Origin of the sequence: Halorubrum sp. SD690R (assembly GCF_005435035.1) — an archaeon.
In the GTDB taxonomy this organism is placed as follows: Archaea; Halobacteriota; Halobacteria; order Halobacteriales; family Haloferacaceae; genus Halorubrum; species Halorubrum ezzemoulense.
Genome location: NZ_SGTV01000005.1, coordinates 109732 through 158005, shown reverse-complemented (window position 1 = coordinate 158005; position 48274 = coordinate 109732). Strand labels below are relative to the sequence as shown.

The 48274-nt window shown below is 70.9% G+C and carries 51 protein-coding genes, 1 tRNA gene and 1 other RNA gene (1 of these 53 cut by a window edge); 39 read left to right on the top strand and 14 right to left on the bottom strand.

The genetic code is table 11. The features are described from left to right. From EXE41_RS05135 to flaJ, 6 genes are all read left to right on the top strand, one after another. Positions 1 to 1629 (top strand): FlaD/FlaE family flagellar protein (locus tag EXE41_RS05135; RefSeq protein ID WP_137690439.1); only part of this gene is annotated, 1629 nt, incomplete at its 5' end. After that, on the top strand, positions 1619 to 2092 hold the full coding sequence (locus tag EXE41_RS05130; RefSeq protein ID WP_086216896.1) for a flagellin: 474 nt from the start codon (positions 1619 to 1621) through the stop codon (positions 2090 to 2092). The genes EXE41_RS05135 and EXE41_RS05130, both read left to right, overlap by 11 nt. Continuing rightward, positions 2093 to 2584 (top strand): flagellar protein G, encoded by a 492-nt coding sequence (locus EXE41_RS05125; RefSeq protein ID WP_086216897.1) that lies wholly within the window; start codon positions 2093 to 2095, stop codon positions 2582 to 2584. It begins immediately after the preceding gene. A 1-nt stretch (position 2585) separates the two neighbouring features. Continuing rightward, positions 2586 to 3335, top strand: a complete 750-nt coding sequence (locus EXE41_RS05120) for an ATPase domain-containing protein (protein WP_049930118.1) — start codon at positions 2586 to 2588, stop codon at positions 3333 to 3335. Between the two features lie 71 nt (positions 3336 to 3406). Beyond that, on the top strand, positions 3407 to 5080 hold the full coding sequence (locus EXE41_RS05115) for a type II/IV secretion system ATPase subunit (protein WP_086216898.1): 1674 nt from the start codon (positions 3407 to 3409) through the stop codon (positions 5078 to 5080). 69 nt (positions 5081 to 5149) lie between these two features. Next, entirely contained in the window at positions 5150 to 6886 is a 1737-nt protein-coding gene (flaJ, locus tag EXE41_RS05110; protein ID WP_049930120.1) for an archaellar assembly protein FlaJ, read from the top strand. A gap of 30 nt (positions 6887 to 6916) precedes the next feature. On the opposite strand, the gene EXE41_RS05105 is transcribed toward flaJ, so the two are convergent. Continuing rightward, complete coding sequence (locus tag EXE41_RS05105) at positions 6917 to 7855, bottom strand: NAD(P)-dependent oxidoreductase (RefSeq protein WP_137690438.1); 939 nt, start codon at positions 7853 to 7855, stop codon at positions 6917 to 6919. 132 nt (positions 7856 to 7987) lie between these two features. On the opposite strand from EXE41_RS05105, the gene htpX reads away from it, so the two are divergent. After that, positions 7988 to 8860: a zinc metalloprotease HtpX gene (gene htpX, locus EXE41_RS05100; RefSeq protein WP_049930122.1), complete on the top strand. Its 873-nt coding sequence runs from the start codon at positions 7988 to 7990 to the stop codon at positions 8858 to 8860. Positions 8861 to 9191: 331 nt separating this feature from the next. Here htpX and rnpB read toward each other — a convergent pair. Then, positions 9192 to 9544, bottom strand: an RNA gene (gene rnpB / locus EXE41_RS05095) — RNase P RNA component. Between the two features lie 151 nt (positions 9545 to 9695). On the opposite strand from rnpB, the gene EXE41_RS05090 reads away from it, so the two are divergent. From EXE41_RS05090 to EXE41_RS19870, 3 genes are all read left to right on the top strand, one after another. Then, positions 9696 to 10298 (top strand): TIGR00296 family protein, encoded by a 603-nt coding sequence (locus EXE41_RS05090; protein ID WP_086216770.1) that lies wholly within the window; start codon positions 9696 to 9698, stop codon positions 10296 to 10298. Positions 10299 to 10563: 265 nt separating this feature from the next. Next, a complete protein-coding gene (locus EXE41_RS05085; protein WP_137690437.1) occupies positions 10564 to 11400 on the top strand; it encodes a hypothetical protein in 837 nt (278 codons plus the stop codon). A gap of 2 nt (positions 11401 to 11402) precedes the next feature. Next, positions 11403 to 11534, top strand: coding sequence for a hypothetical protein (locus EXE41_RS19870; protein WP_255375963.1), 132 nt, complete (start codon positions 11403 to 11405; stop codon positions 11532 to 11534). 48 nt (positions 11535 to 11582) lie between these two features. On the opposite strand, the gene EXE41_RS05080 is transcribed toward EXE41_RS19870, so the two are convergent. Further along, positions 11583 to 12743, bottom strand: coding sequence for a nicotinate phosphoribosyltransferase (locus EXE41_RS05080; RefSeq protein ID WP_086216772.1), 1161 nt, complete (start codon positions 12741 to 12743; stop codon positions 11583 to 11585). 74 nt (positions 12744 to 12817) lie between these two features. Next, entirely contained in the window at positions 12818 to 14614 is a 1797-nt protein-coding gene (locus EXE41_RS05075) for an Hvo_1808 family surface protein (RefSeq protein WP_137690436.1), read from the bottom strand. 147 nt (positions 14615 to 14761) lie between these two features. Between EXE41_RS05075 and EXE41_RS05070 the strand changes: the two genes are divergently transcribed. The 15 genes from EXE41_RS05070 to EXE41_RS05005 all read left to right on the top strand — a co-directional run bounded on the left by EXE41_RS05070 (position 14762) and on the right by EXE41_RS05005 (position 26261). After that, on the top strand, positions 14762 to 15340 hold the full coding sequence (locus EXE41_RS05070) for a cysteine hydrolase family protein (protein WP_137690435.1): 579 nt from the start codon (positions 14762 to 14764) through the stop codon (positions 15338 to 15340). A 103-nt stretch (positions 15341 to 15443) separates the two neighbouring features. After that, the gene (locus EXE41_RS05065) at positions 15444 to 16004 is read left to right on the top strand and encodes a hypothetical protein (RefSeq protein ID WP_137690434.1); all 561 of its coding nucleotides are present in this window, start codon (positions 15444 to 15446) and stop codon (positions 16002 to 16004) included. A gap of 95 nt (positions 16005 to 16099) precedes the next feature. After that, the gene (locus tag EXE41_RS19865) at positions 16100 to 16231 is read left to right on the top strand and encodes an HVO_2523 family zinc finger protein (RefSeq protein ID WP_254921840.1); all 132 of its coding nucleotides are present in this window, start codon (positions 16100 to 16102) and stop codon (positions 16229 to 16231) included. A 159-nt stretch (positions 16232 to 16390) separates the two neighbouring features. Then, positions 16391 to 17356 carry a phytoene/squalene synthase family protein gene (locus tag EXE41_RS05060; protein ID WP_086220654.1) on the top strand — a complete coding sequence of 322 codons (966 nt, stop codon included), beginning with the start codon at positions 16391 to 16393 and terminating at the stop codon, positions 17354 to 17356. Positions 17357 to 17362: 6 nt separating this feature from the next. Then, positions 17363 to 17572, top strand: a complete 210-nt coding sequence (locus EXE41_RS05055) for a hypothetical protein (RefSeq protein ID WP_137690433.1) — start codon at positions 17363 to 17365, stop codon at positions 17570 to 17572. 91 nt (positions 17573 to 17663) lie between these two features. Then, positions 17664 to 18941 (top strand): histidinol dehydrogenase, encoded by a 1278-nt coding sequence (gene hisD, locus EXE41_RS05050; protein ID WP_137690432.1) that lies wholly within the window; start codon positions 17664 to 17666, stop codon positions 18939 to 18941. A 60-nt stretch (positions 18942 to 19001) separates the two neighbouring features. Further along, on the top strand, positions 19002 to 20162 hold the full coding sequence (locus EXE41_RS05045; RefSeq protein ID WP_137690431.1) for a mechanosensitive ion channel family protein: 1161 nt from the start codon (positions 19002 to 19004) through the stop codon (positions 20160 to 20162). Positions 20163 to 20213: 51 nt separating this feature from the next. Continuing rightward, positions 20214 to 20588 carry an iron-sulfur cluster assembly accessory protein gene (locus tag EXE41_RS05040; protein WP_049930136.1) on the top strand — a complete coding sequence of 125 codons (375 nt, stop codon included), beginning with the start codon at positions 20214 to 20216 and terminating at the stop codon, positions 20586 to 20588. Positions 20589 to 20692: 104 nt separating this feature from the next. Continuing rightward, a complete protein-coding gene (locus EXE41_RS05035; protein ID WP_137690430.1) occupies positions 20693 to 20938 on the top strand; it encodes a DUF5816 domain-containing protein in 246 nt (81 codons plus the stop codon). Positions 20939 to 21055: 117 nt separating this feature from the next. Further along, positions 21056 to 21394, top strand: coding sequence for a hypothetical protein (locus EXE41_RS05030; RefSeq protein WP_049930140.1), 339 nt, complete (start codon positions 21056 to 21058; stop codon positions 21392 to 21394). Between the two features lie 71 nt (positions 21395 to 21465). Continuing rightward, positions 21466 to 21666: a dodecin gene (locus EXE41_RS05025; protein ID WP_049930142.1), complete on the top strand. Its 201-nt coding sequence runs from the start codon at positions 21466 to 21468 to the stop codon at positions 21664 to 21666. A gap of 449 nt (positions 21667 to 22115) precedes the next feature. Next, a complete protein-coding gene (locus EXE41_RS05020; RefSeq protein ID WP_137690429.1) occupies positions 22116 to 23348 on the top strand; it encodes a DHHA1 domain-containing protein in 1233 nt (410 codons plus the stop codon). Next, positions 23345 to 24400 carry an AIR synthase family protein gene (locus EXE41_RS05015; RefSeq protein WP_137690428.1) on the top strand — a complete coding sequence of 352 codons (1056 nt, stop codon included), beginning with the start codon at positions 23345 to 23347 and terminating at the stop codon, positions 24398 to 24400. The genes EXE41_RS05020 and EXE41_RS05015 overlap by 4 nt, the downstream gene beginning before the upstream one ends. A gap of 98 nt (positions 24401 to 24498) precedes the next feature. Further along, a complete protein-coding gene (locus tag EXE41_RS05010; RefSeq protein ID WP_049930144.1) occupies positions 24499 to 25671 on the top strand; it encodes an acyl-CoA dehydrogenase family protein in 1173 nt (390 codons plus the stop codon). Beyond that, complete coding sequence (locus EXE41_RS05005; RefSeq protein ID WP_198945662.1) at positions 25668 to 26261, top strand: HAD family hydrolase; 594 nt, start codon at positions 25668 to 25670, stop codon at positions 26259 to 26261. The genes EXE41_RS05010 and EXE41_RS05005 overlap by 4 nt, the downstream gene beginning before the upstream one ends. A 25-nt stretch (positions 26262 to 26286) precedes the next feature. Here the strand turns inward: EXE41_RS05005 and EXE41_RS05000 are convergent, their stop codons facing one another. After that, complete coding sequence (locus EXE41_RS05000) at positions 26287 to 26676, bottom strand: DUF5822 domain-containing protein (protein ID WP_137690427.1); 390 nt, start codon at positions 26674 to 26676, stop codon at positions 26287 to 26289. Between the two features lie 135 nt (positions 26677 to 26811). On the opposite strand from EXE41_RS05000, the gene panB reads away from it, so the two are divergent. Then, the gene (gene panB, locus EXE41_RS04995) at positions 26812 to 27618 is read left to right on the top strand and encodes a 3-methyl-2-oxobutanoate hydroxymethyltransferase (RefSeq protein ID WP_049930146.1); all 807 of its coding nucleotides are present in this window, start codon (positions 26812 to 26814) and stop codon (positions 27616 to 27618) included. 20 nt (positions 27619 to 27638) lie between these two features. On the opposite strand, the gene EXE41_RS04990 is transcribed toward panB, so the two are convergent. From EXE41_RS04990 to EXE41_RS04975, 4 genes are all read right to left on the bottom strand, one after another. Beyond that, positions 27639 to 28514, bottom strand: a complete 876-nt coding sequence (locus EXE41_RS04990; protein WP_049930147.1) for a CPBP family intramembrane glutamic endopeptidase — start codon at positions 28512 to 28514, stop codon at positions 27639 to 27641. Positions 28515 to 28674: 160 nt separating this feature from the next. Next, complete coding sequence (locus tag EXE41_RS04985; protein ID WP_137690426.1) at positions 28675 to 29271, bottom strand: NUDIX hydrolase; 597 nt, start codon at positions 29269 to 29271, stop codon at positions 28675 to 28677. 72 nt (positions 29272 to 29343) lie between these two features. After that, positions 29344 to 29778: a hypothetical protein gene (locus tag EXE41_RS04980; protein WP_049930149.1), complete on the bottom strand. Its 435-nt coding sequence runs from the start codon at positions 29776 to 29778 to the stop codon at positions 29344 to 29346. A gap of 49 nt (positions 29779 to 29827) precedes the next feature. After that, complete coding sequence (locus EXE41_RS04975) at positions 29828 to 31318, bottom strand: DNA polymerase IV (RefSeq protein WP_137690425.1); 1491 nt, start codon at positions 31316 to 31318, stop codon at positions 29828 to 29830. A 144-nt stretch (positions 31319 to 31462) separates the two neighbouring features. Between EXE41_RS04975 and EXE41_RS04970 the strand changes: the two genes are divergently transcribed. Both EXE41_RS04970 and EXE41_RS04965 read left to right on the top strand, forming a co-directional pair. Beyond that, positions 31463 to 33247 carry a PAS domain-containing protein gene (locus tag EXE41_RS04970; protein WP_137690424.1) on the top strand — a complete coding sequence of 595 codons (1785 nt, stop codon included), beginning with the start codon at positions 31463 to 31465 and terminating at the stop codon, positions 33245 to 33247. Positions 33248 to 33362: 115 nt separating this feature from the next. Continuing rightward, on the top strand, positions 33363 to 34679 hold the full coding sequence (locus tag EXE41_RS04965) for an MFS transporter (protein WP_086216119.1): 1317 nt from the start codon (positions 33363 to 33365) through the stop codon (positions 34677 to 34679). A gap of 48 nt (positions 34680 to 34727) precedes the next feature. On the opposite strand, the gene EXE41_RS04960 is transcribed toward EXE41_RS04965, so the two are convergent. After that, on the bottom strand, positions 34728 to 35162 hold the full coding sequence (locus EXE41_RS04960) for a hypothetical protein (RefSeq protein WP_241987192.1): 435 nt from the start codon (positions 35160 to 35162) through the stop codon (positions 34728 to 34730). Between the two features lie 134 nt (positions 35163 to 35296). On the opposite strand from EXE41_RS04960, the gene EXE41_RS04955 reads away from it, so the two are divergent. Continuing rightward, on the top strand, positions 35297 to 35575 hold the full coding sequence (locus tag EXE41_RS04955) for a zinc ribbon domain-containing protein (protein WP_137690423.1): 279 nt from the start codon (positions 35297 to 35299) through the stop codon (positions 35573 to 35575). Between the two features lie 75 nt (positions 35576 to 35650). Further along, entirely contained in the window at positions 35651 to 36325 is a 675-nt protein-coding gene (locus tag EXE41_RS04950) for a phosphate ABC transporter permease (protein WP_086216120.1), read from the top strand. A gap of 25 nt (positions 36326 to 36350) precedes the next feature. Here the strand turns inward: EXE41_RS04950 and EXE41_RS04945 are convergent, their stop codons facing one another. After that, positions 36351 to 37208, bottom strand: coding sequence for a 3-hydroxyacyl-CoA dehydrogenase family protein (locus EXE41_RS04945; RefSeq protein WP_137690422.1), 858 nt, complete (start codon positions 37206 to 37208; stop codon positions 36351 to 36353). A 211-nt stretch (positions 37209 to 37419) separates the two neighbouring features. Between EXE41_RS04945 and EXE41_RS04940 the strand changes: the two genes are divergently transcribed. From EXE41_RS04940 to EXE41_RS04930, 3 genes are all read left to right on the top strand, one after another. Next, complete coding sequence (locus EXE41_RS04940) at positions 37420 to 38223, top strand: class I fructose-bisphosphate aldolase (protein ID WP_049930164.1); 804 nt, start codon at positions 37420 to 37422, stop codon at positions 38221 to 38223. Then, complete coding sequence (locus EXE41_RS04935; protein ID WP_049930165.1) at positions 38223 to 39116, top strand: class 1 fructose-bisphosphatase; 894 nt, start codon at positions 38223 to 38225, stop codon at positions 39114 to 39116. Before EXE41_RS04940 ends, EXE41_RS04935 begins: the two co-directional genes overlap by 1 nt. Positions 39117 to 39228: 112 nt before the next feature. Continuing rightward, a complete protein-coding gene (locus EXE41_RS04930; protein ID WP_137690421.1) occupies positions 39229 to 41040 on the top strand; it encodes an acyl-CoA carboxylase subunit beta in 1812 nt (603 codons plus the stop codon). Positions 41041 to 41064: 24 nt separating this feature from the next. On the opposite strand, the gene EXE41_RS04925 is transcribed toward EXE41_RS04930, so the two are convergent. Continuing rightward, complete coding sequence (locus tag EXE41_RS04925; RefSeq protein ID WP_241987191.1) at positions 41065 to 41556, bottom strand: VTT domain-containing protein; 492 nt, start codon at positions 41554 to 41556, stop codon at positions 41065 to 41067. Positions 41557 to 41692: 136 nt separating this feature from the next. Between EXE41_RS04925 and EXE41_RS04920 the strand changes: the two genes are divergently transcribed. Together EXE41_RS04920 and gfo6 are read left to right on the top strand one after the other, a co-directional pair. Continuing rightward, complete coding sequence (locus EXE41_RS04920) at positions 41693 to 42241, top strand: redoxin domain-containing protein (protein ID WP_137690420.1); 549 nt, start codon at positions 41693 to 41695, stop codon at positions 42239 to 42241. Positions 42242 to 42347: 106 nt separating this feature from the next. Further along, entirely contained in the window at positions 42348 to 43439 is a 1092-nt protein-coding gene (gene gfo6, locus EXE41_RS04915) for a D-xylose 1-dehydrogenase Gfo6 (protein WP_137690419.1), read from the top strand. Between the two features lie 24 nt (positions 43440 to 43463). Here the strand turns inward: gfo6 and EXE41_RS04910 are convergent, their stop codons facing one another. Continuing rightward, a complete protein-coding gene (locus EXE41_RS04910) occupies positions 43464 to 44306 on the bottom strand; it encodes an aldo/keto reductase (RefSeq protein WP_137690418.1) in 843 nt (280 codons plus the stop codon). Between the two features lie 395 nt (positions 44307 to 44701). Then, positions 44702 to 44772, bottom strand: a tRNA-Gly gene (locus tag EXE41_RS04905). Between the two features lie 107 nt (positions 44773 to 44879). Between EXE41_RS04905 and EXE41_RS04900 the strand changes: the two genes are divergently transcribed. From EXE41_RS04900 to rpl4p, 4 genes are all read left to right on the top strand, one after another. Continuing rightward, entirely contained in the window at positions 44880 to 46157 is a 1278-nt protein-coding gene (locus EXE41_RS04900; RefSeq protein WP_137690417.1) for a PQQ-dependent sugar dehydrogenase, read from the top strand. 159 nt (positions 46158 to 46316) lie between these two features. Next, a complete protein-coding gene (locus EXE41_RS04895) occupies positions 46317 to 47183 on the top strand; it encodes a putative RNA uridine N3 methyltransferase (protein WP_086216126.1) in 867 nt (288 codons plus the stop codon). A gap of 4 nt (positions 47184 to 47187) precedes the next feature. Next, the gene (locus tag EXE41_RS04890; protein ID WP_086216127.1) at positions 47188 to 48204 is read left to right on the top strand and encodes a 50S ribosomal protein L3; all 1017 of its coding nucleotides are present in this window, start codon (positions 47188 to 47190) and stop codon (positions 48202 to 48204) included. Between the two features lie 3 nt (positions 48205 to 48207). Continuing rightward, a protein-coding gene (rpl4p, locus tag EXE41_RS04885; RefSeq protein ID WP_086216128.1) for a 50S ribosomal protein L4 crosses the window boundary here: on the top strand, positions 48208 to 48274 show its start. Its footprint extends 680 nt past the window's final position; the window shows 67 of its 747 coding nt (coding positions 1-67); its start codon is at positions 48208 to 48210; its stop codon lies off the right edge, out of view.

Sequence of the window (48274 nt, the reverse complement as noted above, 5' to 3'; positions counted from 1 at the left end):
ATGGACGAGTGGGACGACGAGTTCGACGACGGCGGCGGTGGCGGCGGCGGCGGCGCGGCCACCGACGAGCTCGAAAACCGGCTCGACGAGCTCGAAAACGAGGTCGCGTCGCTCTCCTCGACCGTCTCGACGGTCCGCTCGGAGAACGAGGAGATCTCGAACGCCGTCGACGACATCGAGGAGGACGTCCGCAACCTGCTCGACATCTACGAGATGGTCACCCGCGGCATCAACCCCTTCGTCGACGACTCCGGCGGCTTTGACAGCGTCGCCGGCGGCGGCGAGGGGTCGTTCGGCATCTTCGACGACGAAGACGGCGGCGAGGAGGAGGACCTCGACGAGGACGTCGCGAACGCCGACGCGGACGGGTTCTTCGACGACGACCTCCTCGACGAGGAAGCGGACGCGGACGCGGAGGCGGACGAGTTCGACGACCTCGACGATGACGTCGACGACGACGGGTTCGACGACCTCGACGAGGATATCGACGACGGCGGGTTCGACGACCTCGACGACGACTTCGAGGAACTGGATGACGACAGCACGGACGACGCCGCGTCCGAGACCGAAACGGCGGACGAGGAAGACGATATGAACGACGACGGAAAGAGCTTCAGCGAACTGAAAGAGGAGTACGACTCCGGGGAGGCCGACTGGGCCGAAGAGGGCGACGACGCCGCGGACGAGGACCCGTTCGACGACGGGGACGACTCGTTCGACGACCCCGGCGACGAAACGGACTCGTTCGACGACGGGGCCGCGGACGACGGGTTCGGTGACGACCTCGGCGGAGACGACCTCGGGGCCGAGACCGGTGGCGACGACTTCGGCGAACCGGCGGACCCCGAACCGGCGCGAGGCGCCGAACCGGATCCCGCCCCCGACCGCCGACCCGGCGGCGACCCCGCTGAGGCGTCCGGCGGCTTCGAGTACGTCGGTGAGGACGACCTCTCGGGGAGCGGCGGCCGCGGCAAGCCGTACCTCACCGAACTCCCGGGCGACTACGTCGGGGACCTCCTCGTGATGGAGTGGCTGGAGTTCCTCGTCTCCGAGAGCGACGTCACCGACGCGGTGCGCGCCATCAACTACTACGAGCGGATCGAGTGGATCGGTCCCGACGCCGCGGCGCGGCTCCGGGACTTCCTCTCCGGGTTCGGCACGATCGACCGCAACCTCGTCGACCGTCCGGGCACCGACCGGCTCGTCCGAGAACATCACACTCGCAGCCTCCGGTACGTGACCCAGCTCAACGGCACCAGCAGCCACACGGTCCTCCTCGACCGCTGGGACGACCTCGCCGGCGGCTCGATCGTCGGCGGCGGGCCGGTCCGAGGCCGCCGCGGCGGTCGCGCCGACCCGGCCCGCGGCGACCGCCGCGACCGCTCGGCCCCGAAGCGGAACGGGCACGAGCCGTCCGGTCGCCGAGAGGCCCCGGACGAGCGCGAGCGACGCACGAACGGCGCGGATCACGGCACGAACGGCGCGGACCGCGACGGCGGGGCGAACCGCGGCGACGCTCCCCGCGACGACCGGCGCGAGCGGAACGGTTCCACGCGACCAATGAACGACCCGAATCCCCGTTCCGACCGCGCCGATCCGGCCGACGGAGGGTGGGGAGATGGGCGTTAGCGTCTCCGCGTCTACGGCCATCATCGTCGCGGGGCTGTTCTTCGCGTTCACGACGTTCTACCCCGTGGCGTCCAACGGGATCGAGCGAGTCTCCGACGCGCAACACGGCGTCAACGAGCGCGCGCTCGAACGGCAGAACACCGACTTCTCCGTGACGAGCGCGACGTTCAACGCGACGACCGGCGAGCTCACTGTCAACGCCACCAACGAGGGCTCGATCGGACTCGTCGCCGACGACGCGACGCTCCTAGTCGGCAACGAGTACGTCGACGTCGGGGGTTCGAACGCTGCCACGACCGTCGACGGCGACGCCGACACCGCGCTCTGGCTGGGCGACGAGACGCTGTCGGTGACGGTCGGCGACACCGTGGAGACCGACATCGTCGGCGGGGAGACCCGCGTGGTCCTCGTCGTCGAGTCCGGTGTCCGCGACGCCGCGACCGTGACGGAGGTGAGCGCGTAGATGGCTAGCGTCCCGGTCTCGCACCTCATCCTGTTCATCGCAAGCCTGGTGATCGCTGCCGGCGTCGTCGGGACGATCACGACGGGCGTCGACCGCGTGAGCGCCGCCGTCGACGACGCGGGGCTCGACGCGACCGAGCAGCTCCGGACCGACGTGACGATCATCTCCGACCCGAGCGCGGGGGTGTACAACGCGACCGAGGGCAACGTGACGCTCCTGATAAAGAACACCGGCACCTACCGCCTCGCGCCCGACGGCTCCGACCTCGACGTCGTCTTCGACGGCGGGTACGTGCGGCCAAGCAAGCTCTCCGGAGAGCTGGTCTCCGTTGACGGCGCGAACGCATGGAGCCGCGGCGACGTGCTCCGCCTCACGATCGAGGTCAGCGAGATCGACGGCGTGAACGGCGGGCTCGCCGACGGCGACCACCGGGTGTACCTCTCGGTGAACGGCGACGAGGAGCTGTTCCAGTTCCGCGTGGGGGGTAACTGAGATGCCCCACGACAACCTCCTCTCGCTCGGTCTCGGCGAGCGCGACCGACTCAACAAGGAGCTCGGCGGTGGCATCCCCCGCGGGAGCATCGTCCTCATGGAGGGCGACTACGGGGCCGGGAAAAGCGCCATCTCTCAGCGGTTCGCCTACGGGCTCGTCGAGGAGGGCGCTTCGGTGACGATGATGTCGACTGAGCTCACCGTCCGCGGGTTCATCGACCAGATGCACTCGCTGGAGTACGACATGGTGAAGCCGCTCCTCCAAGAGGAGCTGCTCTTCCTCCACGCCGATTTCGACTCCGGCGGCGCGTTCTCCGACGGCGACGGCGAGCGCAAGGAGCTGCTCAAGCGGCTGATGGAAGCGGAGGCGATGTGGAACTCCGACGTCGTCTTCCTCGACACGTTCGACGCCATCTTCCGCAACGACCCAACGTTCGAGGCGCTCGTTCGGAAGAACGAGGAGCGGCAGGCCGCCCTCGAGATCATCTCCTTCTTCCGTGAGATCATCTCGCAGGGGAAGGTGGTGGTGCTCACCGTCGACCCCTCGGCGGTCGACGACGAGGCGATCGGCCCGTTCCGCTCCATCGCCGACGTGTTCCTCGAACTGGAGATGATCGAGGTCGGCAACGACATCCGCCGGCAGATCAACGTGAAGCGGTTCGCGGGCATGGGCGAACAGGTCGGCGACACGATCGGGTTCTCGGTGCGTTCCGGAACCGGAATCGTCATTGAGAGCCGCAGCGTCGCCTAACACATGGCCCGCAGACGCACAGCCGGTCCGCGCGCGCGGACTGCGACCACCGCGACGACCGAGCGTGGGACATGACCGAGCACGGCACCGCCAAACCGTCCGACGAGCTCCGGAAGGCCGCGATGCGGCGGCCGCACCTCCGGGAGCACCTCCGGGAGTTCAAACAGATCACCGGGGAGTTCCCGCAGTTCATCGAGGAGCCGAAAGACGAGTACGAGTCCAACCGGCCGAACGTCATCTATCCGGTCGGCGGCCCCATCTACAGCCACATCTACGGCGACCTCGGGCAGGACACGAAGTACTACGCCATCGAGCCGGAGCTCTCCGGCTCGCAGGCCGAGATCCTCAACGAGGTGAAAAACCGGCTCCTCACCGTGAGCGGTCAACACACCGCTCCGGACAACGAGGCCGAGTACGACGACCTCATCGAGGAGCTGTTAGAGGAGGTCACGCACATCGACGAGCAGAACGGCGGACTCCGCGGGAACCTCTCGAAGGTCCTCAACATGGGGAAACTCTCGGTCACGGAGGAGACCTACGAGAACATCCGATACCGGCTTAACCGCGACATCGTCGGGCTCGGCCCCCTCGAACCGATCATGCGCGACCCGGCCAACGAGGACATTCACGTCATCGGCCCCAAGGAGTGTCACGTCGACCACGGCACCTTCGGGATGCTGGAGACGACCGTCGACTTCGGTACCCCCGAGGAGTTCGACAACTGGCTGCGGAACATGGGCGAGCGGATGGGCGACCCCCTCTCCGACTCCGATCCGATCGTCGACTCCACGCTGCCCGACGGCTCGCGTATCAACATCATCTACTCCGACGACGTCTCGCTGAAGGGGTCCTCGCTCACGATCCGGCAGGGCGACGAGGTGCCCCTGTCGATCAATCAGATCACGAACTGGGGAACGCTCTCGCCGCAGTTGGCGGCGTACCTCTGGCTCTGCCTAGAGAACGAGCAGACGGTATTCGTGGTCGGGGAGACGGCGTCCGGGAAGACGACGACGCTGAACGCCATCCTCTCGTACATCCCGGACGACTCGAAGATATACACCGCGGAGGACACCGCGGAGGTCATCCCGCCGCACAGCACGTGGCAGCAGCTGTTGACCCGTGAGGGCGGCGCCGAGGGATCCACCGACGTGGATATGTTCGATCTGGTCGCCGCGGCGTTGCGGTCGCGCCCCGACTACATCATCGTGGGCGAGGTCCGGGGCGCCGAGGGGCGCATGGCGTTCCAGGCGGCCCAGACCGGCCACCCCGTGATGCTGACGTTCCACGCGTCCGACATCGTCTCGATGATCCAGCGGTTCACCTCCGAGCCGATCAACGTCCCGGAGACGTTCATGGACAACGCCGACGTGGCGCTGTTCCAGAACCGCGTGAAGCAGGGCGACCAAGTCCTGCGCCGCGTGACGAGCGTCCAGGAGATCGAGGGGTACTCCAAGGAGATGGAGGGGGTCGTCACCCGCGAGGTGTTCAGCTGGGACCCCGTCGAAGACGAGATCGTCTTCCAGGGGATGAACAACTCCTACGTGTTAGAAGAGCAGATCGCGACGCTGCTCGGCTACGCCGACACCCGCGACATCTACGACGACTTGGAGTTCCGCGCGGAGCTCATCGAGCGGATGATTCAGGAGGGCATTCTGGGCTACCACGAGGTGAACGACGCGATCAACTCCTTCCAGCGCGACGGCGTCGAGGGGCTCCCCTTCGACATGCACCGGAACACGATGTGACGATGCTCGGGGACACGTGACGATGCTCGGTGACGAACCGCCCGCGAGGGCGCCGGAGGGACGCTGACGATGGCGGTGAAACAGGTGGGCGACGGGCTCGCGACGGCCGCCCAACTGACCTCCGAGGTCATGGAGTCGTACGAGCAGCTCGACATCTCCAAGGGGAAGTACGTCGGGCTCGTGCTGTTCCCGGCCGTGCTCGTCTTCCTCGCGAGCGTCGTCGGCTTGGTCGCGCTGCCGCTCCCCTTCGCCGCCCGGGTCCCGATCCCGATGTTCGGCGGGCTCATCCTGTTCGCGGCGGTGATCTACCCGAAGATCTACCTCTCCAGTCTGGAGACGAAGATCGACAACCAACTACATCTCGTGATGACGCACATGACGGTGCTGTCGACGACGAACATCGACCGGATGGAGGTGTTCCGGACGCTGGCGAAAGAGGAGGAGTACGGCGTCGCCGCCGAGGAGATCGGCCGCGTCGTCCACCTCGTCGACACGTGGAACCAGAGCCTCGACGACGCGTGTCGGCGTCGGGCTCAGGAGGTCCCCTCCGACGCGATGGCCGACTTCTTCGACCGCCTCGGCTACACCATGGGCGCGGGGCAGTCGCTGGAGGAGTTCCTCGTCTCTGAGCAGGACGTCATGCTGGCACAGTACGAGACCCGCTACGAGTCCGCGCTCTCGAACTTGGAGGTGATGAAGGACCTGTACATGTCGATGATCCTCTCGATGACGTTCGCCCTCGTGTTCGCGGTCGTCCTCCCGATCCTCACCGGTAACGACCCGACCGCGACTGTCGCGGCCGTCATCGTGCTGTTCGTCTTCGTCCAGCTCGGCTTCTACGCGATGATCCGCGCCACGTCGCCGTACGACCCGATCTGGTACCACCCCGACGAGCGCTCCCCGGGCGACCTGAAGCTGTGGGGGTCGCTGATCGGCGGCGGCGCGCTCTCGTTCCTCCTCATCGGGATCACGGCCGCCGGGATGTTCGGGTACGGGCCCGGGCTTCCCGGTCTCCTCTTCTTCCTCGACGACGTGCGGCTGCCGCTGTACCTCGCGGTCCCCATCTCGCCGCTGATCATCACCGGGGTCGTCCTTCGGAGCGAGGAGCAGGCGATCACCGCCCGCGACGGCGAGTTCCCGTCGTTCGTGCGCGCGCTGGGCGCGACCGAGAGCGCGAAGCAGTCGACGACCACCGACGTGCTGACGACGCTGCGCGACAAGAACTTCGGGGAGCTCTCGGAGTCGATCGAGCGGCTCTACCGCCGGCTCAACATGCGAATCAGCACCGAGGGCGCGTGGCGGGCGTTCACGCGAGACACGCGCTCGTACCTCATCCAGAAGTTCTCCGAGATGTACCTCGTGGGCCGCCGGATGGGCGGGGACCCGAAGATGCTCGGCGAGCTGATTTCGAAGAACATGAACGCCGTCAACCAGCTGCGCGAGCAGCGCCGGCAGGCGGCGATGACATTCATCGGACTGCTGTACGGGATCACCGCGGCCGCGACGTTCGCCTTCTTCATCGGGCTGGAGATCGTTGCGATTCTCGCGGACTTGACCGCCGACTTCGGGCTCGACCAGATGGACATCGGGCAGATCGTCTACCCCGGCGCCTACGACATCCCGCTCATCGAGTACCTCCTCCTCACCGTCGTGCTGTTCAACGCGGCGCTCTCCTCGCAGATGATCCGCCGGATCGACGGCGGGAACCCCGCGAACGGCTACATCCACTTCGTGCTCCTGACGTGGCTCGGCTCCGTGACCGCCATCGCGACGCGGACCCTCGTCAACGCGATCCTGTCGATCTGACTGGAAATCGGTCGCTGTCGCCCGGCTGAGTCACCCCTCGAACAGTGCCGGCTCGGTGACCGCCTCGTCGGCCGCGTCGCGCCACGACCGCGACGGCGTCCACCCGAACAGCTGCTCCGCCTTCGCGACCGCGTACGCGCCGCGGTCGTCGCCCTCCGAGAGCGCGCTCCCGTCGACCGCGCAGTCGTCGGAAACCTCGCCGTACGACTCGCGCAGGAGTTCGAGCAGGGGGCGACCGAGCGCGTTGTCGGCCGCGACGCAGTTGATCGCCTCGTGGGTGCCGAGCGCGACGGCCGAGTCGTCGCCGAGGAGGTCCGCGAGCGCGGCCGCGACGAGGTCGGCGACGTCGCGGATGTCGACGTACGACCAGAAGTTGCCCGCGCCCGCCTCGAGGTCGGTCACGTACTCGTCCGCGCGGCAGGCGTAGTCGCCGGGGTACTGGATCCACGAGGGGCGGACGGAGACCGCCGACACGCCGTGGCGGCGCGCGACCGCGCCCGCCGCGGCCTCCGCGGTCACCTTCGAGAGCCCGTACGGGTCCTCCGGGCGGAGCGGGTGCCCCTCGGTGACCGGCAGCTCATCCGGGAACGGAGTCGGCTCGGCGAAGAAGAAGCCGTACGCGCCGTCGCTGGAGGCCTGAACGACCGGCGCGCCCGCTCGCCCGGCGGCGTCGAGGACGTGCTTCGCGGCGAGCGCGTTCGTCTCGAACACCCGCCCCTCGGGGTGGGTTCCGGCCACGGGGATCGCCGCCCAGTGGACGACGGCGTCCGGGTCGACGGCGGCGACGACGTCGAGCGCCTGCTCGCGCTCGGCGAGGTCGGCCGCGCGGAACGAGACGTTCGAGGCGGGGTTGACGCCGAGGCCCGGGTGGTCGTAGTCGACGACGACGACCTCGTAATCGCCCGCGAGCCGGTCGACGACCCAGCGCCCGGAGGCGCCGCGGCCGCCGGTGACGAGAACGGTGTCCATGCGTCGCCGTCGCGGTCGCGGGGCAAAAACGCAGCGTTGCGCCGAAAACCGCACCGCCGCGGGCGGGCGCCTCAGGGCCGCATCGTCCCCGGCTCCGGCAGGCTTTAACGCGCCGAGCGGTAATCTTGGGGTATGGACTGGAAGACAGACTGGGGGCTCCGTGGACGAATGGGGTTCACGATGTTCCTCCTCTTCGCCCTCTACGTCGTGTTCATCGGCGTCCTGATCGAGGTGTTCAACGTCGGGATCATCTTCACGCTCGCGATGTTCGGCGCGTTCTCGCTCGCGCAGTACTTCTTCAGCGACAAGCTCGCGCTCCGGAGCATGGGCGCCCGCGAGGTCGACCCGGACGAGTACCCGGACCTCCACCGCCGGATCGAGCGCCTGAGCCAGCAGGCCGACCTGCCGAAGCCGACCGTCGCGGTCGCGAACACCCGCGTCCCGAACGCGTTCGCGACCGGCCGGAACAAGAAGAACGCCACCGTCGCGGTGACGACCGGACTGTTGGAGAGCCTCGACGAGGACGAGCTCGACGGCGTGCTCGCCCACGAGCTCGCCCACGTCAAGAACCGCGACGTGATGGTGATGACCATCGCGTCGTTCCTCTCCACTATCGCCTTCTTCATCGTGCGGTGGGGGTGGCTGCTCGGCGGCGACAACCGGCAGGGAGCGCCCGTCATCGTGGCCATCGTCGCGTCGCTTCTGGTGTGGGTGATCTCGTTCCTGCTCATCCGCGCGCTCTCGCGGTACCGCGAGTACTCCGCCGACCGCGGTGCGGCGCTCATCACCGGGAAGCCCGGAGCGCTCGCCTCGGCGCTGATGACGATCGACGGGCGGATGGACCGGGTGCCCGAGGAGGACCTCCGCGAGGAGGCGGAGATGAACGCGTTCTTCATCATCCCGATCAAGGCCGGTTTCGTCGGCAAGATCGCCTCCACGCACCCCTCGACGGAGAACCGCATCGAGAAGCTCCGCGAGCTCGAAAAGGAAATGGAAACGGCCTGAGACGGGTTCGGATCGCGATTTTTGGTCGGTCGTCTATAAGTCGTTGAGAGCGGATCAACGGCGAACGCTCCCGAAGTCCCGGCAGCTCACTTAGAAACCGCTGAGAGTGGGTCGACGACGAACACCCCCGAAGCCCCGCCCGACCGTGACCGCATCCTCACGCCTCCCCAGCCTCGTCGCTGGCGCCCTCCGCTTCGCTCCGGGGCCAGCGACTCCCTCGCGCGTGCTCCTCGCGGCCGCCGCTTCGCTCCGGCCGCTCGCAGGCACGCGCCACCGACTCGTTCACTTCTCGATGATCGCGGACGGATCGCACCGCTGGTCGGTGTGAGCGGACTGAGGGGAGTAAGCCCCCTTCGGTTCGTCCCGACATTCGGCTGAGCGTCCGCGCCGCGGCCGGACTACCTTGTGGCGCGGACTTGCACCGGCGAGGATTCGCCGTTCCATCCGTTCCCGCCCGTCTCGGACGCGGCGGAGCCACGTACAACGTGGGAAACCCACGTACCCTCTCCGGGTTAACTCCCTTCCCTTGCGGGTCGGTTCGCGCGGATCATCGGTCGGGGCGGGGGGTGTCGTTGCTGTTCCAGAGCCAGCCGTCTCCGACTCCGGGCGTGTGCCCGGTCGCCTGTCCGGCCGGTGGGGGGACTTTCCTCATGCCGGAGGCACGGGAGTCGGGCTCCCTCTGTCCGTTCTCCTGTTTCGCCCGCCGGCGAATAAGCGGATCGGTCGGGCGCGTCCGCCGGGCGGAATCTGCGGGGTCCGGCGAAGACCCCGCGAACGCCGCGAGCGCGGTGCCACAAGGGAAGCGTTCAAGTCGCCAGCAACGTAATGGACTCTCATGTCCGAGGCCCAGACCGTTCAGCTGTCGTACGACGACGGTGCACGAGCGGTCGAACTCGCGCGGGAGGCGGTGGAGTCGTTCGTTCGACACGGGCAACGCGAACAGCCCGGAAGCATGCGCGAGGCGTTCTACGCCCGCACCGGCGCTTTCGTTCGGCTCCAGTCGACTCGGGGGCGGGGCCGTCTCCGCGGCTGCGCCGGCGCGTGGGACACTTCCGACCAGCTCGGGCACGCCATCGTCGAGGCCGCCATCAAGGCCGCCTCGGGCGACTCCTGCGGCTCCGAGGTGGAGCCGAAGGAACTCGACAACATCACCGTCTCGGTGTTCGTCGTCTCGAACACCGTCCTCACCAACGATCCCGCTGAGGACCTCGAGATCGGCACCCACGGCGTCTCCGTCGACAGCGGTAACGCGCACGGCTGGCTCTATCCGACGGTCCCCGTCGAGAACGGCTGGTCGGCCGCGGAGTTCCTCTCGCGAACCTGCCGGAAGGCGAAGCTCTCGCCCACCGCCTGGCAGGAGGAAGACACGATGGTGACGCTTATCGAGGGCCAGGTGTTCCGAGAGCGCGCCGACGGCGGCGCGGTCGAGGAGCTGTAGGCCGACCCGCTCGCGCCGGGACATCGCTCGTCCCGGCCCCGCCGTCTCGCAAACCGTTCCTTCCCGCTCGACGCGTCCCGTTGAGCCGCGGCGCCCTCTCACTCGTGGTCTGTCGTTCCCTCGCGTCTCGACCGCCGAGCGCAGATCGGCGCCCGCGCTCCGACGGTCCCCGAACCGGTGGCTTTTTGATGTTTTAGGCTAGCCTAATCTCTATGACTCACACGGTCAACGCAGACGGTCGACCGCCCGAGGGCGGTGATCCGCGGTGACCGTCGAGACGCACGTCGACCGCGCCCGGGACCGGGTGGCGGCCGAACGCGACGCCACGGCGGACGAGCGACGAGCGTACGAGCGGTTCCGATCGGCTCTCGCCTCGATCCCGACCGCCTCGGCGCCGACCGGCGCCGGCGGCGGGGGCGCCGGTTTCGGGAACGGCACCGGCGGCGGGCCGGGACCGAGCGCCGGCGGCGTCCGCGCCATCGCCGGCGCGACGAACGCGGCGGCGACCGACGGCTGTCGCCGGGTCCGCGAGGCGTTCGCCGAGACGGTGCGGCCCCACAGCGTGCCCGACGGTTCCGACAGCGAACCGCTGCTCGCGACCGTCTGCGAGGAACTGGGCGACGCCGTCGCGGTCGCGCTCTCGCCGAAGACGGACCACGATTTCACCCGCCCGGTCGCGTCGGCGATAGCGTCCGCCGTCGACGACCGGCTCGCGGAGCTCGCCGTGTTCGACCGGACCCTCGAACGCGAGGCGGCGTCGCTCCGGTCCGCCGGCGAGACGGTCCGTGAGACCACCGACTGGCTGTCGACCGCGGACGAGACGCCCCTCTCCGCGCTCGGGTTCGACGCCCTGCGTCGCCGCCACGAGGCGCTCGGCGAGCGGATCGAGGCCTGCGAGGCGCTGCTGGCGGAGCGGCAGGCCGACCTCGATCGGACCGCCAGCCGCGGCGCCGCGGTCGGCGTCCGACAGCGATCGACCGTCGCGTACCTGTACGACGACTTCACGGTGTCGTACCCCGTCCTCTCGACCGTCGCGCGCCTCGTCGAGACGCTCCGCGAGTGCCGGCGGGCGGTCCGCGACCACCTCGTCCGGAGGGCGTAACCGTGTCCGACTCACCGCGCCGCGTCCGAGCCCGCGGCTGGGCGTGGGCCTGTCTCGGCCTGTTCGGCGACCCGGACGGCGCCGACTCGGGCGCCACCGGACCGGACGACGACGCGCCGGACGACTCCGGGTGACGCGCGGCCCGAGCCGGTCTCTCCGACCGCGCCCCGCCGTGCGACAAACTACTCGTCGTCCCCGTACCCCACCGCCTCCGCGTCCGCGAGCGCCCGCTCCGTCGACGCCGACAGGTCCAGGGCCTCGTCGGCGACGACCTCGCCGTCGCGGATCACGGGCTCCATGAGCGACTCGGCGCCGTCCGGGCCAGAGCGCCCTGCGAGCCCGACCGCGTGGGCGCCGTCTTCGGTGCGGTAGACGGACTTCGCGCCCGAGAGTTTCCCGCGCTTGGCCGCCGGCTCGCCGTCGACGGCGACGAGGTCGAGCGCGAAGTCGACCGGGTCCGCGTTGGAGACGTACCCGCCGACGCCGAACCCGTCGGCGAGGTCGCGCAGGTCTCGGAGGTCCGCGGGGCCGAGCCCGCCGGAGACGTACACGTCCACGTCCCCGTGGCCCCGGGCCTCGAGTTCCCACTGGACCTCGCGGACGATGTGTCGGAAGTCGCCGCGCCGGGACCCGGTCGTGTCGAGCCGGACGCCGTCGAGGTCGTCGCCGAGCGTCTCGACCGCGCGGAGGACCTCGTCGACCTCGTCGGAGTAGGTGTCACACAGCGCGATCCGGGGCGCGTCCCCCGGCACGCCATCGTCGTAGGCGCGCCACGCGGCCTCCTGCTCGCCGCGGCCGAAGCAGATGGCGAGCGCGTGGGGCATCGTCCCGGACGCCTCGCGGCCGAGCAGCTCGCCGGCCGCGACGTGCGAGAACCCGTCGAAGCCGCCGACGAGCGCGGACCGCTCGACCGCCGCGGCCATCGCTGGGTGGACGTGGCGCGCGCCGAACGAGAGCACCGAGGAGTCCGGCGCGGCGACCCGACAGTCGAGCGCCGCCGTCGCCATCCCGGACGCGTGCGAGAGGAAGCCGAGCAGCGACGTCTCCAGCCGCGCGAACGCCGCGTACGGCCCCTCGATCCGCATCACCGGCCCGCCGTCGAACAGCCGCCCCTCCGGGATTGCGTCGACGTCGACGCCGCGTCCGGCCAGCAGCTCGACGGCGTCGCCGAGGCCGGCGAACAGCTCGAACTCCCCGTCCGGGAACTGGTCCGCGGTCACCTCGGCGACGACGCGCGGGTTCCGCCCCGCCGCCTCCAGCGCCGCCTCGGTCCGCTCGAAGTACGCGTCGGTCGCGCGGCCCTCCCGGATCGCGGCCGCGTCGACGATGTCGAACTCGCTCATGCTCGACGGTTCGGGCGCGGAGACGAAAAGCCACCGTGTCGCGGCGAGCGCGCGACGATCCCGGGCGGATCAGTTCACGTGGATCGCCGTGCGAACAGCCCGAGCGCCGCCATAACGGCGACGAGCGTCGCCGCGACCCCGAATCCGGGAGTGCTGCCGGCGGTGTCGCCGCTCTCGTTCCCGTCGTCGCTCCCGTTCCCGTCGTCGCTCCCGTTCCCGTCGTCGCTCCCGTTCGCCCCGTCGGCGCCGTCGGTTCCGTCGCTCACGTCGCCGTCGTCGCCGCTGTCGCTCCCGCCGTCACCGCCGTCGCCGTCGGCCCCGCCGTCCGCATCCGGGAGCGCGAGGTCGGCGTCCGGCCGGAGTTCGAGGACGCCCGCCGGCGAGGGCGCGTGGGTGATCGTCACGCTCGTCCCGTCGCGCTCGACGCCGTACGCGCCGGGGAAGTCGCTCTCCTCGCCGATCTCGTACACGGTCCCCTCGGCGTAGTCGCCGTCGCCGTGCGCGGTCAGCATCCGCACGTAGGCGTCGCGGAACGCCGCGGCGTCGCCCTCGGTCTGCCACTCGGTCGCCCAGACGTAGCCGTCGCGCTCGCCGTTCCGGTAGGGGTACAGCTCGTCGCCGGCCCACCCCTCGGTCACGGGGTGCGCGTAGTTGTACAGTCCCCGGGTTTGGAGCTCCGCGTCGGTGCGGAAGTGGACGTTGTAGTTCTCCGCGGGGGACCGGTCCGGCTCGAGCACCGAATACTCGTATCCGCCGTCGAACCGCACCCCGGCGCTCTGGTACCAGAACATCACGAACATCGACGCCTCGCCCGCTGTCTCCGCGCCGTCGACCCCCTGGTCCGCGTACGTCTCCCACCCGCCGGTCGCGGCGTCCTCGAAGCTCACGCTGCGCTCCTCGTAGTCGGGGTCCCGGTGGATGACCTCAGCCGTCGACGCCGGCGGGTCGTTCATCGTCTCGTTGACGGCGGCCCAGCCCCCCTCGTCGCGCAGCTCGCGGACGTACAGCGCGCCGTCGCCGTACGGCTGGAGGACGGTCTGGAGAATGCCGAAGTTGAAGTCGGGCACGTCGCCGCCGCCCCCGCCGCTCTCGGGCGGCTCGGCGCAGGTCCAGTTGTCGGCGCAGCGGGCGGCGTACCGCTCCTCGACGTGGACCGCCTCCCCCTCGACGATCCCGTCGACCGCGAGGTCGCCGTCCTGCGTCGCGCCGACGTAGCGCGGGTCGGTGAGGTCGTGGTACTGGTCTTGCATCGCGTGGAGGAGCTCGTGCGCGAGCGTGGAGGGGTCGATATCCGGCGACTCCCCGTCGGGGACGACGATGACGATCTGGTCCGCCGTCGGCGAGTAGAAGCCAGAGACCGCGCCGCCGAACACCGAGTCGATCTCGCTGTTGGCGTTCGCGCCGTCGCCGACGACGAACAGCGCCTCCCACACCTGGTCGTTCCAGCGCCGGAACGCCTCGGAGCCGTTCCCGCTCGCCGTGCCGTTGAGGTACTCGCTCCGGGTGACCGTCTCGACCGGCACGTCCTCCCGGAAGGGGCGCTGACGGACGTGTTCGACGCGCGCCATCGTCAGGTCCGTCAGCGCCGCCAACTGCGTCTCGTTGAGTCCGTCGGTCTCCGTGAAGTCGACCGACTCCTCGTAGTGGGTCCCGTTCCAACAGCCCACCAGTTCGGTGCCGTCACCAGGACCGCACTCCTCGGCCGACGCGGAGGGCACGGCGTCGGACGTCACGGGGCCGTTCCCGGCCGACTCGGCGGGGACCGCGCCGGCGTCGGGGGCGGCGGCGACGCCGGCGGTGAAGGCGACACACAGGACGGCGACCGCGGCAACGATCGCGGCCGCGGTCGAGGGGCTGAGAACCCGTCGCATACGAGATTTATCGGCCGCCCCGGTAAGTAGTTTGTCGGTTCCTTCGGCGCCGCGGCCGGCGGATTTTTCCTTGCCGTGTCGGCGGATCGCCGCGCGGACCCCGCGGAACGGACGACGGTTTTTGCCCCCTGCGCGCTAACCGCCGGTATGGCGTTCGATCCGACAGCAACCGCGGTGGTCGTCGTCGACATGCAAAACGGGTTCTGTCACCCGGACGGGAGCCTCTACGCCGAGCCGAGCGAGGCGGCGGTCGAGCCGGTGACGGCGCTCGTCGACCGCGCCCGGGAGGCCGGCGCGAGCGTGGTCTACACCCGCGACGTCCACCCGCCCGAGCAGTTCGACGAGACCCACTACTACGACGAGTTCGACCGGTGGGGCGAACACGTCGTCGAGGGGTCGTGGGACGCCGAACTCGTCGCCGACCTCGACGTGCGCGGCGACGACCACGTCGTCGAGAAGCACACCTACGACGCCTTCTACCGGACGGACTTGGAGGGGTACCTCGACGCGCACGGCATCGACGACCTGCTGATCTGCGGCACGCTCGCGAACGTCTGCGTCCTCCACACGGCCGGGAGCGCGGGCCTCCGGGACTACCGCCCGGTCGTCGTCGAGGACGCGCTCGGCTACATCACCGAGGACCACCGCGAGTACGCGGTCGACCACGCCGAGTGGCTGTTCGGCGAGACGGCGACCCGCGACGAGGTCGCCTTCGCCGCCGAGTAACCGGCGGCGAGCGTTCCGGATGTCGAACGTTCCGGATTTCCGTAATTATCGCGCGCGGAAATCGGCGTGTAATCCTTTTTACCGCTCGCCGAAACCGCAGGGTATGGACATCTCTCGGCGGGGCGTGCTCGGCGGCCTCGGCGCGGTCTGTGCGGTCGGCGCCGTCGGCTTCGCGGGCGCGACGGCGGTGACGGACGGCGAGGCGGCCGGCGGCATCGGCGGCGACGGTCCGGGACCGACGGGCGGCGCGTCCGCCGACGGAGGGGGCGGGTCCGGTCCCTCGTCGGCCGGCGTCGATCCCGACGCGCCGTTCGTCGCGCGGGTGACCGGCGACGACGGGACCGGCGCGCTGCTGTTCGACGCGAGCGACCTCGACCGCGTCAAGGGCGTCTTCTCCCAAGACGGCGAGTACCTCGTCCAGGTCGTGCTCTCCGAGGCGGGGATCGAGTCGTTCCGGAGCCGCCTCGACGAGGCGGGGGCGACCGACGACCCGGCGGCGTTCGTGGTGTCGATGACGCTCGACGGGACCGAGGTGCGGCGCGTCGAACTCGACGGGGAGACGGTGGGGGCGCTCACCGGCTCCGAGTGGGGGGGCGTGTTAACCCTCCCGTTCGACGAGGAGACGGTCGCTCGCTCGGTGTACGACCGACTGGCGGACGAGTAACTCGCTTCCGGGGCGCCCTCGACGACTGACTGGTCAGGTATCTCGACGCGGTGAACGGTGGATAGGGTTTTGCCTCTCGACCGCGTGTGTCCGCCGTGAGCGATGCCCCCGCGGACGACGGCGGTCGCCCGTGTCCGGTCTGCGAGACCCCGATGTACCACCGGCACTGTAAGTACGTCTGTCCGGCGCACGGCGTCGTCTACGACTGTAGCGACACGTTCTACTGAGCCGTCGGTCGCGCCGCGCGCCGCGTCGATCGCCGGCACGGCCGGGGTCGATCGGCACCCGAACTGTGTCGTGCGAACTGTTATGTTCTTGGAGGCCGACCTTTCTTTTATGATGGGCGACCCGTACGTGACCCTCCTTGCCGACCCACCGAGGTCAGCATGGTAGAGCAAAAGCAGGTTGCCCGGAGCAAGCGGATCCAGCGCCGCACCGGGAAGACCTTCCACGTCGCCACCCGGCTACTGCCGCAGCGGATTCGTCACCCGACGTACGTGCTGTACGGATTCTTCCGGATCGCCGACGAGGTCGTCGACGCCGAAGACACGGCGCCGCCCGCCGAGCAGCGGGCCGAACTCGACCGGCTCCGGGCGGCCGCGCTCGGCGAGGAGCCGACCGACGACCCCGTGTTGGAGGCGTTCTCCGAGGTGCGCGAGCGGAACGGCATCGCCGACGCGGACGTTCACTCGTTCGTGGACGCGATGGAGAGCGACATCGACACCGACCGCTACGAAACCTACGCGGACCTAGAGGCGTACATGGACGGCTCCGCCGCCGCCGTCGGGCGGATGATGACGTCGATCATGGACCTCGATCCGGAGGAGGAGGCCGAGGCGCTCCCGCACGCCACGAAGCTCGGCGAGGCGTTCCAGATGACGAACTTCCTCCGGGACGTCCGCGAGGACGTCGTCGAGCGCGACCGGATCTACCTCCCCCTCGAGACCCTGCGGCGCCACGGCGTGAGCGAGCAGCAGATCCTCGACTTGGAGTTCGACGAGGATGTCGCGGCTGCGATCCGCGAGGAGATGGCCCGCACGGAGCGCCTCTACGAGGAGGGCGTCGCGGGGATCAAGTACCTCCCCGAGGACTGCCAGCTCGCGGTGCTGCTCGCGGCGGTGCTGTACGTCGACCACCACCGCCTCATCCGGAACCTCGGGTACGACACCGTCTCGACGACCCCGGAGCTGTCGCTCACCCGGAAGCTGTCGCTGCTGGTCCGCACCCGCTGGAAGTGGCAGTGGAACCGCGACCCCGAGGCGGTGTTCTACGACATGTGTACCGATTTCGACCCCAGCCGCGAGTCCCACGGCCACGGACCCCACGGCACGGGTGTTCCCCAGACGGACTGAGCGCCCGTGGACCGCTCCCGGTTCGTCGCCCTCGCGTTCGCCGCGTTCGGTCTCGTGTTCGTCTCCTTCCTCATCCGCGGCACGACCCGACTGGTGGCGCCCTACGGGGTCGCCGTCGCCGCGTCGGCGCCCGTCCTCTTCGCGGCGGCCGGGCTGCTCGCCGGTCTCGTCGTCCTCGCCCTCCTCGATCTGGCGGGTATCCGCCCGCTGACGTGAGCGGCGACGGCCCGCCTCGTCCGGTCGGCCGTGGCACCGCCAGCGCCGCCCGAGTCGGAACGCCCTTGCCGCGTCGACCCCCACGAAGCGTATGGACGTACGAACCGTCGCGGACCTCTCGCCGGCCGAGCGCCGCGCCTTCTTCGAGCGCGACGCCGGCGTCGAGGGGGTCCGCGAAGACGTGCGGGAGATCGTCGAGCGGGTCCGCGAGGAGGGCGACGTCGCGGTCCGCGAGTTCGCCGAGGAGTTCGACGGGATCGCCGTCGGCAACATCGACGTGACGGACGACGCGGCGCGGGCGCACGACGAGCTGGCCGACGCGGACGACCCGGTCCTCGACGCCGTCCGCGAGGCCGCGGCGAACGTCCGCGAGTTCCACGAGCGGCAGCGCCCGGAGGACTGGCGCGACGACTTCGGCGGCCGGGAGCTGGGGCGGCGGTTCCGTCCGATCGACCGGGTCGGCGTGTACGTGCCCGGCGGCGCGGCCGCGTACCCCTCCAGCGCGCTGATGGGGATCATCCCCGCAGTCGTCGCCGGCGTCGACCACGTCGCGGTCGCCACGCCGCCGGCGGCGGATCTGAACCCGGTCACCCTCGCGGCGATCCACGAGGCGGGGGCCGACGCGGTGTACCAGGTCGGCGGCGCGCAGGCCGTCGCCGCGCTCGCCTACGGCACGGAGACGGTGACGCGGGTCCAGAAGATCGTGGGCCCCGGGAACAAGTGGGTCACGGCCGCGAAGTCGATCGTCCAAGGCGACGCCGAAATCGACTTCCTCGCCGGCCCGAGCGAGGTGCTTGTCCTCGCGGACGAGACGGCGGACCCCGCCCTCGTGGCGGCCGACCTCGTCGCGCAGGCCGAACACGACCCGAACGCCTCCGTGATCGCGGTCACGGACGACGCCGATCTCGCCGCGGCGGTCGCCGACGCGGTCGAGGCGCAGGCGGCCGAGCGTGAGCGCGAGGAGACGATCCGGGCCGCGCTCGACAACGAGGCCTCCGGCGTGCTCCACGCGCGGTCGATGCCCGAGGCCGTGCTGTTCGCCGAGGAGTACGCCGCCGAACACCTCTCGATCGTGGCCGACGACGACGAGGCGCTTCTCGACCGGATCACCAACGCCGGCTCCGTCTTCCTCGGCCCGCACTCGCCGGTCGCCGCGGGCGACTACGCGGCCGGGACGAACCACGTACTGCCGACGAACGGCGGCGCGAAGCGCTACGGCGGGCTCTCCGTGGACACGTTCCTCCGGTCGTCGACGGTCCAGCGCCTCGACCGCGACGCGCTCGACGACCTCTCGGAGACGATCACCTCGCTCGCCGAGGCGGAGGGGTTGGAGGCGCACGCGGAGAGCGTCCGGAAGCGGTTCGAGTAGCGGCGCGCCCGCAATTCGGCGGGTAGCAACGGTTATCTCGCGGAGCCGCCTCGGGACGGTATGTTTCCGTCGCCGCTGACGCTGTTTGAGGGGTTCTCCGCGCTGGAGGCGACGGTGGCGGTCCTCGTCGTCTCGGTCGCCGGCGCCTTGGCCATGGAGTTCGTCGTCCTCCGGGTCGCCCGCCGCTACGTCTCGCACACGGACACCGGCGACGACGACATCGTCCTCTCGTCGCTGCGCGCCCCGCTCGTCGTCACCGCCGCGCTCGCGGGAGTGTACGTGCTCACGCAGGTGCCGTCGGTCCGGACGTCGGTGCTCGTCGAGCCGCGGCTGCTCGACGCGGTGTTCGGGCGGCCCTCGCTGTCGGTGATCGTCCTCGTCTGGGCGTACGCGGCCAACGGCGTCGTGAACCGGCTCGTCGCCGCGGTCAACGCCGAGGGCGGCCGGTTCGACTTCGCGCCCGTCTTCTCGAACGTCTGGACGCTCGCGGTGCTGGTCGGGAGCGCCGGGACCCTGCTGTGGCTATGGGGCATTGAGATCACGCCCCTGCTCGGCGCGGCGGGCGTCGCCGGCATCGCGGTCGGCTTCGCCGCGAAGGACACCGTCGCGAACTTCTTCGGGGGGATCGCGCTGTACTTCGACGACACCTACAAGATCGGCGACTACATCGTCTTGGACGACGGCACGGCGGGCACCGTGATCAAGGTCGGCGTGCGCTCGACGACGCTGCTCACCCGCGACGAGGTGTTGGTGACGGTGCCGAACGCGGCGCTCAACGCCTCGAAGGTGACGAACGAGTCTGCGCCCCGGCGCCGCCGCCGCGTCCGGGTCCCGATCGGCGTCGCCTACGGAACGGACGTGGACGCCTTCGAGGCGCTCGCGATGGATGTCGTGGGAGCCGAGCCGCTGGTCCTCGACTCCCCGAAGCCGCGGGCGCGGTTCCGGTCGTTCGGCGACTCGTCGCTCCAGTACGAGATCCTCTGTTGGGTGAACGGGCCCACCCGTCGCCGCCGCGCGCAACACGAACTCAACCGGGTGCTGTACGTGGCGCTCGGCGACGCGGGCATCGAGATCCCGTACCCGAAACGTGACGTGACGGTCAGCGGGGCCGTCGGACCCGCGGCGGCCGCTCGCGACGGCGCGCCCGATCCCGAGCAGGAGCCGAACACTGACGCGGATCCGAGCGCGGACGCGGATTCGAGCGCCGACGCAGCGACCTGACCGGTCGCTCCCGCCGGCAGGGTTTTGAGTGTCGACGCCGAACGCGTTCGCATGAGTACCGAACCGGCCGACACCGGGACCGAGGGGAACGACCCGGCGATCGAGGTGACGCCGGACGCCGCCGAGGAGGCGCTCTCGCTCTTGGAGGGCGAGGGGCTCGACACCGACATCGCCGGACTGCGACTGTTCGTCCAGCAGGGCGGCTGCGCGGGGCTGTCCTACGGGATGCGCTTCGACACCGAGCCGGAGGAAGACGACCTCGTCGTGGAACACCACGACCTCCGGGTGTTCGTCGACCCCGCGAGCAAGAACTACATCGGCGGGAGCACGCTCGACTACGAACACGGGCTTCAGGCGGCCGGCTTCGAGGTCGAGAACCCGAACGTCGTCTCCGAGTGCGGCTGCGGCGAGTCGTTCCGCACGTAGCGGTTCCCCGCCGTCACCGGGGCGGTTACGGCCTCCGCTTCGCTTCCGTTTTCTCCCGACCGCCGAGTCCGCCGCTTAAGTCGCTCCGCCGGGTAGCGAGAGGTATGACGCTGGAAGCGACGACGACACCGGACGGGGAACGCGTGTACACCGACCGGTCGCGCACGGAGCGCGGCGCGGACGGCCCCTTCTACCTCGTGTTCGCGGACGAGGCGGGGGAGTCCCGCTGGGGGTTCCGCTGCGGCAACTGCGGGGCGTTCGACACCGCGATGGACACGATGGGCCGGATCCAGTGTACCGAGTGCGGAAACCTCCGGAAGCCCGACGAGTGGGACGCGGCTCACGAGTGAGCCTCCGACGCCGGGACGCGCTCGCGGCTCTCCGCGGCGTTCCCGGCCGCCCCGCCGGTTCTCTCTGTCCGAAATCGTGAGAAAGTTTATCACGGATGGTGCCGAACTTCGAGGCAGATGGCCACTGCGAGCATCCCCCCGACGACCGAGGCCAGAGACGTCTTCCGCGAACTGGGTTACACCGTCTCCGAGGGCGGACGCGAGTTCGTCGCGGAGCGCAAGTGGCGGCGCGTCCTCGTGACGGTGCTGTGTCTGGACGACGACGACCTCGACCCGTATCTCGCAGACGGGGGCGACACACCGCGACTCCGGTGTTTCGTCACGTGGCGCGACCGCGCGGCCGACCTCCAAGAGCGGCTCGTCGCCTCGAAACCCCCCTACGACTGGGCGGTCATCGGCATCGACCACGACGGCGAGGACTTCGCGGTGATGGAAGGCGCGCCCGGAAGTCCGTAGGGGTCCTCCAGCCACGGCCCCGTCCCGCGACGCCTATTTTTATCTCCCCATGCGTCCTACCAGCACGTGACATGGTCTTCAAGAAGATCACGCTGATCGGGACGAGCGAGGAGAGCTTCGACGCCGCGGCCGACGACGCCATCGACCGCGCCGAGGACACGCTGGACAACGTCTACTGGGTCGAGGTCGAGGAGTTCGGCGTCGAGTTGGACAGCGCGGCCGACCGCGAGTATCAGGCGGAAGTCGAGGTCGCGTTCGAACTGGAGGGATAAGCGGTAGGCGGTTTTTTGATTCGCTCGTAGCTCCGAGCGGCGGCGCCGCCCGATTATAGATTGGTCTCGACGGATCGCCGTCGAACACCACCGAAGCCCCAGCCGCGAGGGCTCGCTGCGATCGCTGCGCGCCTCTGTCGGTCACTCCGTCCCCTCCCTCGGTGCTTGCGTCGCGCGCCGTCGCGGCTGCCCCTTCGAGTCCCGCCCGCCCACACCACAACCGCACCGCACACCTCCCCAGCCTCGTCAGCCGCCGTCGCTTCGCTCCGGCAACTGACTCCAGCGAGGGACCGAAGGTCCCTCTGGTAGCCGGCGCGTAGCGCCGGCGACCTCGCGCGCGCTGGCTTCGCGGCCTGCCGGCGGCTCGCAGGCACGCGCCACCGCGACGGTCGTTTACAACCGATACCGCGGCGGTCACCTATTTACCCGCCCGCGCCCACGACCCGGCAATGACCGCTTCACGCGCGCCGGCCGAGCCGGCGGTCCGGGAGTTCGAAGCGACGGTCGACCGCGTCGACGGCCGCGAGGTCGTCCTCGACGAGACGTACTTCTACGCCGAGTCCGGCGGCCAGCCCGCCGATCGGGGGACGCTCGACGGCCACCTCGTCGACGACGTGACCGAACGGGGCGGAGACGTGGTCCACGCCCTCGACTCCGACGCCGACCCCGACCTCGCGCCCGGCGACGAGGTCACGGGCTTGGTCGACGACGCGTTCCGGACCTACTGCGCCCGCGCACACACCGCCTCCCACGTGCTGTACGGGGCCGCGCGCCGGATCGCCGAGGACCTCGGCTACGCCGGCTTCGACATCTCCGAGACGAAGGTCCGCGTCGACCTGACGACCGCCGAGCCGTTAGACGACGGCGACCTGATCGAGTTAGAGCGGCTCGCGAACCGCGCCGTCTGGGACTCGCTGCCCGTCTCGTGGGCGACCCACTCGGCCGAGGCGGCCCGAGATGTCGACGGGATCGCGTTCAACACGAAAACGGAGGAGGGTGCGATGAGCGGCGGCGCGGTCCGGGTCGTCACCGTCGGCGACGCGGACGACCCCTGGGACGTCGCCGCCTGCGGCGGGACCCACGTCGAGAACACCGCGGAGATCGGGCCGATCGCGGTGCTGGACCGGTCGAACCCCGGCGAGGGCGTCACCCGCGTCGAGTTCGCCGTCGGCCCGACCGCCATCGACGAGCTCGGCGCGGTCCACGCCGCCGCGCTCGACGCCGCGACGACGCTGGACGCGCGCGTCGGCGACCTCCCCGACGCGGTCGACCGCCTCCGCGAGGAGGCCGACCGGCTGGAGGCGGACCTCCGCGAGGCGCGCGGGGACCTGCTCGCCGCCCGCCTGCGCGACCTCCCGACGACCGAGGTCGACGGCGCGCAATGGGCGGTCGGGACCGTCGACGACGCCGACCCGAACGAGCTCCGGGAGCCGGCGACCGCGCTCGTCGGCGGCGACGCCGACGCGGACGACGGCCCCGACGCCCTCGCCGCGATCGGTGCGGGTGACGCCCCGTTCGTTGTGGTCGCGGCCGCGGAGGACACGGCCGTCGACGCGGGCGACATCGTCGGCGCGATAACCGCCGAGTTCGGCGGCGGCGGGGGCGGCGGCCCGACGTTCGCGCAGGGCGGCGGCCTCGACGCCGACCCCGCGGCCGTCGCGGCGTGGTTCCGGAAGCGATGACGGGCAAGCTGGGCCCCGACGCGCTCGCCGCGGCGCTCGCGGCGACCGGCGCGCCAGACGCCGCGGTGGCGCGGGGGCCGGCCTACGGGGAGGACGCGGCCGCGATCGACCTCGGCGACGCCGCCGAGACGCTCGTCGTCGCGGCCGACCCGCTGTCGCTCGCGGCCGAGTCGGTCGGGACGCTCGCGGTCCACGTCGCCTGTAACGACGTCGCCGCGAGCGGGGCCGACCCGCGGTGGCTCACGCACACGCTCTTTTTACCCGACGGCGATCCCGACCGGCTCCGGACGGTCGTCGACCAGGTCGACGCGACGGCGCGCGAACTCGGGTGCGCGGTCGTCGGGGGCCACACCGAGGTGCTCGACGCGCTCGACCGCCCGCTCTGCTCGATGACGGCGATGGGGACGACGGACCGCTTCGTGTCGAGCGGCGGGGCTGAGCCGGGCGACCGCCTCCTCCTCACCAAGGGAGCGGCGATCGAGGCGACGGCGATCCTCGCGACCGACTTCCGCGAGGAGTGCCGCGCGGCCGGGGTCCCGGCCGCGACGCTCGACGCCGCCGCCGGCTTCCTCGACGAGGTGAGCGTCGTCCCCGACGCGGCCGCGGTCCGGGACGCCGCGACCGCGCTCCACGACCCGACAGAGGGGGGCGTCGCGACCGCCCTCGTCGAGATGGCCGCGGCGAGCGACTCGGTCTTCACCGTCGAGCGCGACGCGGTCCCCGTCCGCCCCGAGACGCGCGCCTGCTGCGACGCGCTCGGCGTCGACCCGCTCGCGACGTTCGGCTCCGGCGCGCTGCTGGCCGCGGTCCCGCCGGATCGAGTCGATGACGCGCTCGACGCCCTCGACGCGGCCGGGATCGGCGGCGCGGAGATCGGCTCGGTCGAGGGGGCTGCGGGCGACGCCGCGGGCTCGGGCGACGCCGCGGACTCGGGCGACGCCGCGGACCCGCCTCGCCCCGCGGGAACCGTCCGAATCGACGGCGAGCCGCTCGCCGAGCCGCCCCGCGACGAGCTGTACCCGCTGTGGGAGGCGCGCGAGGCGGAGGAGTAGGCGCGTCACCGGCGCCGGTACCGAAGCCGTCCGGGACGCCGGGTCGGGCGGTCCCGTCGATCGCTCACCTTTTTCGGTGAGGGACCGAAGTCGGTGACATGACCGGAGCACGCGTCGGCTCGGCGCTCACCGACGAACAGCAGGCGGTCCGCGACCTCGTCGAGGAGTTCGCGGCCGAGGAGGTCCGACCGACGGCGGCCGAAGCCGACGAGACGGAGACGTTCCCGGAGGACGTGTGGGACGGGCTCGCGGAACTCGGCCTGACGGGGCTGACGGTCCCGGAAGCGTACGGCGGGTTCGGCGCGGGGAAGACGACGTACGCGGTCGCCAACGAGGCGCTGGCGCACGGGTCCCTCGCGGTCGCGACGGCCCTGTCGGTCCACTGCCTCGCCACCTCCTGTATCGCCGAGTTCGGCAGCGAGACCCAGCGCGAGACGTGGCTCCCCGAGATGGCGGAGACGGGCCGCCCGGTGGGCATGTTCTGTCTCTCCGAGCCGCACGCGGGTTCGAATCCCGCGGAGATGTCGACGACCGCGACGTACGACCCCGAGACCGACGAGTACGCGCTCAACGGCGAGAAGCAGTGGATCACGAACGGGAAGCGCGGCGGCGTGGCCGTCGTCTTCGCGAAGGTCGACGACGAGGCGCACGACCCCGACGACGACGCGATCACGCAGTTTCTCGTCCCCGCCGACACCGAGGGGTTCGAGGTCGGCAAGAAGGAGGAGAAGCTGGGCCTCCGGGCCTCGGACACGACCGGGATCACCTTCGACGACTGCCGCGTCCCTGCCGCGAACCGGCTCACTGAGCCGGGGAAGGGGCTCTCCGCCGCGTTCCGGACGCTCACCGAGGGCCGGATCGGCATCGCGGCGCAGGCGGTCGGCGTCGCGCAGGCGGCGCTCGACGAGGCGAAATCCTACGCCGAGGAGCGCGAGCAGTTCGACCGACCGATAAGCGACATCCAGACGATCCGGCACAAGCTCGCGGAGATGTCGACCGACGTGTCGGCGGCGCGGCTGCTCGTCCGCGAGGCGTGCCGGCAGGCGGAGGCGGGCGAGGACTATCGCGTCGCCGCATCGAAGGCGAAGTACCGCGCCAGCGAGGCCGCGATGTCGGTGACGAACGAAGCGATCCAGATTCACGGCGGCTACGGCTACACGACCGAGTTCGACGTCGAGCGCCTCTACCGCGACGCGAAGATCACGGAGATATACGAGGGGACGACCGAGGTCCAGAAGACGATCATCGCCCGCGGGGTGTTCGGCGAGTGACCGACGGTGACGGATCTCAGTTCGCCGCCTACGACGCGGTCGTCTACGACCTCGACGGGACGCTCGTCGAGCTCGCGGTCGACTGGGACGCGGTCGCCGACGCGGTCCTCGACGTGTACGCCGAGCGCGCCCTCATCCCCCCGACTGAGGAGCTGTGGGACCTCCTCGGCGCGGCGGACGAGTACGGGATCCGGGCCGAGGTCGAGGAGGCGATCGCGCTCCACGAGCGCCCCGGCGCCCGCGAGTCGACCCGGCTCCCGCTCGGGGACCGACTCGCGGCCGCGACCGCGGACGACGAGTCCGCGGACCCACACCCCCCGGCTGGCGTCTGTTCGCTCAACTGCGAGGACGCGTGCCGCATCGCGGTCGAGACGCACGGCCTCGGCGACGCGCTCGTCTCGGGCGCGATCGTCGGCCGCGACACCGTCGGAAGCCACAAGCCCGACCCGGCGTCGCTGCTCGCGGCGATCAACCGCCTCGGGGAGGCCCCGGAGGACACCCTGTTCGTCGGCGACTCGCAGAGCGACGCGGTCACCGCCGAGCGCGGCGGCGTCGACTTCGCGTGGGTCTCGGAGCTGCTCGCCGAGTAGCGACTCGCACCGCGCCGCCCGCGGGTCAGTCGATCTTCTCCCCCTCGTCAGTCTGTTCGTCGGTCGGCTCGGTAGACTCCGGCTCGGCGTCTCCGGCGTCAGCGTCGGCGTCTCGTTCCGCGCTCGCGTCAGCGTCGGCGTCCCGTTCCACGCTCGCGTCGGCGTCGCCGCCAGAGCCGCCGTCGCCGGCCTCGGCGCGCCGCGCGTACAGCGCGACGGCGACCGCGGTGACGAACCAGATGGGCGCGCCGATCCGGACCGCGAACGCGGCGCGCGCGCCCCACGTCTCCAGCGTCACGAGCGTCGACAGCAGCGCCGCGGCGGGCGCGCCGACGAGGATGGTGACGACGAACGTCGTCTGCATCACCCACGCGTAGTCCACCCCCTCGTACTCGGCCCGCTCGACTGGTTGCACGCGACCGACTCGGCGGCCGAGCGGCAAATCGGTGGCGGTCGGCGGCGGTACCGGGGTCGCGCCGCCGCCCGGCCGCGCCGCCCCGCCTTTCCGGTTCCCGACGATTTTACGGCGTCGCGCGGGTGACTCCGAGGTATGACCACGACGCGGGGACTGCGGGAGGGCGACGATCCGATCACGATGTTGACCGCATACGACGCCCCGACGGCGGCGATCGTCGACGAGGCGGGGATCGATGTCGTCCTCGTCGGCGACAGCATGGGCAACGCCGCCCTTGGCTACGACTCCACGCTCCCCGTCACGCTCGACGAGGTGGCGAGCCGGACCGCGGCGGTCGCGCGCGCGACCGGGGACGCGCTGGTCGTCGCCGACATGCCGTTCCTCTCGTTCGGCGTCGACGAGGCCGAGTCCGTCCGCAACGCGGGTCGACTCCTAAAACAGGCGAACGCGGACGCCGTGAAGATCGAGAGCGGCCCCCACACCGTCGACACGACCCGTCGCATGACCGAAGTCGGGATCCCGGTGATGGCGCACCTCGGCCTGACCCCGCAGCACGTGAACCGGCTCGGCGGCTACACCCGACAGGGGACCGAGCAGGACGCCGCCGAGGAGATCATCGACCTCGCGGGCGCCCACGCCGACGCCGGGGCGTTCGCGCTCGTGCTGGAGCACGTGCCGGCGAACCTCGCGGGCGCGGTGACCGAGGCGCTGGATATCCCGACGATCGGCATCGGCGCGGGCCCCGACTGCGACGGACAGGTGCTCGTGATCAACGACGCGGTCGGGCTCGGAGAGTGGTCGCCGCCGTTCGCGAAGCAGTTCGGCGACGTGCGCGGCGAGATGGTCGACGCCGTCGAGGCGTACCGGGATGCCGTGACGAGCGGCGAGTTCCCGGCCGAGGAGCACTCGCACGTCGAGGAGGCGCTAGAGGACCTGTACTGAGGCCGCTCGATCGTCCGGGGTCAGACCGGGAAGAACCCCAGCACCGTCGGCAGTTCGTTCGGGTCCACCTGCGTCACGGTGACGTAGAGGACAGTGAAGATCACGGCGTTGTGGAGGCCGTGGAGCAGCGCGGGGACGACGAGGTTCTCGGTGTACTCGTACACCGCGCCGAACACGAGGCTCGGCACGAACAGGATCGAGATCGTCGTCAGGCGCGCGGAGAGCCCGCCGGTCAGCGCCATCACGTGGATGGTCGCGAAGATGGCGGCCGCCAGCGCGATCGACGGGGCGGCCGGCAGCGACTCGCGGAGGCGCCCCTGGACGACTCCCCGGTAGAGGATCTCCTCGCAGGGCCCGATGACGAGGAACGACGCAGCGACGAACAGCGGGATGATCGCCGGATTCCCCATCGCCAGCTCCGCGCTCTGGTTCGCCGCGGTCTCCGTCCCGAGCAGCTGGACGATCGTCGAGACCACGAGGATCAGGATCAAGATCACGACCCAGCTGCCGAGGACGATCCCGATCTCCTTGAGGCTCGGCACCCGGACGCCGAGGTACGAGACGATCCCCTCGCGGTCGAAGCCGCGCCACGCGAGGTAGCCGACCGCGAGCCCGCCGAACGCGACGTACTGGCCGAACACCAGCGTGAGGACCACGCTCGCGACGAGCGAGAGCCCCCCGGTCAGCGAGTCGATCGCGAAGACGGCGACCCCGCTCGCGAGCGCGATGACCGGGCCGAGGACGCCGAGGAGGAGGGCCGTCGCGACCGCGACGCCCGGAGAGCCGGCGCCCCCGCCCGACCCGTCCGCGTCGCCGACGGCGTCCGGCCCGACGTCGTCGAACTCGTCCGAGACGCCGCCGTCCGTGGCCCGGTCGCCGCTGGAGGGATCTGTCATTGCCCCGTGTTGGGGCCGCCCGGCAAAATGGTTGTCCGTGTCGGAATCGACGACGGCGCGGTATCGTTCCGAGACGGCGACGGTGCGATATCGCGCGGAGACGGCGGCGCCACGACGCCGTGCCGAAACGGCGACGGCGCCGAAGGCGGGTCCCGACCGCCTACTGGTGGAGCAGCTCGTACCACAGCACCGCGGTGACGGCCCGCCCGTCGCGCAGCTCGTCGTCGACGACCGCGGCGAGCAGGTCGTCGTACGGCACCGTCTCGACCGCGATCGACTCGTTGTGGTCCAGCTCCCGCTCGGCGGTCGGCTCGCAGCCGGTCGCCAGCACGTGGTGGTGGACCGCGTTCGCCATCCCGTTCGTGGGCTCGACGGCCGTCAGCCGCTCGAACGCGTCCGCCTCGTACCCCGTCTCCTCGGCGAGTTCGCGGGCCGCGGCGCGCTCGACCGCGGCGGTCGTCGGCTCTCGGCACGCGGGGCCGCCGTCCCCCGCCGCCCCGTCTTCCGGCTCCATCGTCCCGGCGGGAATCCCGCGGTTCACCCGGCCGACGGCCTGTCGCCACTCGTCGATGACGACGACGTCGCCGTCGGGCGTCAGCGGCAGCACGACGACCGCCGGCGGCTCGTCGACGTAGTGGAACCCGTCCGTCTCGCCGTCCGGGAAGCGCACCTCGTCCCGGCGCACGTCGAAGCCGGGGCAGGCGTAGTCGATGTCGCTGTCGAGCGTCTCCCACGCGAGGTCGGCGGAATCGTCCATGGATCGCGGTCGTCGCTCGGGGCGTAAATAGCCGGCCGTCGCGCGTTCGATCCGGTCGCACGCCCACGCCGGTCACGCGGCCCGGACGCGGTCGACCGCGAGACGGCCGACGGTCCCGGCGACCCACGCGAGCGTCCCCAGCGCGAGGGCCTCGACCCCGACGAAGACGAGCCCGTCGAGTCCGAGGAGCGCGGCGACGCGCTCCGCGAGGGGCCGCCCGGGCAGGCCCAGCAGGTAGTGGTCGGCGTTGCTCCCGAGCAGCGCTCCGTAGACGGAGAGCCACGCGAGCGCGACCCCGGCCCCTCGATAGGCGAGGCCCGCGGTCACGAGGACGCCGAGGGCCGCGGCGTCGAACGCGAGGAACACCACCCCGCCGGCGTGAGCGAAGAGCCCCAGCCCGTAGGCGGCGAAGGAGACGACAAAGAGCAGCGGCGGCACGAGGAGTCGGTACCGGCGCGGCGAGCCGTTCGAGTTCGAGCCGAGGAGGACGCGACGAGCGAGGGACATGTCCCCGGATCGTTTCGGCCGCCCCATGAATCCACGCGTCGGGCGCGGCTCACGACCAGTCGCCGAGCGACGCCTGTCCGTCCCCCGTCCGGCGCTCTGCCTCGTTCCCCGTCGCGTCGCCGTCCGCGGTCGGCTCCCCGTCTACCCAGTCGGTGAGCTTCCCGCCGTCGCCGTCGGTGCCGGCCGTTCGACCGACCGACCCGCGGGGGCGGTCGGCCGCGCCGTCGCTCCCGTCTCCCGGCCCGTCCCCCGGTTCGAATCCGCCGAGCGTCGCCTGATCCGTCTCGGCGAAGTCGAGCTTGGAGACGCGCACGCCCAGCTTGCGGACGCGGGTCTCGTCGAACTCGCCGAGCAGGTCGAGCGCCACCTCCTCGACGAGGTCGGGGTCGTCCACGGGACCGGGCAGGCTCCGGGCGCGGGTGTTGACGTCGAACGGCGGCTCGACCGCCTTGATCCCGATTGTGCGGTAGAGGCAGCCGCGCTCGCGGGCGCGGCGGGCAACGTCCGCGGCGAGCGCGGAGACGGTCTCGCGCTTCGTCGGCTCGTCGGCGGTCGTCGGGAGCGCCGACTCCCGCGAGAGGCTCTTGGGGAGGCCGGTCGGCGTCACCTCCCGGTCGTCGTCGCCCGCGGCGCGTCGGGAGAGCTCCGGCCCGCGCTCGCCCAGCTCCGCGGCGAGCCGGTCGCGGTCGGCCGCGGCGAGGTCGCCCGCGGTCTCGATGCCCAGCTCCGCCAGCGTCTCCTCGGTCACCGGGCCGACCCCGTGAACGTCGGCGGTCGGCAGCGGCGCGAGGAACTCCGCGACCGACCCCGGCGGCACGACGACCAGCCCGTCCGGCTTGTCGGCGTCGCTGGCGACCTTCGCGGCCGACATGTTCGGCGCGACGCCGACGCTCGCCGGCACCCCGGCCTCCCGCTCGATCCGGTCTTTCACGTGGCGGGCGTATCCCTCGGCGAGCGTCCGCGCCTCCGCGGGGCCGGCGGCCCCGCTCGGCGGCGGGTCGGTAGAATCGTCGCCGTCGTCCCCGTCACCGCCGTCGCTCGGACTCCCGCCGCCACCCCCGGCGACCGCCCACGAGGTCCGGTCGGTGGCGTCGAGGTACGCCTCGTCGATGCTCACCTCCCGGCGCGTGTCGGCGCAGTCGCGTAGGACCTCCTTCACCTCGCTCGCCACGTCCTCGTAGAAGTCGAGGTCGACGGGGAGGTACCGGCCGGTGTCGGCCGGGTCCGGCGCGTCCGGGTCGTCGGGGTCCGCGTCGGCGCGGCGGGGGAGCAGCTCCAAGGCCTCCGAGATCGGCATCGCGCTCTCGACGCCGAACTCGCGGGCCTCGTAGCTCGCCGTCGCGACCGCGCCGATCGACTCGCCCGGTTCGTACCCCATCCCGACCACGACGGGCTCGCCCGCGAGGTCGGGGCGGCGCAGCCGCTCGCAGGAGGCGTAAAAGCAGTCCATATCGACGTGGCAGACGACGCGGTCCGCGTCGTCGTCCCCGCCGCCGGCGCCCGGGAGTGTCTCCCCGGCGACTGGCGTCCCGCCGGTCATCGATCCCGACTCCGCGCTCCGCGGTCTTAAGAACCAGCCACGCGCGCCGGAAGTGGAACGCGGACCGCGGTCGCCGCCGCCCCCGGATCCAGATCCGATAGCCGGGTCGGTAGTCGTTTATTCCTCGCGATCGTTCGTTCACGTATGCCCGCCGCGATCGACGTGTTACACGTCGACGACGACCCGTCGGTCCTCGACCTCACGGAGGCGTACCTCGAACGCGAGATCGACTCCGTGGCGGTGACGAGCGTGACCGACCCCGAGACAGCCTTGGACCGGCTCGACGAGGCCGCCTTCGACTGCGTGGTCAGCGACTACGACATGCCCGCGATGGACGGGCTGGAGTTCTTCGACGTGTTCAGCGACCGCCACGGGGAGATCCCGTTCGTGCTGTACACCGGGAAGGGCTCGGAAGAAATCGCCAGTCAGGCGCTCAACGCCGGGGTCACCGGCTACTTCCAGAAGGGCGGTCCCGAGCAGCTCCGCCGGCTCGCGAACCGCGTCGATCAGGCGGTCGAGGAGCACCGGACCAAAGAGATCGCCGAGCGCTACTCGACCGTCATCGAGGCGCTCGGCTACCCCGTCTACGTCGTCGACGAGACCGGCGTCTTCCGGTTCGTCAACGAGCCGTTCGCCGAGCTCACCGGCTACGACCGCGAGGAGATCATCGGCCAGAAGCCCGGGTTCATCAAGGACGACGCGGCGGTCAAAGAGGCCGAGGACCGCCTCGGCACGATCCTCTCGTCTTCGGGGCCCGACGTCCAGCATTTCGGCGTCGACATCGTCCCGAAGGAGGGAGAGCCGATCCCCTGTCGCGACCACATGGCCGCGCTGCCGTACGAGGGCGACTCGTTCAACGGCAGCGTCGGCATCCTCCGAAACGTCTCCGACGAGCGCGAGCGCCGCGCGGAACTGGAGACGAAGACCCGCGCCCTCGACGAGGCGCCGGTCGGGATCACCATCACGGACGCGGACCGGGAGGACAACCCCATGGTGTACGTCAACGACCGGTTCGTCGAGATGACCGGGTACGACCGCGAGGAGTCGATCGGCGTCAACTGCCGGTTCCTCCAAGGGCCGGACACGGAGGAGGAGTCGGTTCAGGAGCTCCGCGACGCGATCGACGCCGACGAGCCGACGAGCGTCGAGCTGCTGAACTACCGGAAGGACGGGACGGAGTTCTGGAACCGAGTGAGCATCGCCCCGATCTGCGACCCGGACGGGACCGTCACGCACTGGGTCGGCTTCCAGGAGGACATCACGGCGTTCAAAGAGCGGGAGGCGGCGCTCGAACGACAGAACGACCGGCTCGACTCCTTCGCGAGCATCGTCTCGCACGACCTGCGGAACCCCCTCAACGTCGCGCAGGGCCGGGTCCAACTCGCCCGCGAGGCGTCGGACGACGCGGAGAACCTCGACGCCGCGCTCGACGCGCTCGCCCGGATGGAGTCGATCGTCGAGCGGACCCTCGCGCTCGCCCGCGAGGGAGAGACGGTCGGCGACCCGGAGCGCGTCGACCTCGCGGACGTCGTCGCCGACAGCTGGTCAACCGTCGACACCGCGGACGCGACCCTCTCGGTCGAGACCGACCGCGAGGTGCTCGCCGACCCGGACCGCCTCCGGAACCTCTTCGAGAACCTGATACGCAACGCGGTCGACCACGCCGGCGACGACGTCTCGATCCGGGTCGGCGACCTCTCGGACGGCTTCTTCGTCGAGGACGACGGGTCGGGGATCGACCCGGCGGTCGCCGACTCGCTCTTCGAACCCGGCGAGAGCGGCGGCGCGGGCACCACCGGATTCGGCCTCGCGATCGTTCAGGAGATCGCCACCGCGCACGGGTGGACGGTCGAGGCGACGACCGGCGAGGACGGCGGCGCGCGGTTCGAGGTCCGCGGCGTCGACAAGCGGACCCCGGCGACCCCCTGAGCCGCTCGGTCTCGGTCGACACCGCGACCGCGGTTCGACGCTCGTCGGCGACCGAAACCGGATCGACTCCCCCCGTTCACAAGCGCCTTTATCATCCGTTCCGAACCCAGAGTGAATGGGGCTCCTCTCCGGCGTCACCGACACCGACCGGCGCGTGATCGTGCTGGCGCTCGCGCGAATGGTCGGCGCCGCCGGGAACTCCTTTCTCATCGTCGTCCTCCCGCTGTACATCACCAGCGACCTCGTCGACATCGAGGGGTTACTCGGCGTCGAGGTCGGGGTCGGCGCGGCCGCGGTCACGCTGACCGAACCGCTCCTCATCGGCGTCGTGCTCTCGCTTTTCGGCTTTCTCAACAGCCTCTCGCAGCCGTTCACGGGGCGGCTCTCCGACCGCGTTGGCGCCCGTCGTCCGTTCGTCCTCGCCGGAATCCTGCTCCTCGGAACCGCGAGCGGGCTGTACACGATCGCGACGAGCTACCCGGTGCTGGTGGCGCTGCGGGCGATACAGGGGCTCGGCGCGGCGCTCATCATCCCCGCCACGGTCGCCCTCGTGAACGAGTACGCCGCGAGCGACGCCGACCGCGGCGGCAACTTCGGCGTGTACAACACGTTCCGGCTCATCGGCTTCGGCTTCGGCCCGGTCCTCGCGGGCGCGGTCGTCGCTCGCGGGCCGTACGACCTCTCCGCCGTCGGGCTCCCGGTCCTCGACGGCTTCGACGCCGCCTTCGTTGCGGCCTGCGCGGGGGCGTACCTCAGCTTCACGCTCGTGTTCCTGCTCGTCCGCGACGCCGACGTCGAGGCCGAGGCGGGCGACGACGTGTCGATCCGGGTCCGCGGCGAGGACCGCCTGCTCGACCCCGTGTTCACGCTCGGGCTCGCGACCGTCGCCATGGGCGCGTGCATCGCCCTGTTCGCGACGCTCCAGAACCAAGTGAACGTGCGGCTCGACCAGCCCCCAGTGTGGTTCGGCGCCCAGTTCGCGGCCGTGACGATAGCGAACGTGGTCTTCCAGGTCCCCGTGGGCCGCGCCAGCGACCGGATCGGCCGCCGGCCGTTCCTGCTCGCCGGCTTCGTCATCCTCGTCCCGACGACGCTGCTTCAGGGGATCGTGACCGAGCCGGCGCTGATGATGCTCGTCCGGCTCGGCCAAGGGATCGCGGTCGCGTGCGTGTTCGCCCCGTCGCTCGCGCTCGCCGGCGACCTCGCCCGCGAGGGGGAGTCCGGGACCACCCTGTCGGTGCTCACGATGGGCTTCGGCTTCGGCGTCGCCCTGGGGCCGCTGGCCTCCGGCTGGCTCTACGGCTTCGGGTTCGTCGTGCCGTTCGCCGTCGGGGCCGCGGCCGCGGCGGTCGCGCTGGTCGCGGTGTTCACGCAGGTGGAAGAGACGCTCGATACCGGCGACGAGCCGGCCGCGGCGGCCGGCGCGGACTGAGCGGGAGAGCGGGCGGAAATCCGCACCCGGCGCTCGTTTCGCGCGTCGTCAACACTCAGCTTCGGCGTAGTACATGCCTCCGCCGTTCTCGTCGACCGGACTGAACGCGGATACACACTCGTCGTCCTCACTCTCTTGTGCCACGCTCTCCGTGAATAGACTGGCTTCGTCGATCGAATCCGCGGATATCGTGAGTTCCAGGTCTCCCTCACCACTCATCCAACGTTCTTTTAAATACACTCCGCCCGTCGCTCCGCCTTGCTTCGGGCCGAATCGGAACCCGTCCTCGGATACGACCTCGTCGCCTCGCTCCGCAACTATCGTGACACCGACGGTCTCGTCCCGCAGATTCACCACGTCTATCTCCCGAGTTTCCACCTGCGGGTCGTCGTCGGAAATACAACCGGCGGTGAGCCACCGCGAGGGCTCCGAGGACCTCGCGGCGTCTCCGTTTCGGCACTTCGGTTCACAATCCGGAAGCATCGTTTAACCATGCGGCCCGTCGGAGTTCTCTGTTCCGACGAGTACGATCCGAGGCGCGTCCGGGTGGCAGACACGTCCTCTCGGCCCCCTCCGCAGTCAACAGAGCCAAACCGGTCGCGGCCGAACCGCCTCGCGTGCCGAGCGACCGCCTCCGCTGCGTCGACTGCCGCGAGCCGATCCCCGCCGACGCGCGGATCTGCCCGCACTGCCGGACCATCCAGCCGTCGCCGCTGCTGGACGTGGGCGTCGTCGTCGCCGGCGTGTTCGCGCTGCTGTTCGGCGTCGTCCTGACGGTGATGACCGTCGGGACCAGTCGCCTCCTCGGGTTCGTCCTGCTCGTCGTCGGGTTCGGCCTCGCGGTCGGCGGGTACACGCGATACATCGATCGACGGGCGACGAGCCGGGGGCGGTGAGTCCGCCGCTCGCCGCCCGTTTTCCGTCCTCGCGGCTGCGACAATTTAAGTAGCAGCGCGCGCCACGGTACGGACATGCTCACCCCACTCAACGGCGGCTTGGTCCTCGCGGGGCTGGCGCTCGCGTTCGTCGGCGCGGCGGTCTCCGTCTACGCGGTGACGCTGACGGGGCTGCTCGTCGGCGCCGGCGCCGGCTACCTGCTCGCGCCGAACGTCGTCGGCCTCGTCGCGGTCGACGGCGCCGTCCTCACCGCCGGCGCGGTCGCGGTCGGCGGCCTCCTCGGCGGCTTCCTCGCGTACGCCGGGCTCTCCTTCGCGGTGCTCGGCATCGGCGCGGTCGTCGGCGGGTTCGCCGGGCGGTTCGCCGTCGGCCCCTTCTACGCGGCGGACGCCGCGGGGGTCGAGGGGACGGCGCTGCTCGTCGGCGCGACGCTGGCGGGCGTCGCCGTCGGCGCGCTGTTCGGGTTCGTCCTCACCCGGACGACGCTCGTGGTCTCGACGGCGCTCATCGGCGCGGCGTTCGCCTCGCGGTCGCTGACGCCCGCGAGCTTCGAGACGGCCGCCGCGGAGACGACCGTCCAACCCCTCCTCTTCGACCTCTCGGCGCCCGCGTTCCTCGCGGTGTTCGTCCTCGGGGCGCTCTCGCAGCTGGGGCTGTTCCGGTTCGGCTACGTGACGAAGCTCGTCGGGCTGCTGCCCGGCGCGCGCCGGTGGACGGCGGACGACGACCGCGACGCGGACGCGGCCTGACCACCTCTCAGACGCCCCGACGCGGTCACTCGTACTCGTAGAACCCGCGACCGGTCTTCCTGCCGAGGTCGCCCGCCTCCACCTTGCGCTTGAGGAGGTACGCCGGCTTGTAGCGGTCGCCGAGTTCGTCGTGGAGCGTCTCGCTTGCGTCGAGCGCCACGTCGAGGCCGATGTGGTCGGCGAGTTCGAGCGGCCCCATCGGGACGTTCGTGCCGAGCTTCATCCCGCGGTCGATGTCGGCCTTGTCGGCGACGCCCTCGTCGTACGCGCGGATCCCCTCGTTTATCCACGGCATCAGGATCCGGTTGGTGACGAACCCGGGCTTGTCGTCGGACTCCCACGTCTCCTTGCCCAGGTCCTCGGCGAAGGCGTGCGCGAAGTCGACGACCGCCGGGTCGGTGCGCTCGCCCACCACGACCTCGACGCCGTCCATGATCGGGACGGGGTTCATGAAGTGGAGGCCGACCACGTCGCTCGCGCGCTCCGTCGCGCTCGCGATGGTCGTGATAGACAGCGTGGAGGTGTTCGTCGCGAGGACGACGTCGTCGTCGGTGACGCGGTCGAGGTCGCCGAACACGTCGCGTTTTACCTCGAGGTCTTCGATCACGGCCTCGACGACGAGGTCGGCGTCCGCGAGGTCGTCGAGGGCCGTCGCCCCCGTGATCCGGTCGCGGACTGCTTCGGGGTCCTCGTCGAGCGCGCCCTTTCCGGCCAGCCGGTCGAGGCTGTCCTCGACGCTGTCGAGGCCGCGCTCGACGTACTCGCGCTCCACGTCCCGCATCACCACGTCGTATCCCGCCGACGCCGCGACCTGCGCGATCCCGTTGCCCATCGTCCCGGCGCCGACGACGCCGACGACCTCGATTTCGGAAAGCGTTCGCATGTGACTCGCTGCCGCGCCGCGGCTGGTAAGTATTGCGAAAGCCAGGCCCGAACGCGTTCGCGCCGGAGAAATTAACAATTCGAGTAGTAACGCGTTTCGAAGCCGATCGCGCAAAAACGACCCGAGGCGCCGCTCAATCGGCCGCTAAGTTTCTTTACGTCCGCCGACTTCACCACAGCCCTTTTTACGTATGTAACGGAACTACGAACTGATGCTTCCTCACGCCGCCGACGACATTTCGCGCGACGGTAAGTCGCTCATCCTCGCGTACGACCACGGGCTCGAACACGGGCCGGTCGACTTCGAGCCGAACCCGGACACGGCGGACCCGGAACGGATCTTCGAGCTCGCCACCCACGAGGCGGTCACCTCGCTCGCCGTCCAGAAGGGGCTCGCCGAGGCGTACTACCCCGACTACGAGGACGAGGTCAACCTCCTGTTGAAGCTCAACGGGACCTCCAACCTCTGGCGAGGAGAGCCGAACAGCGCCGTCAACTGTACGGCCGAGTACGCGGCCGAACTGGGGGCCGACGCGGTCGGGTTCACGGTCTACGGCGGGTCGAACCACGAGGTAGCGATGGCCGAGGAATTCCGCGACGCGCAGGAGGGCGCCCGCGAACACGACATGGCCGTCGTCATGTGGTCGTACCCGCGCGGGCAGGGGCTCCGCAACGACGCGAGCCCGGACGTCATCTCGTACGGCGCGCGGCTCGGCCTGGAGCTCGGCGCCGACGTGGTGAAGGTGAAGTACCCCGGCTCCGCCGAGGCGATGGGCGACGCCGTCGAGATGGCCGGCCCTGCCGACGTCGTCATGTCCGGCGGGACGATGCGCGACGACGAGGCGTTCCTCCGGAACGTCTCGAACGCCATCGACGCGGGGGCCACCGGCATCGCCGTCGGCCGAAACGTCTTCCAGCGCGACGAGCCTGAGCGCATCCTCGACGCCTTGGAGGCCGTGATCTTCCAAGAGTCCGACCCGGCCGAGGCGCTGGCCGTCGCCGAGAGCGACGACTGATGTCCTCACCGGACTCGACCGTCGACGCGGTGTTCGACGCGGTCGCGGCGACGGCCCCCGAGATCCGCGCCGCGCTCCCCGGCCGCCGCGTCGAGAGCGGGACGGAGAACGAATCCGGCGAGTCGGTGCTCGCGGGCGACCTGTACGCCGACGAGCTCCTCGGCGACGCGATAACCGCGGTCGACGGCGTCGGCTCGTTCGTCAGCGAGGAGCGTGAATCGGCGGTCGACGCGGGCGGCGCCGTCGGGAGCGGCGCGGGCGACGCGCTCGCCGTCGCGATCGACCCCCTCGACGGCTCCTCGAACCTCCGGTCGAACAACGCGATGGGCACCGTCGTCGGCGTGTACGACGCGCCGCTGCCCGCGAGCGGCCGCGACCTCGTCGCCGCCGGCTACGTCCTCTACGGCCCGATCACGACGATGGTCGTCGCCGACGAGACGGGCGTCCGCGAGGAAGTGGTCACCGCCGACGGCGACGGCGTCGAGAGGTCCGTCGTCGAGGCCGACCTCTCGCTGCCGGCGACCCCGACCGTCTACGGGTTCGGCGGCCGGGTCCCCGACTGGCCCGCGGACTTCCGCGCGTACGCACGATCGATCGAAGACGAGCTGAAGCTCCGGTACGGCGGCGCGATGGTCGGCGACGTGAACCAGGTGCTCACCTACGGCGGCGTGTTCGCCTACCCCGCCCTCCGGAGCGCGTCCGAGGGGAAGCTCCGGCTACAGTTCGAGGCGAACCCGATCGCCTACATCGTCGAGCGCGCGGGCGGCGCGTCCTCGGACGGAACCGGCTCGATCCTCGACGTGGAGCCCGAGGCGGTTCACCAGCGCACGCCGGTTTACGTGGGCAACGAGGCGCTGATCGAGCGGCTGGAAGCCGCCGTCGACGCGGAGTAGCAGCGGGGTACCGCTCCGGACGAGCGGCGCGCCGCCCCGGGCCGCCGGCCGACGCGGGCCCGCCGAATCCCGCATGGAAAACTGTTTAGGATCCACCGCAAATCTTGCGTTCATGAAAGTCCACGTCGGCGCGGCGGCGACGCCCGAGGAGGCTGCGGCGATCGCGAAGTCGCTCGCCGAACACCTCGGCGTCGACGTCGACGTCCACGTCGAGGGCGAGGAGACGCCGGTCGCCAGCGCCGAGCCGTCCGAGCCGAGCTACCCGCTCGACGACGACCTCGGACCGACCGACCGCGAGCGCGACCTCCGCGCCGAGATAGCCGACATCCGCGAGGGCGGCCCGGAGAAGTACCGCGACCGCCTCTCGGAGCAGGGGAAGCTGTTCGTCCGCGACCGCCTCGACCTCTGGTTCGGCGGCGAGGGCGGGACCCGCGGGACCGGCGACGCTGGCGCCGCGGACGGCGACCCCGCGGGGGTGAAGTTCGAGGACGGGAAGTTCGCCGCGTTCGACGACTGGCACCCCGACGCGCCCGCCGGCGAGGACGAAGCGGGGAACGAGCGCGGCGGCGACCGCCTCCCGGGCGACGGCCTGCTGACGGGCGCGGCCGAGTTCGAGGGGCGCGACGTCCACTTCATGGCCAACGACTTCACCGTGAAGGCGGGGTCGATGGCGTCGAAGGGCGTCGAGAAGTTCCTCCGGATGCAACAGCGGGCGCTGAAGACGGGGAACCCGGTGCTCTACCTGATGGACTCCTCCGGCGGTCGGATCGACCAGCAGACCGGCTTCTTCGCCAACCGCGAGGGGATCGGGAAGTACTACTACAACCACTCGATGCTCTCTGGCGCGGTGCCGCAGATCTGCGTCCTCTACGGCCCCTGTATCGCCGGGGCCGCCTACACGCCCGTCTTCGCGGACTTCACTGTGATGGTGGAGGACATGTCCGCGATGGCGATCGCCTCCCCGCGAATGGTGGAGATGGTCACCGGCGAGGAGATCGATCTGGACGACCTCGGCGGCCCCCGCGTCCACGCCGAGGAGTCCGGCTCCGCGGACCTCGTCGCGCGCGACGAGGAGCACGCCCGCGAGCTGGTCGCCGACCTGATCGGCTACCTCCCCGACCGGGCCGGCGAGAAGCCCCCGCGGCGCGAGACGAAGCCGCCGAAGCTCTCGCCCGACGGGATCGACGAGCTGATCCCCGAGTCGCCGAACCGCCCGTACGACGCCCACGACCTGATCGACCGGATCGCCGACGCCGAGTCGGTGTTCGAGCTGAAGGAGGGGTACGGTCCGGAGATCGTCACGGCGTTCTGCCGGATCGACGGGCGGCCGGTCGGCGTCGTCGCCAACCAGCCGACGGAGCGGTCGGGCGCGATCTTCCCGGACGCCGCGGAGAAGGCCGCGGAGTTCATCTGGACCTGCGACGCCTACGAGATCCCCCTGCTGTACCTCTGTGACACGCCCGGCTTCATGGCCGGCTCGCAGGTGGAGAAGGACGCCATCTTAGAGAAGGGGAAGAAGATGATCTACGCCACCTCCTCGGCGACGGTGCCGAAACAGACCGTCGTCGTGCGGAAGGCGTACGGCGCGGGCATCTACGCGATGGGCGGGCCGGCCTACGACCCCGAGAGCGTCATCGGCCTCCCCTCCGGCGAGATCGGCATCATGGGCCCCGAGGCCGCGATCAACGCGGTCTACGCCCGGAAGCTCGCCGAGATCGACGACCCCGAGGAGCGCGCCGCCGAGGAGGAGCGCCTCCGCGAGGAGTACCGCGAGGGGATCGACGTCCACCGCATGGCGAGCGAGGTCGTCATCGACGAAATCGTGCCGCCCTCGGACCTCCGCGCCGAGCTCGCCGCGCGGTTCGACTTCTACGAGGACGTTCAGAAGGACCTGCCGGACAAGAAGCACGGGACGATCCTCTGACCGGACGAAACGGGCGGAGCCGGGCTACAGCGCCGCGACGAGGTCGCCGCCGAACAGCCCGACTGCGCTCTCGACGCCGAGCGCGACGGCCAGCCCGATTCCCAGGAGCGCGCCGGCGTAGGCGGCCGACCCGAGCAGCGACGCGGCGGCGAACCGCGGCGCGGACACCGACGACGCGCTCGCGCTGGGCACCGCGAGCCACCCGCGCGTCCCGGGGACGGCGTTCGAGGCGGCGACCGCCCGGAGCCCCCACCGGTCGAGCCAGCGCGTCGCGCCGTCCAGTCGCCCTGCGTCGACCGGGACGACCCTCGACGCCGTCGGATCCAGGTCGAACCGACGGACGGCGACGAAGAGCAGCGACTGGCCGGTCGTCGCCCCGACGACGGCCGCCGCGAACACCGGGACGACCGCCACAGCGTCGACCCCCGCGGCGACCACCGCTGCGACAAAGAGCGTCCGCGCTGGCAGCACCTTCCCGACGAGGGCGAGCGCCGTCTCGGCGTGGGCTCCGATCACGACCGCCCTCCGGGCCCCACAGCTAAAACACCCCCCGAGCCGGCTGTTCGCACGCGTCAGGCCGCTCCGCGGACCCGGTTGCGGTCGCCGCCCCCGCCTCGGGTGGCTATTTATCGGCCGCGGGCCTCGTGGACGCATGGTCACCGTCGGCGACACCGCCCCCGACTTCGCCGCGCCCGCGGTCGGCGGGGCTCCGGAGGGCGACGCGGAGCGCACCGCAACCGAACTGGCGCTGTTCCGGTTGGTCGAGGCGCACGACGCCGTCGCTCTCTGTCTCGCGCCCGCGACGTTCGTGCCGCCCTGTACCGCGGCGCTCGCCGCGGTCCGCGACGCCAGCTGGTACGACCGCGACGGCCTCGCCGTCGTTGCGCTCACGGGCGACTCGCTGTACGCGGCGTTCGCGTACGCCGACCGGTTCAGACTCCCCTTCCCGGTCGTCGCCGACTTCCACGGCGGCGTCGCCGAGTCGTACGACCTGCTCGCCGACTCGTGGGAGGGGCATTCGGGCATCCCGCGGCGCGCGACGGTCGTGATCGACGGGGACTGGACGGTCCGGTTCGCCGAGGCGACCGACGATCCCCTCGACCGCGCCGACCCGGCGCCGGTCCGGCGCGCGGCCGAGACGCTCCGCGAGATCGGGATCGACGTGGACCGGCCGCGGGTGAACTACGACGGGCCGTGGTGAGCGCGGCGCGGACGAGCGCGACGGCGGCGCGGTCCGTGACTCGCCCGGTCGCGTCACGCGTCGGCGTCGCCGTGGTTATTTGACGCCCCCGCGCGGAGGGGGCGACATGGATGCCGCCTTCGCGGAGTACCTCGACGAGTTCACGCGCCGCGACTGGGAGACGCTCGACCCGGCCGCCGTCGCCGACCCAGTCAGGGTCGCGGTCGTCGGCCTCGGCTGGTTCGCCCGGGAGTGGGCGCTGCCCGGCATCGCGCGGTCGGCGTACACCGAGGCCACCGTCGTCAGCGACGTCGACCCCGCGGCGGTCGAAGCGGTCGCCGCCCAGCGCGACCTGACGGGCCTCACGCCCGAGGAACTGCGATCGGGGGCCGCCGCGGACGCGTACGACGCCGTCTACGTCGCGACGCCGAACGCGACCCACCTGGAGTACGTCGAGGCCGCCGCACAGCAGGGGAAGGCGGTCCTCTGCGAGAAGCCGCTGGAGGTGACGCCGGAGCGCGCGCGGAAGCTGGTGGCGGCCTGCCGCGACGCCGGGGCGCCCCTGATGGTCGGCTACCGGATGCAGACCGACCCTGCCGTCCGGCGGCTCCGCGACCTCCTCGACGCGGGCGTCGCCGGCGAGGTGATCCACGTCCACGCGACGATGTCGCAGACGATGCTCGGCGAACTCGGAAGCGACACGGACCAGTGGCGGCTCGACCCCTCGCTGTCGGGCGGCTGCGCGGTGATGGATCTGGGCGTCTACCCGCTCAACACGACGCGGTTCGCACTCGGCGAGGACCCGGTCCGGGTGTCCGGCCGGACCCGGTCGGAGCACGAGGCGTTCGCCGACGTGGACGAGCACGCCTCGTTCCGACTCGAGTTCCCGGACGACGTCGACGCATTCTGTACGGTGAGCCAGAACGCCCAGCACGCGAGCCGGCTGGAGGTCACCGGGACGGACGCCAGACTCGTCCTCGACCCGGCGTTCTACGAGCGCGAGGACCGCGGATTCGCCGTGGTTCGCGACGGGACGCGGGTCGATGTCGACTTCGAGCAGGTCCACCAGATCGAAGAGGAGTTCGCCTACTTCGGTCACCAGTTGCTGGCCGACGAACCGTTCCACCCCGACGGCGAGCACGCGCTCACGGACATGCGCGCGCTCGCCGGCGTCTACGAGTCGGCCGAGACCGAGCGGCCGGTCGAACTCGGCGACTGAGCCGCGACCGCGGCTGCGAGGCCACTACTGTTCGATCCCGTACACGTCGCTCGTCCAGTCGCGGGCCGGGGTGTTGTACACCGGAGCGTCGCGGTCGCGCCCGTCGAGCCGTCGCCGATCGGCCTCGTCGAGCTCCCAGTCGAGGTCGGCGTTGGCCCGGACGTGCTCCGGGGTCGACGAGCGCGGTAGCGGGACGACGCCGCGGTCGATCGCCCACCGGATGATCACCTGCGCCGGGTGCTTGTCGTGCTGCTCCGCCAGCTCGGCGACGACCTCGTCGCCGAACACGTCGGTCCGCGCGAGCGGGGCCGCGGCCTCGATCACGGTGTCGGTCTCGCGGCAGTAGTCGACGAGGTCGGGCCGCTGGAACCACGGGTGAAACTCGATCTGGTTGACCGCGATCGGCACGTCGGAGATGTGGTGCGCGCAGCTGAGCTGGTACGCGCTGAAGTTCGAGACGCCGATATCGCGGACGAGCCCCCGCTCGCGCAGCTCCGCCATCGCCTGGAGCGTCTCGCGCAGAGAGATGGCGGGGTTCGGCCAGTGGATCAGGTACAAGTCGAGGTAGTCGGTGCCGAGCCGGTCGAGCGACGCCTCGCACGATTCGATCACCGACTCGTAGTTGAGGTTCTTCGCGAGCACCTTCGAGGTGAGGAAGACGTCGTCGCGGTCGACGTCGCTCGCCGCGAGCGCCTCCCCGATGACCGCCTCGTTGCGGTACCCCTCCGCGGTGTCGATGTGCGCGTAATCGGCGTCGAGCGCCGCCCGAACGCTGTCGGCCGTCTCGTCGTCGTCGAGGTCGTACGTGCCCAGCCCGAGCGCCGGCAGCTCCGCGCCGCTCGGGAGCGTCTTCGTTGGTACGGTCACGCGAGGGGGGTTCGCCGGATCACCGATTGAAAGTACCGGTCGGGGAATCTCGTGCGGCGGCGCGTGCCTGCGAGGCCGCCACGCGGCCGAGCAGCACGCACGAGGGAGTCGCGAGCGAAGCGAGCGGTCAGGCCGGTACATGACCGCAGGGAGTACACCGGCCGAGATTCGAACTCAGAATCAGACGTGCCCGCTCACGGCTCGCTCCGCTCGCCGTTCGCTGCGCGCGACTGATAGCGCTCAAGTCTCTCTCGGTGATTCTGCTCACTTCGTTCGCAAGTCCGCTGAGCGGAGTGAAGCGGACGATGACTGGCGCAGTCAGTCGGAAAATGCATCGGCCGAGACTCCCGCAAGCAGAGCGAGCGGGAGTCAGGTCGGGGCACGACCGCAGGGAGTGCACCGGCCGAGATTTGAACTCGGGTTGCAACCATGGCAAGGTTGCGTGATACCACTACACTACCGGTGCGTGCTTCGCATCCGATCGTAGTCCGGGTCGAAGATATAAGGGTTCCGAACGACGGTCGGCGGAAGGGTCATCGGTGCCGCGCCCCCACACGGATCCGTACCCGAACGATGACCGACCTCCCCGACCGCGCCGACCGACGCACCGTCCTCCGCGCGACCGCCGGGCTCGCCGGCATCGCCGCGTTTCCCGCCGTCGCCGGCTGTCTCGGGGGCGGCGGCTCTCCCGGCGGCGACGAGGCCGGAGGCTCCGGCGACGACGGCGGCGACGCCCCGCCGGACGACGGCGCGGGCGTCGCGTACGACGTCGAGACCGTCGCGGAGGGGTTCGAGAACCCATGGGCGCTCGCCTTCCTACCCGACGACGGTCGCCTGCTGGTCACAGAGCGACCGGGACGGCTCTCGCTTGTCGACCCCGCGGACGGGGCCGTCGAGGCGGTCGCGGGCGCGCCAGAAGTGTTCGCGGAGGGGCAGGGCGGCCTGCTCGACGTTGCGGTCCACCCGGACTACCCGGCCGACCCGCGCGTCTACCTCACGTACGCGGCGGCGAACGACGCGGGCGAGGCGACGACGCACGTCGGGACCGGATGGCTCTCGCTCGACGGCGGCGACGCGCCGGTGCTCGACGAGTTCGAGCCAATCCGGGTCGCCGAGCTGTTCCGCGGCGGCGCGAACCACTTCGGCTCCCGGGCGACGTTCGGCCCCGAGGGGTCGCTGTTCGTCACGGTCGGCGACCGGCGCGACACGGACTTCGGACCCGACCACGTCTCGCAGGACCGTTCGAACGAGCTGGGCGCGACGCTGCGGCTGACCCCGGACGGCGACGCCCACCCTGACAACCCGTTCGTCGACGACCCGGACGCGGCCGACGCGCTGTACAGCTACGGGCACCGGAACCCGCAGGCGATGGCGGTGCGGCCCGAGACGGGCCGGATCTGGCAGTGCGAGCACGGCGAGGAGGACGGCGACGAGATCAACGTGATCGAGCGCGGCGGCGACTACGGCTGGCCGGTCGCCAGCGAGGCGTGCCGCTACGGGACCGACGACCCCTTCGCGCCGGGCCACGAGGACCGCGACGGCGTGATCGCGCCGGTCCACCACTGGCCGTGCGGGTCCGGCGGCTTCCCGCCGAGCGGCGCGGTCTTCTACGACGGCGACGCGTTCCCCGAGTGGCGGGGCGACCTGTTCGCGGGCACGCTCGCGGCGCGGTACCTCGGGCGGTTCACGGTCGACGGCGACGGCCTCGACGCGACCGTGACCGAGCGCGAGCCCCTGCTCGCCGACCGCGGGTGGCGCATGCGCGCGGTCGCGGTCAAACCGGACACGGGGAACCTCTACGTCGCGGTCGATGACGACGACGCGCCGGTGGCGCGGGTCGTTCCGGCGTGAGGGGTCGCCTCCGCGGCGACGCGGATCCGTGTGACAAGTTGGCTCGGATTCGCGGGCGGAATCCCCACGCAGACCCCGTGTGAACGCGGCACAGCCGGATATCGGGACCGCTATCCTTTTACCGTGCCGTCCGGAATCGAAGGTTACAGTCTCGCCACGATGCGTACCGAAGACGGACTCACGATCTGTGTTCCGTCTTCGCTCGTCCGGGAAGCCGAGGACGACCGCGAGGCGACTCGCAAACTCGGCTACGTCGCCCGTGCGGCGGCGGTGTTCCGGGCGGATCGGCTCGTGGTCTTCCCCGACCGGGAAGGCGACGGGCGACGGGGCGGGGAGTACGTCCGCACCGTGCTGGGGTACGCCGCGACGCCGCCGGAGCTCCGAAAGGACCTCTGGGGGCAGCGCGACGAACTCCGGTACGTCGGTGTGCTTCCCCCGCTCCGCGTGCCGTGGCGGACCGGCTCGACCCCTAGCGGGGAAGAGTCGAAAACACAGGGACTCGTGACCGAGGTCGGACCTGAAGGCCGCGTCCGGGTCAATTCCCCGCTGCGGGAACACCCGATCTCCCTGCTCGTCCCCTCCGGAATGGAGGTCGAGCGGGGGGAGCGCGTCACCATCAGGGTCTCTTCGAGAGAACCGGTCCGCGCCCGCATCACCGGGAAGCCGGAGGTCGGCTTCCAGGTCGCGGCCGCGGACCTGTCGGAAGCGCTCGCCGGCGACGGACTGGCCGTCGCGACGTCGCGACACGGAGCGGAACTCTCCGTCTCGCGGCTCGGCGACCTCGTCTCGGACGCCCGCGAGGCCGGCGGTTACACCGTCGCCTTCGGCGCGCCCGAGCGGGGGCTTCCGGAGATGCTCGGGCTTTCGCCCGACCGCATTCGGGCGGCCGTCGCCGACGGCCGCTCGGTCGAACCCGATCCGGGGTTCGACCTCTGGCTGAACACGATCCCGGCACAGGCGAGCGAGGTCGTCCGGACGGAGGAGGCTCTGTTCGCGACCCTCGGCTCGCTCACACTCACGGAGTAAACACATGCCACAACCAAGCCGACCACGAAAAGGCTCGCTGGGCTACGGCCCGCGCACCCGCGCAGACAGCGAGGTGCCGCGCATCCGTTCGTGGCCAGAAGACGACGGGGCCCCTGCGCTGCAGGGATTCGCCGGCTACAAGGCCGGGATGACCCACGTCATGATGGTCAACGACGAGGCGAACTCGCCGCGTGAAGGGATGGAAGAGGCCGTCCCCGTCACCGTCGTCGAGACGCCGCAGATGCACGCCGTCGCCGTGCGCGCCTACGAGAACACGCCGTACGGACAGAAGCCGGTCGAAGAGGTCTGGGCGACCGAGTTCCACGAGGAACTCGACCGCGCGCTCGACCTCCCGGCGGAAGACACCTTCGAGGCAGATGCCGACGAGCTCCGCGCGCTGCTCGACGACGACGTCGTCGACGACGTGCGCGTCATCACGCACACGGCGCCCTCGGAGCTCTCGAACGTCCCGAAGAAGAAGCCCGACATCATGGAGACGCGCGTCGGCGGCGGCTCCCTCGAGGAGCGCGCCGACTTCGCGTTGGACCTCGTTTCGGAGGGCGGCGCCCACGAGTTCGGCGACGTCTTCCGCGCGGGCCAGTACACCGACGTCTCCGGCATCACGAAGGGGAAGGGGACGCAGGGTCCCGTCAAACGCTGGGGCGTTCAGAAGCGGAAGGGCAAACACGCCCGCCAGGGATGGCGGCGTCGGATCGGCAACCTCGGTCCGTGGAACCCCTCCCGCGTCCGCTCCACCGTCCCCCAGCAGGGGCAGACCGGCTATCACCAGCGCACCGAGCTCAACAAGCGCCTCATCGACTTCGGCGAGGGCGACGACGCCTCCGTCGACGGCGGCTTCGTCAACTACGGCGAGGTCGACGGTGAGTACGCGCTCATCAAGGGCTCGCTGCCCGGTCCGGACCAGCGCCTGCTGCGGTTCCGCCCGGCCATCCGGCCGAACGACCAGCCGCGCCTCGACCCCGAGGTCCGGTACGTTTCCACCGAATCCAACCAGGGATAACCAATGAACGCAACAGTACACGACCTGGACGGCGAGGAGGCGGGCAGCGTCGAGCTGCCGGCCGTCTTCG

Excerpts from the sequence above, each read along its gene's own strand:
- EXE41_RS05130 (WP_086216896.1), top strand. The coding sequence starts at position 1,619 with ATGGGCGTTAGCGTCTCCGCGTCTACGGCCATCATCGTCGCGGGGCTG.
- EXE41_RS05125 (WP_086216897.1), top strand. The coding sequence starts at position 2,093 with ATGGCTAGCGTCCCGGTCTCGCACCTCATCCTGTTCATCGCAAGCCTG.
- EXE41_RS05120 (WP_049930118.1), top strand. The coding sequence starts at position 2,586 with ATGCCCCACGACAACCTCCTCTCGCTCGGTCTCGGCGAGCGCGACCGA.
- EXE41_RS05115 (WP_086216898.1), top strand. The coding sequence starts at position 3,407 with ATGACCGAGCACGGCACCGCCAAACCGTCCGACGAGCTCCGGAAGGCC.
- flaJ (WP_049930120.1), top strand. The coding sequence starts at position 5,150 with ATGGCGGTGAAACAGGTGGGCGACGGGCTCGCGACGGCCGCCCAACTG.
- EXE41_RS05105 (WP_137690438.1), bottom strand. The coding sequence starts at position 7,855 with ATGGACACCGTTCTCGTCACCGGCGGCCGCGGCGCCTCCGGGCGCTGG.
- htpX (WP_049930122.1), top strand. The coding sequence starts at position 7,988 with ATGGACTGGAAGACAGACTGGGGGCTCCGTGGACGAATGGGGTTCACG.
- EXE41_RS05090 (WP_086216770.1), top strand. The coding sequence starts at position 9,696 with ATGTCCGAGGCCCAGACCGTTCAGCTGTCGTACGACGACGGTGCACGA.
- EXE41_RS05080 (WP_086216772.1), bottom strand. The coding sequence starts at position 12,743 with ATGAGCGAGTTCGACATCGTCGACGCGGCCGCGATCCGGGAGGGCCGC.
- EXE41_RS05075 (WP_137690436.1), bottom strand. The coding sequence starts at position 14,614 with ATGCGACGGGTTCTCAGCCCCTCGACCGCGGCCGCGATCGTTGCCGCG.
- EXE41_RS05070 (WP_137690435.1), top strand. The coding sequence starts at position 14,762 with ATGGCGTTCGATCCGACAGCAACCGCGGTGGTCGTCGTCGACATGCAA.
- EXE41_RS05065 (WP_137690434.1), top strand. The coding sequence starts at position 15,444 with ATGGACATCTCTCGGCGGGGCGTGCTCGGCGGCCTCGGCGCGGTCTGT.
- EXE41_RS05060 (WP_086220654.1), top strand. The coding sequence starts at position 16,391 with ATGGTAGAGCAAAAGCAGGTTGCCCGGAGCAAGCGGATCCAGCGCCGC.
- hisD (WP_137690432.1), top strand. The coding sequence starts at position 17,664 with ATGGACGTACGAACCGTCGCGGACCTCTCGCCGGCCGAGCGCCGCGCC.
- EXE41_RS05045 (WP_137690431.1), top strand. The coding sequence starts at position 19,002 with ATGTTTCCGTCGCCGCTGACGCTGTTTGAGGGGTTCTCCGCGCTGGAG.
- EXE41_RS05040 (WP_049930136.1), top strand. The coding sequence starts at position 20,214 with ATGAGTACCGAACCGGCCGACACCGGGACCGAGGGGAACGACCCGGCG.
- EXE41_RS05035 (WP_137690430.1), top strand. The coding sequence starts at position 20,693 with ATGACGCTGGAAGCGACGACGACACCGGACGGGGAACGCGTGTACACC.
- EXE41_RS05030 (WP_049930140.1), top strand. The coding sequence starts at position 21,056 with ATGGCCACTGCGAGCATCCCCCCGACGACCGAGGCCAGAGACGTCTTC.
- EXE41_RS05025 (WP_049930142.1), top strand. The coding sequence starts at position 21,466 with ATGGTCTTCAAGAAGATCACGCTGATCGGGACGAGCGAGGAGAGCTTC.
- EXE41_RS05020 (WP_137690429.1), top strand. The coding sequence starts at position 22,116 with ATGACCGCTTCACGCGCGCCGGCCGAGCCGGCGGTCCGGGAGTTCGAA.
- EXE41_RS05015 (WP_137690428.1), top strand. The coding sequence starts at position 23,345 with ATGACGGGCAAGCTGGGCCCCGACGCGCTCGCCGCGGCGCTCGCGGCG.
- EXE41_RS05010 (WP_049930144.1), top strand. The coding sequence starts at position 24,499 with ATGACCGGAGCACGCGTCGGCTCGGCGCTCACCGACGAACAGCAGGCG.
- panB (WP_049930146.1), top strand. The coding sequence starts at position 26,812 with ATGACCACGACGCGGGGACTGCGGGAGGGCGACGATCCGATCACGATG.
- EXE41_RS04990 (WP_049930147.1), bottom strand. The coding sequence starts at position 28,514 with ATGACAGATCCCTCCAGCGGCGACCGGGCCACGGACGGCGGCGTCTCG.
- EXE41_RS04985 (WP_137690426.1), bottom strand. The coding sequence starts at position 29,271 with ATGGACGATTCCGCCGACCTCGCGTGGGAGACGCTCGACAGCGACATC.
- EXE41_RS04980 (WP_049930149.1), bottom strand. The coding sequence starts at position 29,778 with ATGTCCCTCGCTCGTCGCGTCCTCCTCGGCTCGAACTCGAACGGCTCG.
- EXE41_RS04975 (WP_137690425.1), bottom strand. The coding sequence starts at position 31,318 with ATGACCGGCGGGACGCCAGTCGCCGGGGAGACACTCCCGGGCGCCGGC.
- EXE41_RS04970 (WP_137690424.1), top strand. The coding sequence starts at position 31,463 with ATGCCCGCCGCGATCGACGTGTTACACGTCGACGACGACCCGTCGGTC.
- EXE41_RS04965 (WP_086216119.1), top strand. The coding sequence starts at position 33,363 with ATGGGGCTCCTCTCCGGCGTCACCGACACCGACCGGCGCGTGATCGTG.
- EXE41_RS04960 (WP_241987192.1), bottom strand. The coding sequence starts at position 35,162 with ATGCTTCCGGATTGTGAACCGAAGTGCCGAAACGGAGACGCCGCGAGG.
- EXE41_RS04950 (WP_086216120.1), top strand. The coding sequence starts at position 35,651 with ATGCTCACCCCACTCAACGGCGGCTTGGTCCTCGCGGGGCTGGCGCTC.
- EXE41_RS04945 (WP_137690422.1), bottom strand. The coding sequence starts at position 37,208 with ATGCGAACGCTTTCCGAAATCGAGGTCGTCGGCGTCGTCGGCGCCGGG.
- EXE41_RS04940 (WP_049930164.1), top strand. The coding sequence starts at position 37,420 with ATGCTTCCTCACGCCGCCGACGACATTTCGCGCGACGGTAAGTCGCTC.
- EXE41_RS04935 (WP_049930165.1), top strand. The coding sequence starts at position 38,223 with ATGTCCTCACCGGACTCGACCGTCGACGCGGTGTTCGACGCGGTCGCG.
- EXE41_RS04930 (WP_137690421.1), top strand. The coding sequence starts at position 39,229 with ATGAAAGTCCACGTCGGCGCGGCGGCGACGCCCGAGGAGGCTGCGGCG.
- EXE41_RS04920 (WP_137690420.1), top strand. The coding sequence starts at position 41,693 with ATGGTCACCGTCGGCGACACCGCCCCCGACTTCGCCGCGCCCGCGGTC.
- gfo6 (WP_137690419.1), top strand. The coding sequence starts at position 42,348 with ATGGATGCCGCCTTCGCGGAGTACCTCGACGAGTTCACGCGCCGCGAC.
- EXE41_RS04900 (WP_137690417.1), top strand. The coding sequence starts at position 44,880 with ATGACCGACCTCCCCGACCGCGCCGACCGACGCACCGTCCTCCGCGCG.
- EXE41_RS04895 (WP_086216126.1), top strand. The coding sequence starts at position 46,317 with ATGCGTACCGAAGACGGACTCACGATCTGTGTTCCGTCTTCGCTCGTC.
- EXE41_RS04890 (WP_086216127.1), top strand. The coding sequence starts at position 47,188 with ATGCCACAACCAAGCCGACCACGAAAAGGCTCGCTGGGCTACGGCCCG.